43 protein-coding genes, 1 tRNA gene and 1 pseudogene (1 of these 45 running past the window's edge) are annotated in these 57671 nt (G+C 61.0%); 30 read left to right on the top strand and 15 right to left on the bottom strand.

The window, feature by feature from the left end:
• The 6 genes and pseudogenes from R3F07_17190 to R3F07_17215 all read left to right on the top strand — a co-directional run.
• Positions 1–236 (top strand): amidohydrolase family protein (locus R3F07_17190; protein MEZ5278121.1); only part of this gene is annotated, 236 nt, incomplete at its 5' end.
• Positions 233–1108 (top strand): sugar phosphate isomerase/epimerase family protein, encoded by an 876-nt coding sequence (locus tag R3F07_17195; GenBank protein MEZ5278122.1) that lies wholly within the window; start codon positions 233–235, stop codon positions 1106–1108. The genes R3F07_17190 and R3F07_17195, both read left to right, overlap by 4 nt.
• An 85-nt stretch (positions 1109–1193) precedes the next feature.
• Positions 1194–2696 carry a hypothetical protein gene (locus R3F07_17200; GenBank protein MEZ5278123.1) on the top strand — a complete coding sequence of 501 codons (1503 nt, stop codon included), beginning with the start codon at positions 1194–1196 and terminating at the stop codon, positions 2694–2696.
• Positions 2697–2756: 60 nt separating this feature from the next.
• Positions 2757–3812: a Gfo/Idh/MocA family oxidoreductase gene (locus tag R3F07_17205; protein MEZ5278124.1), complete on the top strand. Its 1056-nt coding sequence runs from the start codon at positions 2757–2759 to the stop codon at positions 3810–3812.
• A 140-nt stretch (positions 3813–3952) separates the two neighbouring features.
• On the top strand, positions 3953–4099 hold the full coding sequence (locus R3F07_17210) for a hypothetical protein (protein MEZ5278125.1): 147 nt from the start codon (positions 3953–3955) through the stop codon (positions 4097–4099).
• A gap of 98 nt (positions 4100–4197) precedes the next feature.
• A pseudogene (locus R3F07_17215) lies at positions 4198–5226 on the top strand (Nramp family divalent metal transporter).
• A gap of 28 nt (positions 5227–5254) precedes the next feature.
• Here the strand turns inward: R3F07_17215 and R3F07_17220 are convergent.
• On the bottom strand, positions 5255–5560 hold the full coding sequence (locus R3F07_17220) for a winged helix-turn-helix domain-containing protein (GenBank protein ID MEZ5278126.1): 306 nt from the start codon (positions 5558–5560) through the stop codon (positions 5255–5257).
• Positions 5561–5886: 326 nt separating this feature from the next.
• On the opposite strand from R3F07_17220, the gene R3F07_17225 reads away from it, so the two are divergent.
• From R3F07_17225 to R3F07_17240, 4 genes are all read left to right on the top strand, one after another.
• Positions 5887–6858 (top strand): sodium-dependent bicarbonate transport family permease, encoded by a 972-nt coding sequence (locus R3F07_17225; GenBank protein ID MEZ5278127.1) that lies wholly within the window; start codon positions 5887–5889, stop codon positions 6856–6858.
• 12 nt (positions 6859–6870) lie between these two features.
• Entirely contained in the window at positions 6871–9639 is a 2769-nt protein-coding gene (locus tag R3F07_17230; protein MEZ5278128.1) for a phosphoenolpyruvate carboxylase, read from the top strand.
• A 514-nt stretch (positions 9640–10153) separates the two neighbouring features.
• Positions 10154–10903 carry an alpha/beta fold hydrolase gene (locus R3F07_17235; protein ID MEZ5278129.1) on the top strand — a complete coding sequence of 250 codons (750 nt, stop codon included), beginning with the start codon at positions 10154–10156 and terminating at the stop codon, positions 10901–10903.
• Between the two features lie 70 nt (positions 10904–10973).
• Positions 10974–14414 carry an acyl-[ACP]--phospholipid O-acyltransferase gene (locus R3F07_17240; protein ID MEZ5278130.1) on the top strand — a complete coding sequence of 1147 codons (3441 nt, stop codon included), beginning with the start codon at positions 10974–10976 and terminating at the stop codon, positions 14412–14414.
• Here R3F07_17240 and R3F07_17245 read toward each other — a convergent pair.
• Genes R3F07_17245 through R3F07_17255 form a run of 3 tightly spaced genes read right to left on the bottom strand, consistent with a single transcriptional unit; the run spans position 14401 to position 17162 of the window.
• The gene (locus tag R3F07_17245; protein MEZ5278131.1) at positions 14401–15414 is read right to left on the bottom strand and encodes a glycosyltransferase family 2 protein; all 1014 of its coding nucleotides are present in this window, start codon (positions 15412–15414) and stop codon (positions 14401–14403) included. The genes R3F07_17240 and R3F07_17245 overlap by 14 nt on opposite strands.
• A 13-nt stretch (positions 15415–15427) precedes the next feature.
• On the bottom strand, positions 15428–16036 hold the full coding sequence (locus R3F07_17250; GenBank protein ID MEZ5278132.1) for a hypothetical protein: 609 nt from the start codon (positions 16034–16036) through the stop codon (positions 15428–15430).
• Positions 16002–17162 carry a mannosyltransferase family protein gene (locus tag R3F07_17255; protein ID MEZ5278133.1) on the bottom strand — a complete coding sequence of 387 codons (1161 nt, stop codon included), beginning with the start codon at positions 17160–17162 and terminating at the stop codon, positions 16002–16004. The genes R3F07_17250 and R3F07_17255 overlap by 35 nt, the downstream gene beginning before the upstream one ends.
• 195 nt (positions 17163–17357) lie before the next feature.
• Between R3F07_17255 and R3F07_17260 the strand changes: the two genes are divergently transcribed.
• Together R3F07_17260 and R3F07_17265 are read left to right on the top strand one after the other, a co-directional pair.
• Entirely contained in the window at positions 17358–20162 is a 2805-nt protein-coding gene (locus R3F07_17260) for a glycoside hydrolase family 2 TIM barrel-domain containing protein (GenBank protein MEZ5278134.1), read from the top strand.
• Positions 20163–20249: 87 nt separating this feature from the next.
• Entirely contained in the window at positions 20250–21203 is a 954-nt protein-coding gene (locus R3F07_17265) for a transposase (protein ID MEZ5278135.1), read from the top strand.
• 275 nt (positions 21204–21478) lie between these two features.
• On the opposite strand, the gene R3F07_17270 is transcribed toward R3F07_17265, so the two are convergent.
• Both R3F07_17270 and R3F07_17275 read right to left on the bottom strand, forming a co-directional pair.
• Complete coding sequence (locus R3F07_17270; GenBank protein MEZ5278136.1) at positions 21479–22411, bottom strand: aldo/keto reductase; 933 nt, start codon at positions 22409–22411, stop codon at positions 21479–21481.
• A 116-nt stretch (positions 22412–22527) separates the two neighbouring features.
• Entirely contained in the window at positions 22528–23334 is an 807-nt protein-coding gene (locus R3F07_17275; protein MEZ5278137.1) for a GNAT family N-acetyltransferase, read from the bottom strand.
• A 911-nt stretch (positions 23335–24245) separates the two neighbouring features.
• Between R3F07_17275 and R3F07_17280 the strand changes: the two genes are divergently transcribed.
• The 3 genes from R3F07_17280 (at position 24246) to R3F07_17290 (ending at position 26288) form a co-directional block, all read left to right on the top strand.
• Positions 24246–24860 (top strand): methyltransferase domain-containing protein, encoded by a 615-nt coding sequence (locus tag R3F07_17280; GenBank protein MEZ5278138.1) that lies wholly within the window; start codon positions 24246–24248, stop codon positions 24858–24860.
• 168 nt (positions 24861–25028) lie between these two features.
• The gene (locus R3F07_17285) at positions 25029–25835 is read left to right on the top strand and encodes an SDR family oxidoreductase (GenBank protein ID MEZ5278139.1); all 807 of its coding nucleotides are present in this window, start codon (positions 25029–25031) and stop codon (positions 25833–25835) included.
• Between the two features lie 18 nt (positions 25836–25853).
• Complete coding sequence (locus tag R3F07_17290; GenBank protein MEZ5278140.1) at positions 25854–26288, top strand: thioesterase family protein; 435 nt, start codon at positions 25854–25856, stop codon at positions 26286–26288.
• 66 nt (positions 26289–26354) lie between these two features.
• Here the strand turns inward: R3F07_17290 and R3F07_17295 are convergent, their stop codons facing one another.
• Positions 26355–27803: a YdiU family protein gene (locus tag R3F07_17295; protein ID MEZ5278141.1), complete on the bottom strand. Its 1449-nt coding sequence runs from the start codon at positions 27801–27803 to the stop codon at positions 26355–26357.
• Positions 27804–28036: 233 nt separating this feature from the next.
• Between R3F07_17295 and R3F07_17300 the strand changes: the two genes are divergently transcribed.
• Together R3F07_17300 and R3F07_17305 are read left to right on the top strand one after the other, a co-directional pair.
• Positions 28037–29140: a sialidase family protein gene (locus R3F07_17300; GenBank protein ID MEZ5278142.1), complete on the top strand. Its 1104-nt coding sequence runs from the start codon at positions 28037–28039 to the stop codon at positions 29138–29140.
• 96 nt (positions 29141–29236) lie between these two features.
• The gene (locus tag R3F07_17305; protein ID MEZ5278143.1) at positions 29237–30115 is read left to right on the top strand and encodes a phytanoyl-CoA dioxygenase family protein; all 879 of its coding nucleotides are present in this window, start codon (positions 29237–29239) and stop codon (positions 30113–30115) included.
• A gap of 18 nt (positions 30116–30133) precedes the next feature.
• On the opposite strand, the gene R3F07_17310 is transcribed toward R3F07_17305, so the two are convergent.
• The 4 genes from R3F07_17310 to R3F07_17325 all read right to left on the bottom strand — a co-directional run bounded on the left by R3F07_17310 (position 30134) and on the right by R3F07_17325 (position 37281).
• Positions 30134–33196 (bottom strand): efflux RND transporter permease subunit, encoded by a 3063-nt coding sequence (locus tag R3F07_17310; protein ID MEZ5278144.1) that lies wholly within the window; start codon positions 33194–33196, stop codon positions 30134–30136.
• On the bottom strand, positions 33193–34260 hold the full coding sequence (locus tag R3F07_17315; protein MEZ5278145.1) for an efflux RND transporter periplasmic adaptor subunit: 1068 nt from the start codon (positions 34258–34260) through the stop codon (positions 33193–33195). Before R3F07_17315 ends, R3F07_17310 begins: the two co-directional genes overlap by 4 nt.
• A 232-nt stretch (positions 34261–34492) precedes the next feature.
• On the bottom strand, positions 34493–35956 hold the full coding sequence (locus tag R3F07_17320) for a hypothetical protein (GenBank protein ID MEZ5278146.1): 1464 nt from the start codon (positions 35954–35956) through the stop codon (positions 34493–34495).
• Between the two features lie 518 nt (positions 35957–36474).
• The gene (locus R3F07_17325) at positions 36475–37281 is read right to left on the bottom strand and encodes a class I SAM-dependent methyltransferase (protein MEZ5278147.1); all 807 of its coding nucleotides are present in this window, start codon (positions 37279–37281) and stop codon (positions 36475–36477) included.
• A 375-nt stretch (positions 37282–37656) separates the two neighbouring features.
• Here R3F07_17325 and R3F07_17330 point away from each other — a divergent pair, with 375 nt between their 5' ends.
• Complete coding sequence (locus R3F07_17330; protein MEZ5278148.1) at positions 37657–38574, top strand: hypothetical protein; 918 nt, start codon at positions 37657–37659, stop codon at positions 38572–38574.
• A gap of 142 nt (positions 38575–38716) precedes the next feature.
• On the opposite strand, the gene R3F07_17335 is transcribed toward R3F07_17330, so the two are convergent.
• Positions 38717–39574 carry a GNAT family N-acetyltransferase gene (locus R3F07_17335; GenBank protein MEZ5278149.1) on the bottom strand — a complete coding sequence of 286 codons (858 nt, stop codon included), beginning with the start codon at positions 39572–39574 and terminating at the stop codon, positions 38717–38719.
• 130 nt (positions 39575–39704) lie between these two features.
• Here R3F07_17335 and R3F07_17340 point away from each other — a divergent pair, with 130 nt between their 5' ends.
• On the top strand, positions 39705–40700 hold the full coding sequence (locus tag R3F07_17340) for a hydroxyacid dehydrogenase (GenBank protein ID MEZ5278150.1): 996 nt from the start codon (positions 39705–39707) through the stop codon (positions 40698–40700).
• Here the strand turns inward: R3F07_17340 and R3F07_17345 are convergent.
• Complete coding sequence (locus tag R3F07_17345; protein MEZ5278151.1) at positions 40687–40824, bottom strand: M28 family peptidase; 138 nt, start codon at positions 40822–40824, stop codon at positions 40687–40689. The genes R3F07_17340 and R3F07_17345 overlap by 14 nt on opposite strands.
• A 174-nt stretch (positions 40825–40998) precedes the next feature.
• On the opposite strand from R3F07_17345, the gene R3F07_17350 reads away from it, so the two are divergent.
• From R3F07_17350 to R3F07_17360, 3 genes are all read left to right on the top strand, one after another.
• Positions 40999–41643, top strand: a complete 645-nt coding sequence (locus R3F07_17350; protein MEZ5278152.1) for a ceramidase domain-containing protein — start codon at positions 40999–41001, stop codon at positions 41641–41643.
• Between the two features lie 187 nt (positions 41644–41830).
• Positions 41831–42109 (top strand): mannonate dehydratase, encoded by a 279-nt coding sequence (locus tag R3F07_17355; protein ID MEZ5278153.1) that lies wholly within the window; start codon positions 41831–41833, stop codon positions 42107–42109.
• A 219-nt stretch (positions 42110–42328) separates the two neighbouring features.
• Positions 42329–43768 (top strand): hypothetical protein, encoded by a 1440-nt coding sequence (locus R3F07_17360; GenBank protein MEZ5278154.1) that lies wholly within the window; start codon positions 42329–42331, stop codon positions 43766–43768.
• Between the two features lie 193 nt (positions 43769–43961).
• On the opposite strand, the gene R3F07_17365 is transcribed toward R3F07_17360, so the two are convergent.
• Positions 43962–44038: transfer RNA gene (locus tag R3F07_17365), tRNA-Val, on the bottom strand.
• Between the two features lie 136 nt (positions 44039–44174).
• Here R3F07_17365 and recN point away from each other — a divergent pair.
• On the top strand, positions 44175–45848 hold the full coding sequence (gene recN, locus R3F07_17370; GenBank protein ID MEZ5278155.1) for a DNA repair protein RecN: 1674 nt from the start codon (positions 44175–44177) through the stop codon (positions 45846–45848).
• A 432-nt stretch (positions 45849–46280) separates the two neighbouring features.
• Here the strand turns inward: recN and ychF are convergent, their stop codons facing one another.
• A complete protein-coding gene (gene ychF, locus R3F07_17375) occupies positions 46281–47387 on the bottom strand; it encodes a redox-regulated ATPase YchF (protein MEZ5278156.1) in 1107 nt (368 codons plus the stop codon).
• Positions 47388–47577: 190 nt separating this feature from the next.
• On the opposite strand from ychF, the gene rpsP reads away from it, so the two are divergent.
• From rpsP to R3F07_17410, 7 genes are all read left to right on the top strand, one after another.
• The gene (rpsP, locus tag R3F07_17380; protein MEZ5278157.1) at positions 47578–47874 is read left to right on the top strand and encodes a 30S ribosomal protein S16; all 297 of its coding nucleotides are present in this window, start codon (positions 47578–47580) and stop codon (positions 47872–47874) included.
• A gap of 113 nt (positions 47875–47987) precedes the next feature.
• Positions 47988–48677 carry a tRNA (guanosine(37)-N1)-methyltransferase TrmD gene (trmD, locus tag R3F07_17385; GenBank protein ID MEZ5278158.1) on the top strand — a complete coding sequence of 230 codons (690 nt, stop codon included), beginning with the start codon at positions 47988–47990 and terminating at the stop codon, positions 48675–48677.
• On the top strand, positions 48661–49014 hold the full coding sequence (gene rplS / locus R3F07_17390) for a 50S ribosomal protein L19 (protein ID MEZ5278159.1): 354 nt from the start codon (positions 48661–48663) through the stop codon (positions 49012–49014). Before trmD ends, rplS begins: the two co-directional genes overlap by 17 nt.
• A gap of 272 nt (positions 49015–49286) precedes the next feature.
• Positions 49287–51290, top strand: a complete 2004-nt coding sequence (gene tkt, locus R3F07_17395; GenBank protein MEZ5278160.1) for a transketolase — start codon at positions 49287–49289, stop codon at positions 51288–51290.
• 333 nt (positions 51291–51623) lie between these two features.
• On the top strand, positions 51624–52859 hold the full coding sequence (locus tag R3F07_17400) for an efflux RND transporter periplasmic adaptor subunit (protein MEZ5278161.1): 1236 nt from the start codon (positions 51624–51626) through the stop codon (positions 52857–52859).
• Positions 52860–52880: 21 nt separating this feature from the next.
• Positions 52881–56027, top strand: a complete 3147-nt coding sequence (locus tag R3F07_17405; GenBank protein MEZ5278162.1) for an efflux RND transporter permease subunit — start codon at positions 52881–52883, stop codon at positions 56025–56027.
• Positions 56028–57671 carry the 5' portion of a hypothetical protein gene (locus R3F07_17410; GenBank protein MEZ5278163.1) on the top strand. The gene runs 387 nt beyond the window's last position, so 1644 of the gene's 2031 nt are visible here — the first part of the coding sequence; it begins with the start codon at positions 56028–56030; the stop codon falls past the right edge of the window.

Consider the following 57671-nt stretch of genomic DNA (forward strand, 5'->3'; position numbering starts at 1 on the left):
ACTCGAATCTATACGCGGACCTGTCGGCCGGATCGGGCCTCAATGCCCTGAAGCGCGACCCGGCCCATGCCGCCGGATTCCTCAATCGTTTTGCCGATCGATTGCTTTTTGGACGTGATTACTATGGGGGTGATCTGATGGATTTCCTCAAGACCCTCGATCTCACGCCGGAGACCCGGGTGAAGATCTTCCGGGAAAATGCGGAGAAACTGGTCGCGGCACCTCAGACATCATGAGCCCCCCAACCCTCACTGGAATTGCGGATGAAGCAGCGCACGATATCGCCGGACAGATCGCTGTTCATCGGGAACTCGGCTGGAAGGCCATTGAGTTGCGGCTGGTCGACGGGAAAAATGCGGCCGGCGCTCTGGCGGATGATGCCTTTGCCCGGACGGCCGATACCCTCGACGCCGCAGGGATGACGGTGACGTCCTTCGCTTCGGCCATCGCCAACTGGAGTCGACCGATCACCGGCGATTTTTCGCTCGATCTGGACGAGCTGAAGACGGCCATTCCGCGTATGCAGAGGTTGGGGACGCGATTCATAAGGACGATGAGCTGGATCGGCGAAGGGGTGAATAAGGCCGAATGGCGGCGCGAGACCATTCGTCGTTACCGGGAACTGGCGAAAGTCGCGGAGGATGGCGGCGTCTTCCTTGCCCACGAAAACTGCACCGGTTGGGCCGGTCTCGGTCCCGCCCAGACGCGGGAACTGATCGAGACCATCGACAGTCCGAACCTGGTGGTTCTCTTTGATATCGGCAATACGGTCAGCCACGGCCTGCCCACGTGGGAATACTACGTGGGGGTGAAGGACCTCATCCGCTACGTGCACGTCAAGGATGCCCGCCGCAATCCGAAAGGTGGGCACAGTTCGGCCTTCACCTATCCGGGGGAAGGTGACGCCATGGTGCGGGAGGTCCTGACCGACCTGCTGAAGGGCGGTTATTCCGGGGTCATCGCGATTGAACCCCACCTGGCCAGCCTCGTGCACGTCAAGGACCAGGATCCCGATCCCGAAGCCATGCGCTCGTCCTACCTGAAATATGGGCGAATGCTCGAAGCGATGGTCGCCGGGATCGCCGAACGCCGGGTCGATACGGCTTGATGGATCCTCATGTCCTCAAGCTGCCGTCTTGTTCGGGGTTGTATCCGATTGAAGAAGCCCTTTCAGCTCTGAGTCCCGGACTGTCATGAAGACCTACTGGGGAGACATCCACAATCACTGTGCGGTCAGCTATGGGCACGGTGATCCGGAACGGGTTCTGAACAATGCGAGGCAGCATCTCGATTTTGTCTCCATCACGGGCCATGCCTTCTGGCCGGACATGCCGACGGATCTTCAGCGTCACAACGCCATCATCCTCTACCACCTCGGAGGGTTCGCCAAGTTGCAGCGCTACTGGGGCGATCTGCTGCACAAGATGGAGGCCTCGAACCGACCTGGGGAATTCGTTACCTTGCCCAGCTACGAATGGCACTCTCGGGAATATGGCGATTACAACGCCTATTTCGGATCGCACCAGGTGCCCCTCGTCGATGGTCCGGACCTCGCCGGCCTGGCGGCTCGCCTGGCGAATGAGGAGGCGCCCTTCATCCTCATGCCCCATCATTGTGGGTACCCCAAGGGTCATCGGGGTCTCAATTGGGAGGCCTTTATCCCGGAAGTGACCCCATTGGTCGAAATCTATTCCAATCATGGCTGTGGCGAAGCGGACGATGCCGGTTACGAATACCACCACAGCATGGGGCCGCGGGTGGGCGGATCGATGGTGCGGCGTGGCCTGCTTCTGGGCCACCGCTTCGGGTTCTCAGCCGGGACCGACAGCCATGACGGTTACCCGGGGCACTATGGTCACGGCCGGATCGGGGTTCTTGCGGAGAAGCTCGATCTTTCTTCGATCTGGGACGGCATGATGAACCGGCGGACTGTCGCTTCAACGGGGGGGCGTTTTGGCGTCGAATTCGCAATGGGAGCGGGTGGCATCGGACAGGTGGTCGGTCGAGAGGCCAGAATGCCGATTCGGCTGTGCATCGAAGGCAACGGCCCGATTGAACGGGTGGATTTGATCGAGGGATCCAACGGCCGTTGCCGGGTTCGGCGACTAGCGGGTCCGGATCTTGACTTCGGCTTTGTTCCTGGAAGGTACAAGGTGAAGATCGAATGTGGTTGGGGCCGGGAGAAACAAAGATCGGATTGGGATGTGAGTTGCCGGGTTGATGACGGCAGGTTGCTCGGCGTGGAACGGTGTTTCCGTCACAGCGATTACCCGATGGATGAGATGGCCTCCTCCGAGGAAATCGTGGAGCAGGATGATTCCGGAGTCCGGTGGCTGGCCCGGGCGCTGGCCAACCCGTCCGGCATGACCGGGGGAACACACTTCAATGCGGGCGGCACGCAGGCCGTGGTGCTGGACCTTGACCTTGGCGACAGGTCCCGGCTCAGGGTGACCGCGGGCGACGTGGACTTCGATTTGCCGGTGCAGGAACTGGCCTGCGGTTCGATCGGCCGACCGATCAGCGGCTTCGGGTCCCCGGCCCTCAAGCTGCATCGTGCCGTTCCGGAACGGGAATTCACGTTCCTGCACGAATCAGTCTTTGAACCACCGGTGGACGCGGCGGCCGGCTTTGTCTATGCCCGCGTCCTCCAATCGGACGGCCAGATGGCCTGGATCAGCCCGATCTGGTATGAGTAGGATTCACGCGGTCGCGCCTTGCCACCTTCGGGCGGACGCGCACGATTGCCGACGAGATCCATGACTGATAAAGGGAATATCGGATTTGCCATAGTCGGGACCGGCGCGATCGCTGAGACCCATGCGACGGCCATTGGGATGGTTGAGGGCGCTGAACTCCGGGCCGTGTTCAACCGGAACGGGGACAAGGCGCGGGCTTTTGCGCGGGAATTCGGGTCGCGGGTGGAGGCCGATCTTCCATCATTGCTGGCTGCTCCGGACATCGACGTGGTCTGTGTGACCACGCCGAGCGGCGCCCACGAGGAGATTGCGGTGCCGGCTCTCGAGTCGGGGAAACACGTGCTCTGCGAAAAACCGCTGGAAATCAACCTGGAGCGGGTCGACCGGATGATCGCGGCGGCCCGGCGGAATGGCCGCCTTCTCGCGGCGGTCTTTCCTTCGCGGCTGGGCATCGGGGCCCGCACCGTCAAGGCAGCCATGGAGGCCGGTCGTTTTGGCCGACTCACCCTCTGCAGTGCCTACATCAAGTGGTGGCGCTCGCAGGCCTATTACGATGAGGGCGGATGGCACGGAACCTGGGCCCTTGATGGTGGCGGGGCCATGATGAACCAGGCCATTCATTACGTGGATCTGCTGCAGTGGCTGGTCGGCATGCCGGGTCGGGTCCACGCCTTCGCCGGAAGCCTCGCACATGAACGTATTGAAGTTGAGGATACATTGGTGGCCTCCGTGCAGTATGCAAACGGCGCACTCGGGGTCATTGAGTGCGCAACGTCCTGTTCGCCGGGATATGCGCGCCGCATCGAGATCTGCGGCGACCAGGGTTCCATCATTCTGGAGGACGACACGATCAAGCAGTGGGATTTCGCCGACGAATTGCCGGGTGACGAAGAGATCCGTAAAGGCCGGGTGTCCTCGGGACTGAAAGGGGGCACGGCGGATCCGCGGGCCGTATCCTGCGAAGGTCACCGATTGCAGATCGTGGACCTGATCCATGCCCTGCGGGAGGGTCGTCCACCCGCCATACCGGGTGAGGATGGCCGCCACGCGGTGGCGATTGTGCGTGCCGCTTACGAATCGGCCCAGACCGGCCAGGTGGTGGAGTTGGCCGACTGATGGGTTTTGGTCTCGCGCAGAGACGCAGAGGCTCAGAGATTCGGTATGGGCCGGGGTATGGCCCGTGGCGGACCCGCCACCCAGAGCTCATTACCCCCTGACTCAGTACTCCGCGCCTCCGCTGCACTCTTCGATCCCCAATGCCTTCGAACCAAACAAGCGGCCAAACCGAACCATCCTGGTGGCGGATTCTCGGTCCCGGCTTTGTCGCGGCGACCGGGGTAGAGGGCGGGGATCTCATCGCGGCCGGTGCGGCGGTCATCGGTTCCGGACTGGCCGTTCGATAGTCGCTTCTGGGGCCTTGTTCAAGTGGGTGCTCAATGCCAGAGGGTCTCACGCTGGCAACTGGCGACCGGTTCGACCTTGATCGAAAGGCTGGAGTTCGCGGCTTCCGCGATGGATTTCCTGGTATTTTCTGGGTTACCTTGTGCTCTGGAGCTTTCTGGTGGCCGCGGCGCTGTCATCGGCCTGCGGGGTGGCCGCCGGTGCGTTGTTTCCGGATACCGGCCTGCCGGTCGCGGCCTGGAGCACACTTCACGCAGTGGTCGCCTTCGGTCTGGTCTGGTGGGGTCGCTATGAAGGCTTCGAGCGATTGATGAAGATCCTCATCGGGGCGATGTTTGTCCTGGTCATCATCTGCGCGGCACTGCTCTCTCCGCCACCGGCCGAGATTCTCACCGGTTTGGTGATTCCCACCATCCCTGACGGCTCGCCCCGGTTTCTGCTTGGCGTGATGGGTGGAGTCGGCGGCAGTGCGACGCTGCTCTGTTACGGCTATTGGATCCGGGAAAAAGGATGGACCGGTCTCCAGGCTCACCGCCGATCGATCCTCGATCTGACCGGTGCCTACCTGCTGACCGGGCTTTTCGGGGTAGCCCTCATCATCATCGCTGCCGAAGCCAACCCGGCCGATGCGTCGGGCACGGGACTCATCCTCGCCCTGTCCGACCGCCTGGACCAATTGGTGGGCCCCTATGGCCGGACGGCCTTCCTGGTTGGCTTCTGGTGTGCGGTTTTTACTTCGATGCTGGGTGTCTGGCAGGGTGTTCCCTACCTGTTCGCGGATACCGTGCGAACCATGTTCGGCCATCGGGGAACCGAGCATGATGGCGCGGAGAATCGGCCGCTCCCGCGGAGCCGGTCCTATCGTTGGTTCCTTGTCTTTCTGGCTTTTCCGCCCCTCCTCATGCTGGCCTTCAGGAGCCCGCTGGCCATTGTCATCCTCTACGCGGTGGCCGGAGCTTTCTTCATGCCCTTTCTGGCCGGAGTCCTGCTCGTCATGAACAACCGTCGAACCTGGGTGGGAGACCTTCGAAATCCGCCCTGGATCAATGTGCTGCTCATTCTCTCGCTCATCCTCTTTGGCACAATCTTCGTCTTTGAGCTGATCGAGCGGATTGGTGCAATTCGCTGAAAAGACGGCCGATCAATCCACTCTTGGATCAGTTTACCAGGTTGAGCAGGTCACCGACTGTCCGGTGGGACTCGAGGGGATGCCGCAGGGGGACGTAGCGGTTGATCAGGTAATGGTTGCGCCGGCCTTCCCGTTTGCGGGTGATGGCGCCGGCGGCTTCCAATTCAGCCACGATCTTCTGGACGGCCCGTTCAGTGATCCCCACCTGCCGGGCAATCTCCCGCATGACCAGATCGGGATTCCGGTGGAGACAGATGATGACGTGGGCGTGATTGGAGAGGAAATTCCAGCTCTGGGAGAGACTGCCGGCTCTGTGGGACGGTTCTGGATTCATTGGGAGGGCGGGGTTTGGGGAATGATGATCAGCGAAAATGATTTCGCAAACCCTTTTTCACCTTGAGGGCGGAGACGCGGGTTCCGGGATTCTCTGAAATGATTTGGGATTCACGGAAAAAAAGTGTGACAAGACGATTGACTCATTTTGCCCCAGGGTGTTTTAACGAAAACGTTTTCATGTTTTTAATTTCGCAAGAAGTGGTGAATTCCGGCCCGTCGACTCAGCGTTGCAGCTCGCATGGTTTCCCTGCCGGCGAGAGTGATTCCGGCCGATCCGCGGTGCCGGATGGCCGAACACGGTCCCCACATCGATTCTCCTGATTTATGAATCCACTTGAACTGCTGCTGACCAATCTGCTCTCGCCGCCGATCTTCGCCTTTGCGGCCGGAGTGATCGCGGTTCTTATCCGCTGTCCGTTCCGCTTTCCGGAACCGATCTATCAGGCGATCACCATATACCTGCTCTTTGCCATCGGCTTCAAGGGCGGTGTCTCGATCAGCGAAACCGGTTTGGCCGCGGTGGCCTGGCCGCTGGCCGCGACGATTTTCGCCGGGTCGATCATTCCGGTGGTCGTCTTTTTTGTCGCCTGGAAACTGGTGGTGCCGAAGGTGGCCGACGCCGCTTCCCTGGCCGCCCACTACGGATCGGTCTCGGCCGTGACGTTTCTGGCCTGCTACGGATTCCTGACGTCAAACGGAGTCCAGTCGGAGTCGTTTCTGCCCGCTTTGATGGCCGTGATGGAAATCCCTGCCCTTGCGGTGGCCATATTCCTCGGCAAACATTTCCAGCGGGACCGGGAGGCGCCCATCTGGAAGGCATTGCATGAAGTGGTCACCGGCAACAGCATCTTCCTGCTCATCTGCGGATTGGTCATCGGAGCAGTGGCGGGAGCGGAAGGGATGAAGCGGGCCGCCCCGTTCTTCGTTGATCCGTTCTACGGAGTCCTCATTCTCTTCCTCCTTGAGATGGGGATTGTGGCGGGCGCCCGCCTCCAGGACTTGAGCGGGGTGGGTTGGGGTTTGATCGCGATGGGGATGATCCTCCCTCTCGTTCAGGGATGCTTTGGACTCTTGCTGGCCGGCTGGCTTGGCCTCTCGGTCGGCGGGGCCACCCTTTTCGCGGTTCTGACGGCGAGCGCCTCATACATAGCGGCCCCGGCCGCGGTCCGGATCGCTCTTCCGGACGCCAACCTCGGGTATTCCATCACCGCGTCTCTCGGCATTACCTTCCCGTTCAATCTTGCGGTCGGCATTCCTCTCTATTTCGGTCTGGCCAGAGCGTTCATCGGGAGTTGAACCGCCACCTCTATGAAGAACCCGTCATTCCGCCGTCTTTCGCGCAAGGGATTCCGCAAGATCGATCAGGATCTGGAATTCCTCTTTTCCTGCACCCGCGAGATGCTGTTCGAGATCGGCCAGCCGGCGGCGGCCCGGTTGGTCGAGTTGCCGCCTCCCAATCCCAGGCGCGGTCTTTCCCGGATTGAAGTGCAGGCGATTTCCCTCTCCTTTCAATTGCTCAACCTGGTGGAGGAGAACGCGGCCAACCAGATCATTCGGAACCGGGAGGCGACTTCGGGTCCGGCCGCCGAACCGGGGATGTGGGGCGATTGGTTCCGGCGGATGAAGGCCGCCGGGGTGGGGTTGGATGCGTTTGCCCGGTCGCTTGACGAGATTCCGGTCGAAGCGGTCCTGACCGGTCACCCGACGGAAGCCCGACGCTGGTCCGTCCTTGATCTGCAGCGGCGGCTCTACGTGCTGCTTGTCCAGTTGGAAAACCAGATGTTCACTCCGCGGGAGCGCGAGGGCATCCGGGATTCGATCAAGGCCACTCTCGAACTGCTCTGGCGAACAGGGGAGATCCTCCTGAACAAACCGCTGGTCGAAACCGAGCGCGACAATGTCATCCACTACCTCACGGAGAAATTCCCGCCCGCTCTTGAGCTGGTCGACCGGCGCTTCCTCGATGCGGCCCGTGAGTCGGGCTTTCTCGCCCTCAGGAACGGACGTCCCGTCATGCCCCGGTTCCGGATGGGCAATTGGGTCGGCGGTGACCGTGACGGGCATCCATTTGTGACCGCCGCTTTTACGGCTGAAACCTTCGCGACGTTCCGGGCGCGGGCTCTTGAAACGCTGGCCGGGCGGTTGCGGGAACTGCGTCGCTCGGTTGTTCTCTCGGTCTTTGCGCAGCCTCCGCCCGAGGAACTCTCTGCGCTTCTCGAGCGGGACTTTCCTGCCTACGGTGAATCGGCGACGGGAACGGAAGAACCATGGGGGGCGTTTGTCGACCTGATGATCCGGAGACTGCCGGGACCGGTTTCTCGGGATTCGAGCTACCGGACAGCTTCGGAACTGCGGGCCGACCTCGTTCGGCTTGAACATCTGCTCGAGCAGGTGGGGGCAGGGCGGCTGGCCGCCCATTTTGTTGTTCCGCAGATCCGATTTGTGGATACTTTCGGTTTTCACCTTGCCTCCCTCGATATCCGGCAAAACAGCAGCTTTCACGACAAGGCCATGACCCAGCTGCTGGTGGCCGCGGGCATTCCCGACGGGGGGAGCTTCGGCAAGTGGAGCGAGCAGGAGAGGGTGGATTTCCTGAGCCGGGAATTGGCGGTGTCCCGACCGTTCACCCAGCCGGGGAGCCCGCTCGGTCCGGAGGCCATGGAGGCGGTCGCGAGTCTTCAAACGGTTGCGGATGCGCTCCGCTCTCATGGCCGCAGGGGTATCGGCTCGTTCATCATCAGCATGACCCGCTCGCTTTCCGATCTGCTCGTCGCCTATGCCCTCTGCCGAGAGGCCGGACTGACCCGGATGACGGAAGAGGGCCCGGTCTGCCTGGTCAGGGTGACTCCGCTCTTTGAAACACTGGACGACCTCGACCGCTGCGGAGGGATTCTCGAGGACTTCGCCCGGTTTCCCATGACTCAGCGAAGCCTTCCCTGGCTGGACCGTTCTCTCGACGATTCTCTCGTCGGACAGGAGTTGCCGGATGGAAAGTCGACATCGGGTGGGTCGGATTCCCGATTGCCGCTGGTGATCGAAGCGATGCTCGGCTACAGCGACAGCAGCAAGGATGCGGGCATCCTGGCGAGTCAGTGGGCGGTTCACGAGACTCAGCGTAGACTGGTGGAACTCGGCGGACGGCTGGGTCTGGGATTTCGCTTTTTTCATGGTCGCGGTGGGACGGTCAGCCGCGGAGCCGGCCCGACTCACCGCTTTCTCGAAGCCCTGCCGCCGGGCTCTCTTCGAAACGGGGCCCGGACGACCGAACAGGGAGAGGTGATCGCTCAGAAATACAACAATCACCTGACCGCTGCCCACAATCTGGAGCTGCTCGTGGCGGGCTGCCTCGGGGCCGCACTGCTGGGAGAAACCGGCGGGCAACCGGACCCGGAAGGACTGCGCTGCGCCATGGATGTCCTCAAAGGGACAAGCCACTCAGCCTATACCGCTTTGGTCGAGAGTGCCGGGTTCATTGAGTTTTTCCGACAGGCGACTCCCATTGACGCCCTTGAAAACAGCTCGATCGGTTCCCGCCCAAGCCGGCGATCGGGCCGGTCCAGTCTTCAGGACCTTAGGGCCATCCCATGGGTGTTCAGTTGGAATCAGTCGCGGTTTTTCCTTCCGGGGTGGTACGGCGTGGGGACGGCGCTGGCCGCACTTGAGAAGGATGAGGCATTCCTTTACCGGGAACTCTGCCGGGACTGGAAGAGGTGGTCGTTCAGTCGGTATCTTCTCTACAATATCGAATCCAGCATCGAGAGCGCCTCGGTCGATTGGATGAAAGCCTACGCCTCCCTTGTCGCGAAGTCGGGCTTGAGGAGCGAGTTCCTTGGTCGGATCCTCGAAGAGTACGAACTTACCCGGCATCACCTGGAGGCGATCATGGGGGATCCTCTTGAAGTCCGGCGTCCCCGGTTTTACAAGACGTTGCACCATCGGGACGAGTGGCTGTCGCTTCTGCACAATGCACAGATCCACCGACTTCGACGCTGGCGGCGCTCGGGCCGGGATGAGGATCTGCTTGATGTTCTTCAGTCGGTCAATGCGATTGCAGCCGGTCTGCGGACAACCGGGTGAACCGGATCGCAATATGACCTTCGATTGAGGCTGAATACCCTCCGGAAAAACCGGGTGATCGGCAACGCTTCGCGCCCTTGGCTTCCGGATTGTACGTGCGATGCGGTTTCAATATGCACTATCCGCCTGCCGGACGGTCAGCCCAATGAGCCGCCGCGAGAGCCGCGTCCCCAAGGGAGCGCGGCTCTGAATCGGATGAGACGAGGTGGCTATCGGCGTGAGACGAGAACCCGGGAGGCGTTTTCCTCCCGGCGAAGATCGTCGAGGATGGTCGTGACTAATGCGGCAAAAACAACGGTGAGAATAATGGTGGTGATCATGGTTTTGTTTTATGAAATTGTTTTCGTGTTTGGATTCAGTCAGTTATTAGTCCGAACCGGTCGGGCGGATGCACGAAATTAGCTCGATCAGCGAAAGACCTTGCATTCGATGAGGACGGTTTGAGGACATGCCTGCCGTCGGGATTTCCTTTTTCATTGAATGGTTCTGCCGCAAACGACCTCATATGGGGCGGATGCCGAAGTCTTTCATCATTCTGATCCTGCTGACCGGGGTGGTCTATCTTGTCGTCCTGGCTGGAACCGCGCTGAATCAGCGCCGGATGATTTATCTGCCAAGCCATCACGAACCGGAATCGGATCTTGAGCCTTGGGTCCTGGGCGACGTCACCATCGGCTACGGGCGGCTGGCAGCCGATCCAGCGGTGGTCTGGCTGTTTCTTCACGGCAACGCAGGGCAGGCATCGGGTCGGGCCTATGCCATGTCCCGGTTCATGCCGGATGATTCGGTCTACGTGGTGGAGTACCCGGGATACGGGCGGCGACCCGGTAAGCCGACGAAAGAGAGCCTCGACCGGGCGGCCGAAGAAGCGTATCGGGAATTGCGTCGCCGGTATCCCGGTGTCCCGGTCTGCGTGGTGGGCGAGTCGCTCGGCAGTGGTCCGGCTGCGGTTCTCGGGGCGCTGACCGACCCGCCGGACAAGATCATTCTGCTGGTTCCTTTCGATGAACTGGCAAATGTCGCCGGGGAACGGATGCCGTTTCTGCCGGTTCGTTGGCTCCTGATCGACAACTGGGACAATGCCGAGGCCCTGCGAGGTTTCGCGGGTCCCATTGAGATCTATGGTGCCGCCCAGGACGAGATAATCCCGGTCGGCCAGGCCCGGGCACTGGCGGCAAGCCTCCCTCGGGCCGTCTACCACGAACTTGAGGGCACCCACAACGACTGGTCGACTGACGAACGCGTCGGTTTCCGTTTTCCCTGAGGCGGCCTCATCGAGTACCCGATCGCTTTCATTTGCCACCCGCGCCAGAGCCGCTCACAACAGGCAGAGGATGTCGACCAATCAGATCCATCTGCTGGGAACGAAGCGGTTCCTGCCGCTCTTCCTGGTTCAGTTTCTTGGGGCATTCAACGACAATGTCTTCAAGAATGCGGTTCTGATCCTGGCGACATTCCAACTGGCTGACCTTTACGATTGGAAGCCGGAAATCGTCACACAGATCATCGCCGGGCTTTTCATCATCCCGTTCTTTCTCTTCTCAAGCTTCGCCGGGCAACTTGCGGACAAGTTTGAGAAGGCGGGAATGGTGCGCTACGTCAAGGCCTGGGAACTCTTCGCCATGTTGGTCGGGTCGGTCGGCCTGATTTCGGGTCTGCCGTGGATCCTCTTTGTCACCCTGTTCCTGATGGGTGCGCAGTCCGCTTTTTTCGGGCCGCTGAAATACAGCCTTCTCCCGTTTCACCTGCGGGAAGACGAATTGGTAGCGGGCAACGCCATCTTTGAGGCGGCCACCTTTCTCTCCATCCTGGTGGGGACGATTTTCGGCGGTTTGCTGATCGTATTGGAGGACGGCACGCTGATGGTGAGCGTCGCCGTTGTCCTGATCGCGGTCGTCGGGTGGGTCGCGAGTCTCTGGGTGCCGAGAGCGTCTCCGTTGGAAGGAGCGCTGAAGATCAACTGGAACATATTCAGTGCGACCACCCACCTGATTGGTTACGCGGCAACCCAGCGAGGCGTCTTCCGCTCGATTCTTGGCTTGTCGTGGTTCTGGTTGATCGGTGCCTTCTGGCTCACCCTCGTCCCGGCTTATGTTCGCAATCACCTCCATGGTTCCCAGTTCGAGGTTACCTCGCTGCTGGTGATTTTCGCCGTCGGGATCGGTCTGGGTTCCTTGCTCTGCAACCGGATTCTGCGGGGAGAGATCACGGCCAAGTATGTGCCCCTGGCCGGTCTGGGCATGGCCGCCTTCATGATTGATGTGGCCGTGATGACAGCCGGGTTGGGTGATCGATTTGTGGCCGAGGCATTTTCCTTTGCCTCAGCGACCGGGGTTCGGGTCATCATCGATCTCGGGGGAATCGCCATCTGCGGAGGCCTCTTCAGCGTGCCGCTCTATGCCATGATCCAGGCCTGGGCTGAACCGGCTCACCGGTCCCGGGTGATCGCGGCAAACAATGTGATGAACGCCCTCTTCATGACGCTGATCGCCGTTGTGGCAGCGGGGATGTTCGCCGCGGGGTGGTCGACCACCCGGGTGATCCTGATCCTGGCCGTCGCCAATATCGGGGTATCCATTTATGTGGTGACACTGGTTCCCGAATCCATGGTCCATACCGTTTTTCGCTGGTTGATGCGGGTTCTCTACAAGGTCGAGCTGCGGGGACTGGAGAACTATGGAAAGGCGCGGAAGCGCCGCGTCATCATTGCCAATCACACGTCGTTTCTTGACGCCGCCCTCCTGACCATCTTCCTGCCGGACCGCCCGACCTTCGCGATCAACACCCAGATTGCACGCAAGTGGTGGATGAGGCCTTTTCTGTGGGCGGTCAACGTTCACCCCCTCGACCCGACCAAGCCGATGGCGATCAAGGCGCTGACCGCCCTGGCCCGCGAAGGCGTCCCGATTGTGATCTTTCCGGAAGGCCGCATCACGGTGACCGGAGCGCTCATGAAAGTCTACGAGGGTCCGGGGCTTGTCGCGGAAAAGGCGGATGCCGATCTCCTGCCGGTCCAGATCGACGGTGCCGTCCATACTCCGCTTTCGCGGATGCGCGGCAAAGCCCGTCTGCGGTGGTTTCCCAAGATCACGCTGACCATCCTCCCGCCGCGGGTTTTTCACCCTCCGGCGGAGTTGCGGGGGCGTGAAAAGCGTCGCTACATGGCGGAGCAACTCTATGAAATCCTCGCCGACATGTATCTCCAAACGGCGGATACCGACAGGACCCTCTTTGAGAGTCTGCTCGACGCCGCCGCGATTCATGGTCGCGGCTTCTCCATCCTGACCGACCTCGACTTCAAGCCCGCCAGTTATCGCCGTCTTCTGGCGGCGAGTCTTTTTCTCGGTCCGAAACTGACGCGGGGAACCGAAGTGGGTGAGCCGGTCGGCCTGCTCATTGCCAACAGCATTGCGGCGGTGGCGGCGTTTTTCGGCGTTCAGTCCTCCGGGAGGGTCTGTGCCATGCTCAACTATTCGGCCGGGCCGGCGAATCTGCGATCGGCCTGTCAGACCGCGAAATTGCGGGTGGTCTGGACTTCCCGTCGGTTTGTCGAAATGGCCAAACTCGGCCCGGCGGTTCAGGCAATGGAGGGGACGGGCGCACAGATCCGCTACCTGGAGGACATAGCGCGGCGGTCGCTTCCTGGACGTCTGGGGATCCTGGTCAACCTGGTGGCCCCGGGATGGGTCTACCGGACCCGCGGCCGTCCCCACGTTGATGCCGGCGGGCCTGCCATCATCCTTTTCACCTCCGGGTCCTCCGGCGCGCCGAAAGCCGTCGTTCTCTCGCACCGCAATCTGCAGACCAACCGGCATCAACTCACGGCGCGCATCGACTTCAACCGGCAGGACAGGATGTTCAACTGCCTGCCCATTTTCCACGCCTTCGGCCTGACCGGGGGAACCCTGGCACCGTTGCTGGCCGGAGTCCCGGTCTTCATGTATCCGACCCCGCTGCATTTCGGGATCATTCCGGAGCTGGTCTATCAGACCAATTCAACGCTGCTCTTCGGCACCAATACGTTCCTGGCGGGTTATCTGCGGAAGGCCCATCCTTATGATTTCTTTTCGGTCCGCTATGTCTTTGCCGGAGCGGAGAAATTGAAGGCCGGCACCCGCGACGCCTGGATGGAGCGTTTCGGCGTGCGCATCTTCGAGGGCTATGGAGCGACGGAAACCGCGCCGGCCCTGACCTTGAACACGCCGATGCACAACAAGAGCGGGACCGTGGGCTGTTTCCTTCCGGGAATCGAGTGGAGGACGGAGCCCGTCCCCGGTGTGGACGCGGAACACCCTTCCCAGGGGAAGGTCGGGCGACTCTTTGTCCGCGGGGGCAATATCATGTTGGGCTACTACAAGGCGGACCGACCCGGTGAACTGCAACCACCGGAGGAGGGTTGGTATGATACCGGGGACATTGTGGCGGTCGACGCGGAGGGTTTCGTCCGCATCCTCGGGCGGGCCAAGCGCTTTGCCAAGATCGCGGGCGAGATGGTTTCCCTTACCGCGGTCGAGGAACTGGCCGCGGCGGTCTGGCCTGAGCACCTGCATGCCGCCCTGGCGCGGAGCCATCCGTCCAAGGGCGAGGAAATCGTCCTGGTCACGGAAAAGCCGGACCCGGATCGGGGCGCGCTGGCCCGGGCCGCCCGTGAGAGTGGAATCCCTGAGATTGCGGTTCCCCGGGTTCTGATCCACCGGGCGCATCTCCCGGTCCTCGGCTCGGGAAAGCCGGACTATGTGACCTTGGAACGCGAGAACGAAGTCAAACCGGATTGATCCCGGAATTCGCTTTTTCTTCCAGGTACCGCCCGAGAAGAATGGAGCGGTGAATCTCGCGGCGATTGACGGCGGATGAGGCGATATAGTGCGGGCGCCCCTTGCTCTGCATGTAGACACGCCCGACATATTCGCCGATGATGGAGAGGGAAATGAGTTGGGCACTTCCGAAGAAGGTCACGATGGCGGCCAGGCTCGTCCATCCCCGGGCGGTGTTGAAGGCTATATAGGATACGGCGATATAGGCGAAGAGACCGAGAGAGAAGCAGATGCTGACGATTCCGAGGTAGCCGCAGAATCGGAGTGGGACAGTGGAGAATCCGGTGAGGGCATCAAGGGCGAGACGGCTCATCCTTGCCAGGCTGTAGTGGGTTTCCCCGGCCGCGCGGGGGTCACGGGAGTAGGGGATGGCGGTCTGAACGCCGCCGAGCCACGAAAACAGACCCCGGGCAAAGCGGTGATTTTCCGGAAGGGAGAGGTAAAGCTCAAGGACAGGCCGGGTGATCAGGCGGAAATCGCCGACGCTTCGGTGGATGGGCGCATCGGAGAGGAAATTCAACACCCGATAGAAGAGACGGGCCGTTCCCCTCTTGAAGGCGGTTTCTCCGCGCCGTTCCACCCGCTGGCCAAAGGCGACATCGGCCCCCTCGATGATGGCCTGGTGGAATCGCGGAAAGAGTTCGGGCGGATCCTGCAGGTCGGCGTCCAGGATGAAGATCAGATTACCGGCGGCATGCTCGAGTCCGGCCGTCAACGCGGCCTGATGGCCGAAATTGCGGGACAGGCGGATCCCTACTATCCGCGGATCGAGACTCCCGGCCTGCGAGATCTTCAACCAGGTGGCGTCGGTCGATCCGTCGTCGACGAGGACGATTTCCCAGGCTGGGCCAATGGTGGCTTCGAAGGACGCGGAGGTTCGCCGGAGGAGCTCGTCGATGTTGGGCTCTTCGTTATAGCAGCAGATGACGGCAGAGAGGGCGGGTGCGGCTGATGTCGACATGATTGGCGTGGGATCAGGGGATTTGAAGTAATTCAATTTTGGATACGCCGAATCCAAGAATCCGGTGGTCGCTCCCCAGGTCCCTGGAAATCGGGGACGAGGCACCGGTGATCCGGAGGACCAGATCGAGGCGATCTCCGCTGCGTGTGCGGAGGTGGTCGGCTTCCAGGACGACTGCATCCGAGCTGATGAAGGTCCGATTGATCAGCCGGATCCGGTCAAGGAAGACTTCGATCGAAACGGGATTTTCCGCGGACGGGGCGAAGCATCGATCGAGGTGGATCCGCGCCCGCAGGCGGAGTCCGGGATTGAGCTCCGGGATCAGGAAGCGGACACTCGCCTGATCGCCGATCGTCCAGGTGCCCCAGGGTTCCGGATAGGACCAGCCCTCGAAGAGGGCGGTTGGTTGTGCGGAGGTTGTGGTCAGATCGAGCACCACGGGCAGATGCAGCCTGGCGCTGCGCGCCTGACGTTCGATCGGAATGAAATCTTCGCTCCGGGTCACAAAGATGGCGAATGAAGTGATGTAGCCGAGCATCATCAGAATGATCAGCGCGGCGGAAACCCAGATGCCGGCGGGGCGCGGATCAGATGGCGATATGCTGCTTGGTGACCCAGGCATAACAGAGGAAGGCGTTGATCGAGATGAAGAGCGCAAGGAGGGCGATAAAGGCGAGCGGACGCCGTCGGGTCAGCATGCTCAAACCAAGATAGATGGGGAAGAGTACCATGCAGTAACGCAGCATGCTGTGGGGGAGGTGATTGGAGAAAAAGAGCAGGAGGTTCGCCAGAACGAAAAGGAAGTCTCCATAAAGGCGGTATTTGGGCAGCAGCAGGGAGCTGATGAGGAAGAAAAGGCCGGCTGACAGCCAGAAGGTGTTTTTCGGATCGCCAAGGAAACCAACCAGCAGCGGGTGGAACGGGATTACCAGGTAGGCGGACCAGCCGTGAAATGCGGCCGATTTCTGGGCGAAGGCATCTCCTGTCGTGATGAAACAGAACCACCAGAAGGCAAATAGACCGAGCGGGGTGAAGACAATGGGAAGGACGAAGGGTGTCATCGCCCGGCCCATCTCCGACCAATTGAGATTTCGGGTGCGCAGGCCCTGGAGTTCCTTCAGGGTTTCGAACGCGAAATAGACAATGATGAAGAGACCGTTCGTGCGGGTGGCGGTCAGGAGGGCGGCGAAGAAACAGGCCCGGGCCGTGTGGCGTTGATCGAAACTCACCCAGGCCGCGAGGGTGAGCAGCAGAAAGAGGCTTTCGGTGTAGAAGGCGGAGAAAATGAAGTTCTGCGGGACAAACGCGATGAGCAGGAGGGCTCTTGCGGTGGTCGCATCATCTGTCCGGGTTCGGCAGTAGGCGACAAAGAACCAGAGTGCACCGAGGAAACAGGCGTTGCTCAGGATGATTCCTGAGATGCTGATGTCGAGACCGGTGGCACTCGACAACCCCCGGGTCAACAATGGCAGCAGTGGATAAAACGCATGACGGGTTCGCCCGGACGCGATCTCGCCATCGTTCGCCCGGTATCCTTGGGTGGCGATATGCCAGTAGTAACCGCTGTCCCATTTGTGACCGTAGAGTTGGATTCGCCGCTCGAGGTCCGGATACTCGGTGCCCACATGCGCGTCGGTCGCGACGAAGAGGGCGAGGTTGAGCAGTCGCGACGTGGTGAATACGAGAACGACCAGAAGGAACCGGCTTTGGGGGGAGTCGAGATTGAACGGAGTCCGGAGGAATGGCATCGTCTCTTGTAGGCCGATGATTCAACCGCGATCCGGCGACGACGTCGAGTCCTTCCGGTGTTGGTTATGGCCTCGGTGGCGGATCTCCGACGGCCGGCCAGGACGATGATTTTGCTGGCTCCTTTCCGGGGGACGACATTCACTCCATGGGTTTGGATGAAACCCCGCTTACAGCTTTTCCTTTTGCTTTTCGCCATGCAAACTCTGGGTCTGTCCGCCGGTTCATTTGTTGAGACAATGTCTGATGGTTGGCGCTTTCATCGAGGTGAAGCGCCAGTCGAAGTGGCGGAGGCTCTGTTTGATGATTCAGGGTGGGACGAAGTGCGGGTCCCCCACGACTGGGCCATCGCGGGACCGTTCGATCCGGCGGCCGATGGGGGAACCGGGAAACTCCCGTGGCAGGGGGAAGGCTGGTACCGTCGGACTTTTGACCTGCCCGACGGTCATGGGGATCGCCGCGTGACGCTTGATTTCGACGGCATCATGGCTTTTCCCGTCATCTATATCAATGGGCGGGAAGCGGGCTCGTGGGATTACGGCTATACTGGATTCCGCATCGATGCCACCCCCCATGTGGAATGGGGCAAACCGAATACGATAGCCGTCCATGTGGACACCCGAAGGTGGGGCTCCCGCTGGTATCCTGGTGCGGGAATCTACCGGAAGGTTATTCTCACCGTGTCCGAGCCGGTTCATATCGCACGCCATGGCGTGCAGATTCGGACAAATGGAGACGAACTCGCCGGAATTCCCCCCAATGTCGTCACCGTCGCCACCCGTGTGGCCAATCATCTCGAGGAACAGGCGATGATTCGCGTGCAGGTTCGTCTTCTGGATCCTGAAGGATCGGAGGTGGCTGCATCAGAGGAGTCCGTGACTGTCTTCCCTGAAAGGGAGCGAACGGTTTCCCAAGTGCTGGAGGTGGCGGGGGTCAGACGCTGGGACGTGGATGATCCCGTTCTCTACACGGCTCAGGTGACTCTTTCGCAGGGCGGCAAGCCGACGGATCAGACTGACGTTCAGTTTGGCTTCCGAACCTTCGCTTTCACCGCCGATGACGGTTTTCATCTCAATGGAAGTCGCGTCCAGCTCTACGGGGTGAACCTCCACCACGATCTCGGACCTCTCGGAGCGGCTTTCAACCGGCGCGCGGCGGAGCGTCAGCTCGAAATCATGCAGTCGATGGGCGTCAATGCCCTCCGGACCAGCCACAATCCGCCTGCTCCGGAAGTCCTCGATCTCTGTGATCGCATGGGAATCCTGGTCTGGGACGAAGTTTTCGACAAGTATGACGCGACAGCGGGGCGTCCCGACCTGCAACCACCGCTCCCGGAGTTTGGCCGGCGCCATATCCGGGAGATGGTACTGCGGGATTTTAATCATCCCAGCATTGTCGTCTGGTCGACCGGAAATGAGCTCACCGGTGAGGATGCGGTGGAAGGCATCAATCCGGCGCGGGTGCAGATGATGGCGGATTTTGTGCGGGAAATCGATGACAGCCGCCCGGTTGCCCAAGGGTGCCATATTCAGGGGCTGGTTGATGGGAAAAACTTTGCCGGGCTCGATCTCGGCGGATGGAATTATGACCGTCGCTACATGAATTATCGCCGGCAGTGGCCGCATCGACCGATCATCTACAGCGAATCGGCATCCACCGTCAGTACACGCGGATACTATGAACCCGATCTCCCATTGCGGCGGATCGACCGCTCGCCGACCCTGCAGGTCAGCAGTTACGATCTCAATTCCGCCGACTGGGCGGATGTGCCCGATCGCGAGTTTGCGCTGATGGAGCAGGATCGGTTTGTGGCCGGTGAGTTCGTCTGGACGGGATTTGATTACCTCGGCGAGCCAACACCTTTTGGAGACGATGCCCGGAGTTCCTATTTCGGGATCGTCGATCTGTGCGGTCATCCCAAGGACCGCTTCTACCTTTATCGCAGTCACTGGCGTCCGGAAGAGACCACCGTGCATATTCTGCCCCATTGGAATTGGCCCGGACGCGTCGGTCGCAACGTTCCGGTCTTCGTCTACACCAACGGTGATTCCGCCGAGCTTTTCCTGAACGGCAAGTCGCTCGGTCTGCGCCGCAAAGCAGAGCGCCCGAAGCACCCGCAGAACCTTGCTCTCGATGGACGGGCTTCGGCCAGCAGCGAATCCGAAGGGAGACCGGCCGCTGCGGCTGTGGATGGGAATCTGAACAGTCTCTGGTCGGCCGCGGCGAACGACAGGTCTGCCTCATTCCGGCTGGACCTGGGCGGAATCGTGGGCATCCAACGGTTGGTCATCGACACGGATGCCAAGGAAAATGCCTACGCCTACACCGTGGAGGCGTCCGCCGATGGCCTGAACTGGAAACCAATCGTGGCCAAACCCACCAGGCCATACCCCAAATGGAATGGCCCGACCCGGGCCTTCCACGATGTGGATACAGAGTCCCGCTACCTGCGTCTGACCTTCAGCGAATCAACCCAGGGCCATCATCCGGGTCTGCGCGAGTTTGCCGTCTACGACCGGAAATCGGACAACGATTACTACGATGTCACCTATGATTACCGCCTGCGTTGGAATGAAGTGGCCTATGCACCCGGGCAGCTGAAAGCCATCGCCTACCGCGATGGCCGGGCGATCGGAGAGGCGATGGTCGAGACGGCGGGTGAGCCGGTTGCCCTGAGGCTGACGACGGACCGCTCCCGCCTTTCAGCTGACGGCGAGGATCTCGCATTCGTCACGGTCGAGGCCGTCGATGCAAAAGGCCGGCGTTGTCCGCTGGCCGACAACCAGGTCACGTTCGAAGTCAGTGGCGCGGGAAGACTGAACGCGACCGGCAACGGCAATCCTTTATCGATGGAGTCGTTTGCCGAAGCCACCCAGAGGCTGTTTTTTGGCCTGGCCCGCGGGATTGTCCGGGCGGATGAAGGTGATGGGGGGATCATCACCGTCCGGGTCAATTCGGCCGGCCTCGTCGGTGGGTCGCTCGAGTTGACTTCGGCACGGTGATTTCTCTTCCAGGAGCCCGGGAGTCGCGGATGGGGATTCCGGATTTGGGTTGATCGCCCGGGTCTTGCTTTGTAAGAACCGCTGTCAATGGCTCGTCGGTTGCGAATCGAGTATCCGGGTGCGGTCTACCACGTTCTGAATCGGGGAAAATCCTGCCGCGGGCTTTTTCGTGACAGCACGGAGGCGCAGGTCTTCGTGACCACGGTCGAAGAGGCCGTCAGTATCTACCAATGGCGCCTTCATGCCTTTGCGGTGATGCCGGGTCATTACCATCTGGCCCTGGAGACGCCGGAGCCGAACCTGGTCGCCGGCATGCACTGGCTCCAAGGTACATTCGCCGGCCGCCTGAACCACCTGCGCGGTGAAAGTGGCCCGATCTTCCAGGGACGGTATCGGGCATTGTTGATCGAGGGGGAGACCGCGCTTGTCCCCCTCGTCGATTTCATCCACCTCAATCCCGTTCGGGCGGGAATATTGAGGACGGAACACGTGGGCGCATTTCGCTGGGGAAGTCTGAATCGATTCATCCATGGAAATCCGTTTCCGGGTCTTGAATCGGTTCGATGGATGAAGGCACTCGGTCTGACGGAAGACAGGACCGGATGGGCGGATTATCTCGAACGGTTGAAGTCGTTGTCGGACAATCCCGATGCGCAAGAACGTGATGGTTTCGCGAGGATGTCAACAGGGTGGGCGATCGGTCCGGCGATCTGGCGAAGGAGGATCAGTCGCGAATACGCAGAAACCGTAGCGGGTTCGGCCGACTCGGCCACCGAGTCACGCCGCCAAAAGGAACGTGTGTGGGCCAGGGAAAGGGATCGCTTGCTCGAGCAGGAAGGTCGCACGGTCTCCGACGCAAAGGGTGCGCGCAAAGGAGCCGCCTGGAAAGTGGAGATAGCGTCGAGACTCCGCCTGAATACCGGGGCACCGGTCAGGTGGATCGCGGAATCCCTCTTCATGGGCAATCCGGATGCGGTCAGGAGCCTCCTCTACAAATACCGCGCCGAACAGGGTCCGGCAGACCGATTGTCTGCAGGCTGAAACCCGGCGCCCGAGGTCACGACGCCGGGTTGCTTCCGGCCTGCAGGCGCGGCGTTTCCCGCAGGGGATCCGGATTTCCGGCGGCGACACCGTTCTCGGAAAGGATCGTCATCAGGATTTCCCGTGCGCCTGTCGGCGAGCGATCGCAAATGAGGTGGATCTTGCCGTCTTGATTGTCTTGGCCGTCGGGACAAGAAACCCCGCTTCCCGCACCGAAGATGAATCAGGGAATCGGTCGATCGCTCCTGATCCGGTCCTGGTGGTTCCGACTCAGGTCACGGCAGCTTGACGCCCCGGGCGGCTCGAAGAATGTGGTACCAGGTGTCACGATCCATTTCGATTTCGGCTGCGCTGACCGCGGACCGGATCCGGTCGGGGTTGGCACTGCCGACGATCGGCAGAATACCGCTGGGATGACGCAGCAGCCAGGCCAACGCGATGTTTGTCCGGTCGGTTGAGTAGTCCGTTGCCGCCTTGTCCAGTGCCGCGAGAAGATCGCGGTGGTGTTCGTTCTTTGCCTCCGCCCCGGTTCCGACGCGTCCTCCGGCGATCGGGCTCCAGGACATCGGCGTGACGTGCCTCTCGAGACACTGGTCCAGAGTGCCGTCGGTGAAGGCATCGAGGCGCTGCGGATGGATCTCAACCTGGTTTGCGACGAGGGGAAAGGGTAGGGCGGCCTGCACTGCACTGAAGAGCGATGGTCGGAAGTTGCTCACGCCAAACTCCCTTACCTTTCCGGCTTCGCGCAGGGTCACAAAGGCCCGGCAAATCTCTTCGGGATCGGCGAGGAAATCAGGTCGGTGGAGCAGCAGCAGATCGATCGTCTCAATGCCGAGTCTTCCGAGTGATCCGTGAACCGAGTCGATGATGTGATCGTGGGAGAAATCGTAGCGGTGGGGTTGCCCCGGTTTTGGTTCGTCTTCGAAACAGATGCCGCACTTGGTCACAATCACCATCTGTTCGCGCCAGCCCGGATGCAGCTTCAGGGCCTCTCCGAACAGACTCTCGCATGCGGTGTCGCCGTAGATATCCGCGTGATCAAATAGGGTGTAGCCGGCCTCGAAGGCCGCTTCGACAATCTTGATCGCCCGGCGGGTCACCTCGGCATCGACCTTGGTCCGATCCCAGGAACCTGAAATCCGCATGCACCCGTAGCCGAGCCTTCCGACCCGGAGTCCACTCTGTCCGATCAATTGTGTTCTCATCATATCGCTTTTTTACGCTAACGCTGATCGCATGAAAATGGCGAACAGATTCTCCCGGATCGATGGATCATTGTCGGATGGGTGGTTGTTCGCTGACTTCCACCCGAGTCCTTCGGACCTCAGGTTGGCACCCGGACGAACATGGGCACATTGCCGACATCTTCGAAGCCGAGGCGGCGATAGACAGGGTGGCCGTCTTCGGATGATTGCAGGACACCCACGCGGTAACCAAGCCGTCCCGCCGCTCGTAGTGCCTCGGCGGTTACATGAGCGCCAAGGCCCTGGCCGCGTTCTTCCTTGAGCGTCGCCACGCAGTAGATGCCTGCGACCCCATCGGCCAGGTAGAGGAGGGCGGTGGCCACGATCCGGCCATGACGATGCACGGCGAAAAACTGCAACGCAGCATCGGCATCCGAATCCACCTGGATCGTCGCGGGTGAAAACAGCCGGGCGACCTTCAGGGGTATTCCATAGCCTTCGGCGAGAGCGTCGGCCCAGGCTTCACCGCCGGCACCGATCCCTACCCGTGAACAGGTGTAACCGGTGGGGAGTCTGGTCGGCGCCAGACGATCGATATCGACCGCCATGGCGGGCATGGGCCCCGCATCCCCATAACCCGCGGCGAGCACGACACTTTTTGCGGCTTCATCAATGCCTTCAGGGAAGATTACAGCAGAAGGAAAGGCGGCGTGGCGCAGGGGGGCAATCGCCGGTTCGATCCGGGAGCGATCCGTGACCATGGGCAGGGTGACCAGGTTCCCCAGGGGATGGGGTTCGCCGGTGATCAGCCGGAAGTAGTCGGGGCCGTTGACGACCCGATCGCCCCTGACATACTGGCGAAGCAGGCGTTCAATATGAAAGGCGGCGCGTCGGCCGACCTCCGACCGGCTGGAATCGACCGAGGGTAGAATGGAAGGGGTGGACATGGGCTGGGGAAGTCGCAGTAGGCTGAGTGGAGTCGATCAGGGTGAAAAGCCTGAAATCGGGGAATGCCCATCAGGGTTTCGCTCCGGGTTGCCGGAGAAGGAATGGCTTTCCCATCAGTCAAGTGTCGGTCCGCTTGTCGACTCGTCTCTGAATAGAGGAACGGCAAAGCCGGCCATGTTCCCGGCGTCATGCGCAGAGCATCGCTGAATCCGTTGCGCACTGACCCCGAAGAATTGCGTCGCCTGCCGGGTCAGGCCTGGCCCGGCCATGTGCAGGAGCTTCAGAACGTAGTTGAGCGTGCGGTGATCACGGCGAAGGGGAGAGGTCCCGATCTTGACCTTGCATTGACGGTGGTCCGGCCGGAGCCGCGGAGATACTCCTCTCGAACCCCACCACACGCAGACCGAGCATCAAGCTCCTTGGGGGTGACGACAACGACCTGTGTCTCCCTCAGTCTTTCCTTCGATACGCAAGATTTCACGAAAGTCGGGTGCAGGATTTCGCGAAGTGCGAGACTTCACGCCCGATTCATGTTCGGGATGAAAAGGGTAACCTACTGATAGACAGAGCAATATTGTCAATTCTGACCGGTGCGCGCAGTCTGCTGGAGGGACTCGACTTCGCGTCACGACGGCAGGCGATTTTGAATAATCAAAATTAATGATCGCCATTAGGCATATTATTGACTAAGAAAATTTGAACGGCCGTCTTGATGATTGTTGGACCCTCGATTTTGAGCAGTCTCGCCCTCTCGCATTGGCATAACCCCCACCGGATTTCGCTGACGGCCTTTGTCGGCTTCAACCTGCCGCGGTCCTCGATCACCGGGATCTGCCCGTCCAGATGGGGTCGTCAGTAAGCTCCGTGGGGAAAGTCCGACTGAAGGAAGAACCTGCACCGCCTGATCAACATGACTACGACATCACAGGGTAGCGGGCACATGGACTGGGAAGAGATCTACCGCAAAGGTGAAGTGTTCTGGAACAAGGGCGAACCTTCTCCTCCCATGAAGCAGTATCTGGAACGCCGCACCTTGCGAGGGCGGGCACTGGTTCCCGGTTGTGGTCATGGGCATGAGGTCGCGCTTGCGGTGGAACACGGGCTGGACGCGATCGGGCTGGATATCGCTCCGACGGGCGTCGAGGAAGCGCGTACGCTTTATCCGCACCTGGCGGAGCGTTTCGTGGCGGGGGATTTCTTTGATCCTCCCATGGAGATGCGCGGGGCGTTTGACGTGATCCTGGAGCATACCTGCATGAGCGGGCTGCATCCGTCACTCCGCGCCGACTATCGGCGCGGAATTGATCAGGCACTGCGCCCGGGAGGGCTGCTGGTCGGGGTCTGGTTCATTGATCCGGACCTTGATCCCGGTGAAGAAGGTCCCCCCTTTGCCTTCAGCGTTCCGGACCTGACGGCGCTCTTTGCCGATGGCTATGAAGTCGTGGAGGATTATGTGCCTGATGTCGCGTTCCCAACCCGCGTGGGACAGGAGCGGATGCGTGTCCTTCGGCGAATTGCGATCTGAAGCCACCCGGGCCCCTGGCTGAAGAGGAGTCCGGCGATCCGGTCGAGGCTGCAGGTGTCGCAATGCCGGGAAGATTCCGGAGCGTTCGACCATTCTTCTTTGTTTGCCTGCATTTCTCTGGCGATCGGTTTCATTTGCACTGCCTTACGGATTCGGTGTGATGGGGTCATGACCATCAAAGCAACCAAGGGTGGCCTGCGCGGACAGGTGGCGGTGATCACCGGCGGCGGGCGCGGGATTGGTCGCGAAGTGGCCCGACAGTTGGCTGCTTCGGGTGCCACCGTGGTGGTGACCGCGCGCACGGTTTCCCAATTGGAGGAGACGTGCAGCCTTATCACCTCCGCTGGGGGGATCTGCACGGCTGTCCCGGTGGACGTTCAGGATGAGGCCGGCATAAACGCCGCCTTCAGGGAAATCGAAAAATCGCACGGGTCCATTGATCTTCTGGTCAACAATGCCGGAGTGTCCGGCGTCTCGGGCTTGCCTTGGGAGATTGAGACGGCCGATTGGTGGCGGACCATCGAGGTCAACCTGCGCGGGCCTTACCTGTGCTCCAAGGCGGTCATCCCGGGCATGATTGAGCGGAAGCGCGGGCGTATCATCATGATGGCGAGTAATCTGGCGTTCTGGCCTTTGCCGGTGGCATCCGCCTACAGTTGCAGCAAGGCCGGGTTGGTCCGCCTGGCCGACAACCTGGCGACCGGTCTGGCTGAACACGGAATCGCGGTCTTTGCCATCAGTCCGGGCATGGTGAAGACGGATATGACCCGGGACATTCCGGATGTACTCTCCCATGGGGTGGAGTGGACGCCCATTGAGAGGGTTGCGGAATTGTGCGTGTCCCTTGCCTCAGGACGGGCCGATGCACTCAGCGGGCGCTATATCCACTCCTCGGCCCATGACCTGGATGACCTCATCGCCCGGGCGGAGAATATAGTGGAGAAGAATCTTCAGACCATGCGCCTGGTCGAGTAGGGTACGCTCTCCGATCAAATGACGGATCCACTTGCTGCGACGGAGGCGGTATTTCGCCATCGGTTTGTGGCGCCACCCGAAGCGATTGACGGGAATGGTCATGTCAACAACGTGGTCTATGTCCAGTGGATGCAGGACGTGGCGATCCGCCATGCGGATGCCTGCGGAGGAACGGCAGCCCTGGATGCCATTGATTGCACCTGGGTGGTTCGTTCCCATACCGTGACTTACCTGAAGCCGGCCCATGAGGGGGATTCCCTTGAAGTCCGGACCTGGGTCGTGGAGATGGGCAGGGTTCGTTCGCTCCGGAGAACGGAGTTCGTCCGGATTCCGGATGAAACGCCGATCGCGAAAGGAGAAACGGATTGGGTCCTGATCAGCGAAAGAACGGGCCGGCCCTGCGCGATTCCCGGAAGCCTGAGAGAGGCGTTTCCGATTCGAGGATCAACCTGAATTCGGTGCGCATGACTTCCGGGATCCCACGGTCCCGAGAGGGCAATTGAGCAAGACCGATCGCGGTCAGGTGCCGCAAAACGTTTCGTGGACGATTTCCTCGGGCCGGGGCGGAGCTTCCAGGTCAGCGTATACAGTCTTCTCGGCAAAGGGCTCCGCCAGCGCATCGACGAGCCGGTGGAAAGGAGCGAAGTCGCCCGCATGGGCGGCCTGGATGGCTTCTTCGATGCGGTGGTTGCGGGGGATGAGGACGGGATTGGTCGCGCGCATGCGGGTCAGACCTGAGGTCGGGTCGACTTCGCCGCGCCAGCGCGCGAGCCATTCATCGAGTGGTTTGCTGTCGGAAAAGAGAGCCACCACCGACTCCGAAGATTCTCCTCCGGCGACCTGCGTGAGGCGGCGAAAGAAGAGCGTAAAATCGACTTGCTGGACCGTGAGCAGATCGAGGCAATCCTTGATCAGCGCTGCGGGTGCTTCGGAGGAAAGGCCCAATTTGTCCCGGAAATAGTCGGCATATTGATCGGCGAAACGCTCCGGATAGAGGGAAAGCGCGCCCTCGGCGACCTTGATCGCCTGGTCGGAATCGTCAGAGAAGAGCGGGAGCAGCGTTTCCGCGAAACGCGTGAGGTTCCAGAAACCGATGTTACCCTGATTCCCCCAGGCGTAACGCCCGTGGCTGTCGATCGAGCTGAAGACACGGCGCGGATGGAAGGCGTCCATGAAGGCGCAGGGTCCGTAGTCGATCGTCTCACCGGAGATCGCGGTATTTTCGGTGTTCATGACGCCATGAATGAACCCCAGTGACATCCACCGGGCGATCAGGTCCGCCTGGGCCGCGATGACCGACTCCAGGAAGGCAACATACGGCTCGGCTGCCGCGACTGTGTCCGGGTAGTGCCGTGCCATGGCATGATCCGCGAGCAGTCGCAGGGCCTCAACATCGCTGCGGGCATGGAAATACTGAAAGGTCCCAACCCGAATATGACTCGCGGCAACGCGGGTGAAGACGGCTCCGGCAAGGGGACCGTCGGCTCTCATGACGGTCTCGCCGGTGGTCACCGCTGCGAGGGCCCTGGCCGTTGGAACCCCGAGAGCCGCCATGGCCTCGCTCACGATGTATTCCCGAAGAACCGGCCCCAGGGCGGCCTTGCCATCGCCGCCCCGGGAGAAGGGCGTCCGCCCCGAGCCCTTCAATTGAATGTCCCTGCGCATTCCGTCCTTGCCGACGACTTCCCCGAGCAGGATGGCGCGGCCGTCGCCGAGTTGTGGAACAAATCCTCCGAACTGATGGCCCGCATAGGCCTGGGCAATCGGATCGGCGCCGTCAGGAATCGCATTGCCCGCAAAGCTTGCGACGGCGTCGGCGGATTCCAGCCATCCGGAATCGATCGAAAGCTGTGCCGCCAGTTCACGGTTTAGGCGGATGACCTTGGGATCCCGTACGCGAGCCGGCGTCTGTCTGGCGAAAAAGCGGTCAGGGAATCGGGCGTAGGTGTTTTCGAAAGGAATGAACATGCGATCCGGGTCAGCTGATGACACGGGATGCGATTGCGGCCCAAGGTCAACCCCTGCGGGTGGAAACAGACGACGCACGGATCCGGGAGCAATGCCGTCGATAGGGGAGGTGCCCCGTCCGGGTCGATTCTCTCGGATGGGTCTCGTCCTTTTCCTTTGCCAGGGTTGGATCCGGACCGTCTGATGAGAACTGGGGCCGAGGAGAATGAACCAGGAACCGGCACCGATTTGCCATGAGAAAGGAACCGCTTATCCATCATGCCATCATCCGGGCGGCCGATGCCGAGAGGGTCCGTTCGGATACCGCTTCCTTGATCGAGCGCGCCGACGGCACCTTGTTGGTCGCCTACCACAGCTATTCAAAGGGGCCGGAAGGTGGCGGGGATTTTGGGGCTGCCAGAATATATCTGGCCGAGTCGGTTGACGGCGGAATCACCTGGATCAGAGAGCGGATGGTCGCGGATATTTCGCCCGGCGATCTGAACGTGATGAGTCCCTTCCTCTCTCGGTTCGGGGATGAAATCCTGCTGGGATATGTGCGGAATCACTCCGGGGCGGACACCAGCATGTATCTGCACCGGTCAAGAGATGGTGGCAGGACCTTCGGCCCGTCGACGCCGATCTGGGAGCATGCCGGTGAATACCGGATTCAGGGGGGAGCATCCAGTCTCGTGCTGCTCGATTCCGGTCGGCTCGTTCTACCCGTTCAAAGCTGCGCCGAAGTGTGGGTTCCCGAGGAAAACCAGATCATCCGAACCTGGTCCAGTGACGATGGGGGATGGCACTGGACCGAATCGGCCAACCGGATCCAACTTCCACTGCGCGGTGCGATGGAACCCTCCGTCGCCCAGAGGTCGGATGGGTCCCTCCTGATGAGCATGCGCACCCAACTCGGAGCCGTGTTTTTCGCCGAGTCGAGTGATGGGGGCGAGACCTGGTCCCGTGCCCGGGTGAGCGGATTGGCGTCTCCGGAAAGTTGCACCTGTCTTCGGCGGATTCCGGGTACGGAAGATCTGGTTCTGTTCTGGAATGATTCGGAATATGTGCCCGATCACCATCATTTCGGCATCCGTTCGCCGCTCAGTGCCGCGCGGTCCCGCGATGGGGGGCGGACCTGGACGAAAATCGGAGATATCGACACGGGCGATTTCATGATGACCAACCTGGGCTGCACCTTCCTTGCCTCCGGCACGGCCATCGTGACCTATCTCAAGACCCCCGATCCGGAAATCGTCGGCGGAGTCTATCGAGGATCGTTCTCGACCAAAGCGGAACGGGACTCCGTTTTTCGAATGGAGCTGCAGGCTGCCTTGATCCCTCGATCATGGTTCGACTGAGATTCCTGCCCCGGTTTTTTCCGGCGTCTCCCTGTATCTTTCCAATTGTCAGAACCCGGCGAACCGATTACCTCCGATTTCATAATCTGAAACCCCATGCTTACTCCAGACCAGGTCAAGTTCTACCACAAACACGGTTACCTGCACATTCCCCGCGTCTTCAGCCGGAAGGCGATCACCGCCATGCGCGAAGATCTCAACTGGATGATCCGGGTGTGGGCCAACGTCGGCGTCGGGTGGACCGGACCGTGGCGGGAACAGTTGATGGACGAGGCCACCGCGGCGCAGAGCCAGCTGATTGCGATGCACGACCTTCATTTCTATGCCGAATCCTGGATGCGAGGCGTCACCCAGACGAATCTTGCCGGGGCCCTGTCCCAACTGCTGGCCGGTCCGAAAGAGTCGGAAGGCGCACCGGTCGAACTTCACCACACCACCATGCACGTCAAACCCTGCGAGACGGGTCACCCGTTTCCCATGCATCAGGATTATGCGTTTTACCCGCACACCGACTCACGCTTCGTCGATGTGTTGATTCATCTGGACGATACCTGTCATGAAAACGGCGAGATTCGCTTCCTCGACGGATCCCACAAGAAGGGACCGCTCAGGCACATCACGTCCTTCGTCAATGACAAGGGCGAGAAGGAAACCTGCACACCGCACTTGAACCAGAAGAAATACAAGCTTGCGGATACGGTTGCCGTTCCGGCGAAGGCCGGCGATGTGGTCTGCTTCAACATCAATACGATCCACGGCAGCCACATCAATACGACATCCGACATGCGCCGCATGGTCCGTGCCGGCTACCGGCACCCGCAGAACAAGCAGAAATCGGGACAATCCTGCGGTCGCCCCGGCCTGATGGTCAAGGGCCACAGGCCGCGGCGTCGCGGACAGTTGCTCTTCGGTATATCCGGACCGTCCGACACGGTGATCAGCCAGGATGTCGATGCCTTCGCCGTGAAGCTCTGAACCGGTGATCCGCCCGAGTCAGCGAGGCGACCGCTCCCGGCTGGCGAGAATCAGGTAGGCGGAGGGGATGACGTAGAGGGTAAGCAGGGTGCCGAGGAGCATGCCGCCAATGACCGCGAGTCCGAGAGGGACGCGGCTTTGGGAGCCCGCGCCGAGGGCCAATGCGATCGGCAGCGTGCCGAGTATGGTGGACAACGCGGTCATCAGGACCGGGCGGAATCGGGCTGTGGCGGCCTCCTCGACAGCTTCACGGATGCCCTTGCCCGCGTCGCGGCGCTGGTTGGCGAATTCGACAATCAGAATGCCATTCTTGGTCACAAGACCGATGAGCATGATCAATCCGATCTGGGAGAAGATGTTCAGGGTCTGGTCGAAATACCAAAGTGCGATCAGGCCACCGGTCAAGGCCAACGGAACGGTCAGCATGATGGTGAAGGGATCGCGGAAACTCTCGAATTGTGCAGCCAGCACGAGGTAGATCAGGACGAGGGCAAGCAGGAAGACGAACGCCAGGCTGGATCCGGCTTCGGAGAATTCCTTGGATTGACCGGACAGGTCGGTCGTGAAGGTCTCGTCGAGAAGCGCGGCGGCCACCTCATTCATCGCATTGATCCCGTCTCCGAGTGTATAGCCGTCGGCCACGTCGGCTGAAAAGGTGGCGGCGGTGAAGCGGTTGTAGCGGTAGAGGACGGGGGCGGAACTTTCCTCGTTCACTGTCACCAGATTCTGGATCGGAACGAGACTCCCGTCTGCGGCCCGGACGCTCAGCCGGGAGATCGCGCTCGGCGAGTCCCGCCCGCTTCCTTCAAACTGGCCAATGATCTGGTACTGCTCCCCATCCTTGAGAAAATAGCCGAATCGTTGTCCGCTGAACGAGGCCTGCACGGTCTCGGCGATCGCCCGGACATCGACACCGAGGGCTTCCGCCCGGTCCCGGTCGATGGTGAGGATCAGTTCAGGCTGGTTGAATTTCAGGTCGACATCGACGAAACCGAGAGCGGGTTTAGCCCGGGCGGCGTCAAGAAACTGGGGGATGATGCGGCGGATTTTTTCCAGATCGTTGTTGCGCACGACAAACTGGACCGGGAGTCCCCGGCTGCCGCCGGCGTTGATCGTGGCCGGCTGGCGGACATAGGCGTCCACTTCCGGGATCTCGGCCAGGGCGCGGCCGAGGGCACCGGCGATCGCCCCCTGGGGGCGATCGCGGTTTTCCGGTTGGGTCAGGACAACCCGGGAGAATCCGGTATTGATTGTCGTGGCCGCTCCGAATCCTGGGGAGGTTACGGTCAATTGAGCTTCCAGCTCGTCTTCGCCGAGGGTCGATGCGACGACACTGTCGACCTGTCTCATCGCTTCGAGCATGTAGGCGTAACCCGCCCCCTGGGGACCGTTGGCTGCCACCACCAGCAGGCTGCGATCCTCCAGCGGGGCCAATTCCCGGGGCAGGCTGCGGTAAATCAGAACCGTAAGGGAGAGGCAGACCAGGACAACGACCGGCATGATCACCCGGCTGTTGAGAAACCAGTGAAGTGTGTCCCGGTATCCCTTGATCAGGGTAATGAAGAACGGCTCCGTCACACGGTAGAGGAATGGAGCTTTCTCGCGGTGCTTGAGGATCCGGGTGCAGAGCATCGGGGTCAGCGAGAGCGCGACAAATGACGAGATGATCACGGCGACGGCGAGGGTGACGCCGAATTCCCTGAACAGAACCCCGGTCAATCCCCCGAGAAAGACGATCGGGGCGAAGACCGAAGCGAGGGCGAGCGTGGTGGCGATGACCGCAAAGAAGATCTCCTTTGTCCCTTCGACTCCGGCGGTGCGCGGCTTTTCGCCTCTTTCGATGCGCTTGTAAATGTTTTCGAGTACGACGATGGCATCGTCGACCACCAGTCCAATGGCCAGCACGAGCCCCAGAAGAGTCAGGGTGTTGACCGAAAATCCCGCCAGGTAGAGAACAAAAAACGTGCCGATAATCGACACCGGAATGGTGATGATCGGAATGATTGTGGTCCGAACCTCTCTCAGGAAAAAGAAGATGGTCAACGCGACGAGGACGAGGGCGACAAGAAGGGTTTGCCGTACTTCCGCGATGCTGTCGCGGATGAATTGGCTCGTGTCGAACCCGATGCCGACCTCGATGTCGACCGGAAGATCCTTCATGATCTCATCGAGGCGGCGGTGGAATTCGTCGACGATCGCGATCTGGTTGGCACCGCTCTGGGGACGCAGGACGACGCCGACCATCGGGATCCCGTCACGCTTGAGAATGGTTCGTTCGTTGAGCGGTCCGATCTCGGCGTGCCCGACATCGCGGAATCGCACGACGCGGTCACCCTCCCGCTTCAGGATGCGGTCGTTGAAGAGTTCAGGATCATCCGACAAACGGCTGAGGGTTCGGATATTGAGGTCCACCGCCTCTCCCTCGATTCTCCCGGTCGGCAGTTCGACATTGGCGGCGGCAAACGACCGGCGAACATCGACAGCAGTCAGATTGTGCGCGGCCAATGCGTCCGGATCGATCCAGAGTCGCATGGCGTATTCCTTGGAACCCCAGATATCGACTCGCCCGACTCCGTCGATCGTTTCGAATCGGGACTTGAACAGATTGTCGGCGATGGCGGTCAGGTCGAGAAGATCACGTTGCTCGCTCTTCACGTTGAGGAAAACGATCGGATCGCCGTCCGAGTCGGCCTTCTGAACCGTCGGGGCGTCGGCATCGTCGGGAAGGCGTTCGATGGCGGAAGCGACCCGATCGCGCACATCGTTGGCGGCCCGGTCAAGGTCGTCTCCCAGTTCGAATTCGACCGTAATTGAACTCCGTCCTTCCCGGCTGACCGAGGTGAGGGTGCGGATGCCCGATACCGTGTTGATTTCCTCCTCGAGCACCTCGGTGATCTGACTCTCGATCACGGTGGCATTGGCGCCCGGGTAATTGGCCTGGACGGAAATGATCGGTCGCTCCGCTTCGGGAAACTCCCGGACGCCCAGCTGCCGTAGACCGATCAGGCCGAAGATGACGATGACCGTCGACATCACGATCGCAAGGACCGGCCGGCGGATGCTGACCTCGTGCAGGCTCATGGGGAGTCGGGGCCCTTGATCTCGACCTTCCGCCCGTCGCGGACAGCCTGGATCCCTTCGGTGATAATGACGTCACCGGTCTGCAGACCGGATTTGATTTCCACCTCTGTCGGGGTGCGCTCGCCGATCTCGACCTCCCGCCTGACCGCGGCGCCGTCCTGCAGAAGGAAGACCGAGACGGAATTGAGACTGCGGACGACGGAGATGGCGGGCACGACGATCGCCTTGTCACGGGTGATGACAAGATCAACCCGGGCGTAGTTGCCGGGCAGCAGCTTGCGTTCGTCGTTGTCCACATCCGCCCGGATGATCACGCTGCGGGTATCCTGGTCGACACGGGGGTCGATCGCGCTGATGGTACCGGAAAAGGAATCCTCGAAACCGGCCACTGTGAACGAGACCGGCATCCCCGTCCTGATGGAGCCGCGGTACCTTTCCGGCACCGAGAAGTCGAGACGCAGTCGCCTGACAGTCTGGAGCGTGGTGATGATCGAGGAAGGCTCGAGGAATTGTCCCGGACTCACCTGCCGGAGTCCGAGAACGCCGTCGAACGGGGCGGTGATCCGTCCTTTGCGGATCCGCGCTTCAAGAAGCGTGACTTCGGCCCGGAAAACCTCTCGACGACTGACGGCTTCGTCGCGTTCGCGAACAGGCACACTGTTCGTTGCCTGGAGCGATTCGAGCCTCTGGGCATTGAGGATTGCGAGTTCGAGCTGTTCGCGCGCCGAAAGGAGCTGTGCTTCCAGTTCCTCGGTATCGATTTCAACTATGAGGTCACCCGCTTTGACCTCCTGGCCGTCGGCGAAATGAATCGCCCGGACGCGGCCGCTCAGCTCACTGCGCACATCAATGGAGTCGTAGGCAAGGAGGGAGCCGTTGAAGGTCAGAACCGTTTCGAAGGGGCGCATGGCCGCCTGGATCGTCCGAACGGAGGGCGTGCGCTGTCCTCCCTGGCCCGGACCTTGGCTGCCGACTTCGGATCGCCCTCCGAATTTCAGCCAGAGCAGGATGCCAATGGTGATGACAGGAAGGATGACGAAGATGATCTTGGCGCGAAGGGACACGCGGGAAGGATGTTTCGAGTCCCGCCGATCGGCAACACTGTCGGTCAACTTTTTCGAGCTCTTCCGGCCCAAGAGGGAATTCGAGGGCTTTCCCACCGGCAAGGGTCCTCAAGCGAACCCTGGGGTGATCCCGGTGGGAGCCGGAGAGATCTCCGTGGAGGAGGATTCGGGTCCGGCCGGAGTGATTCAGGGCCGACAAATGTGAACAGGGAGGCGCGAGCGTCCTCTCGCCCTATAGTTTGGGTGCCTTCTGCTGGCGGGCACTGTCGAGGAGTTCCTCCTCGTGCCGGGCGAGGGCGGCATTGGCCAGATCGGCCGTGGCCATCTTGGCCGTCCGGATGACTTGCGGATCCTCGCAGAGTGCCGTGTAGAGCGTGTTCACACGGGGACCCCTGGTATTGACCATGGCATAGACGCTGGGGCCGACCTCGGGCTGGGGTTGGGGCAGGCCCTTGATCTGGGTCGGTGCATGCCGGTAGGTCCCGCCGTGATTCTTGATCGTGACGCCTTGGTTGAGATGCATCATGTGCGTGCTGAGCGCGGTCTCCGGAATCGGGTCGGTTTCCTGCCTCCAGAGTGCCATCAGGAATCCCTTTGTATTCGTGGAAGACGGATTGGCGCGGTAAGCGGGCTGGCCGTATTTCTCGACCAGGGCATTGGCGACGACCTCGAAGGCAGGCGCCTGCTCCGGCATGTAGAGAAGGTCGCGTGCGATGTAGATGGCTCGCGAGTCGCTGGGTGGTCCTGTAAACGCCACCCGGATCGTCTCGTGATTTTCACTTCCGGCCTGGTGGCCCGGAGTGCCCGGGGCCCAGTCGGCGACGACCTCACTGATGAAATCAAACATCTCCACCCCCACCATCCGGCTGTCGCGCATGATGACCGGGTTGGTGACCTCCGTGATTCGGAGTTTGGGATTGTGGTTCTGGATCGTCGAAATGATTGCCTGCCGGGTCATCCCGAGCTGCAGGCCGACGATGTCGAATCCTTTGGAATCGGGTGAACGGCCTTCGTCGGTGGAAACAGACGCGGTCATGGTCTTGGAGTCTCCATCCGGAGCGCCACCCACGCTGGCCAGTAGCGCGACGCTGTCGGCAGTCCACCCCTCGCGGGCCCGGTCCATCGCCCGTTCGAAGTTGTCTTTGAGGTAGCCACCCTGGGCAAAGAGCCTGCCGCCTTCGAACCAGAAATAGGCCGGGAAGACCAGTCCACGGGCGTTCCACCCGTTCCGGATCAGGATGGGCGGAATGGCCTCGCTGGCCGCGGTGATCATGGTGTTGTGGATTTCGATCGCCTCATTGTCGTAGTCGATGGCCGGCGCGGCCTTGCGTCCCGTCATGTAGGCATGGTAATCCTGCGGGTCCCGCGATTTTCCGAGGGCGGCGGTCTCCCGGGCGGAGCGGTCCGTGACCGGAACAAAGAAGCGACGGAACTCCATTCCGAGATCCTGACCCCTGAAATCGCGGTATTTGGTCTGGCAATACGGGCATTCCGAGAACTCGAACATGTAGACGACGGGGCCCTCGCCTTCGGCGGCGTAGGGAAGCGACTCGAGGATGCGGAGAAGCTCTGGAGCGTTCTCCTCGATCTCGACATAACCTTCGGCATCGACCGCGCCGGACGCAGACGGCGAACTCGCGGCGACCAGGAGGGTCGCCAGCAGGATTGCGATAGCAGAAACGGGAATGTTTTTCATCGGCGTATCATCGAGGTGGGTTTCGGAGGTGAACAGGCGGTACAGTTGATGGAACCCGGTCGCTAGAGAGCCAATGACTGGCCATCAAGCCGGAGACTGCAGTTGCGACGAATGTCGGAGTGAAAGAATGGTGAGGGTGGAGCATGATCGATGGACCTGCTGGAGGCAGCTTCCCTGCTCGATTGTGGTCGGTCCTGGATCGGATGCCCGAATTGGGGAGAATGATAGGAGAAAGCCTGACCAGATCTGGTGTCTGAAAGAGATGAGCGGGCGCGTGCCATCGGAATGGTCTTTTCTCAGGTTGACTCCCGGACTCTCCTTCAGTGGCCCGAGTGTCAGAAGGGGTAGTGACACACAAGACGTTGAGAGACCAAACTCGGAGCCCCCGGAAGTCAAACCTTTGCTGCGGTTTTCAGGGCTCGGTCTGGAGCCAGGACGACCTCTGGATGACTGTTGCCCCGGATTTTTTCCGGGTGATGACCCGCCGGATCAATCCGAGGGTTTCAGGATAACCCTAGTCAAGGGGCTTTCCGGGCGACGGTGACGAGGTTCCAGGCGAGCCACCTGATGAGGGGAATTTGCGTGAACACGCGGTCGATTCTTCGAAGTGGCATCCACCACCAGAGGGTTTCCGGGGATTCCCGGTAGATCTCCTTCCAATACCGCGTCTTTCCGGGGTTCAGTCGGTCGATGAGGAAGTATTTCAGGAAGAGCACAAGGGTGAGCAACCAGAAGAAACGGGTCTCGACGGAGTGGAATGTCTCTTTGATGAGGGCGAGGTCTTCGGTGGTCAACGGGGCCTCATCCGCGGTTCGCACATCCATGGCGAGATGCCGGTAGACGTTGATCACCGGATTGTAGGCGACCAAGTCCCAGGTGACGAAGATTCCGCCCGGAGCGAGAAGTTGGTGGCAGGTCTTGAGGAATTCCTTCCGCTGATGGAGATGGTGGAGGGTATTGGCACAATAGATGATTTCCCAATTGCCGGGCAGTGAGTCGAATTGCTCGGCATCGGCCGCGATGGCTTCGATGGATGTTCCGAAATTCCGGGCCAACTCCTGCCCTTTGAGGAGCATTTCCGGCGAAAGATCGGTCGCGGTGACGTGTGCTCCCTGAAGGGCGAAGTAGACCGAGCTTTCGCAGAGTCCGGCCCCGATATCGAGGATACGGCGACCCCTGAGGTCACCCAGTCGGGAGAGAATGAACTGGTTCTCGAGAGCGGTCGGGGCTTCGAAGGCTTCGCGAATGCGGATGGATTCGGTTTCGGTCTCGGCGGCCCATCGGTCGTGGAATTCCCGTTCCTTTTCGAGGCGTGAGTTGGCCATATGGTGGTTCCGGGTCTGCAGTTGGGCCGAGTGAGTGTCGTCCTTTCGGACGCAGTGCTCTAGACGATATGCAGCGGGGAATCATCAATTTTCAAGCGGCAAAGAGATTCCCGGTTTGCCGGCTTGGAGCAAGGGTCGGCATCCTTTCAGCATCCAGAGTCGATGGCAGAGTCGTGGAACTGCCTGGTTTCCGAATCCCGAATCGATCGACAGCGTTGTATTGGTTTGTCCATGCGAATGTTTTCTTGAATTGGTGTGAGCGCTGGTTTAGCCCATGGCGGCCTGAATGAAGCTGTCTGCCCCTCGCCTTGCATTCAGAGCGCCGGGGCGCAGGTTCCAGGGTTTTTCGTAATCCTCCAGCAAAAGGAAATCATCATGTCACTCACCCGATTCCTTACCCCTGTTGCTCTTTGCCTGTGCTTGATCGGGTGTGGTCGGACCCCTGCCAGTCAGGTTTCGGATGGCGGTTCCTCTAAGCCGCAGGTCATCGATGTGATCGCGAAGGACTATGCCTTTCAATTGGCTGATTCGATACCTTCGGGCTGGACCACAATTCGGTTCCGGAACGAGGGCGCGGTGGTGCACTTCTTTCTCCTGAACCGGCTCCCGGATGGCGTTTCCTTTGCCGACTATGTGGAGAAAGTCGGCCCCGCCTTTGATCAATCCTTCGGTGCGGTGCAGCAGGGGAAGAGCAAAGAGGAAGCGATTGGAGTCCTGGTCGGTTTGTTGCCTGAGTGGTATGCCGGGGTCAGGCAGATGGGGGGCAGCGGGTTTGTCTCGGGCGGTGGCACCGAGGAAACCACCATGCTGCTCGGGCCGGGTTCGTATGTGCTGGAGTGCTATATCAAGACGGAGAAGGGTGAATTCCACAGCTCGTTGGGAATGGTCCGTCCTTTGACCGTCACGGATGAATCGTCGGGCGGTGAGGCGCCTGTTGCCGACGTCGATCTGACCCTGCGGAATTACGAGATCGTGGTGGATGGTGCGATCAAGCCGGGTCTGAATACCTTCGCGGTTCATTTCGCGGAGCACCCAGAGCTAGGACTGGGCAATGACGTCCACCTGGCGCGACTTGAAGAGGGTGTTCCGATTGAAAAACTCATCGTCTGGATGGACTGGATGGAATTGTGCGGTCTTCAAACGCCGGCTCCGGCTCGTTTCGTCGGTGGAACACAGGAAATGCCGGTCGGATCGACGGCGTTCTTCACGGCGGACCTGGAGCCGGGGCGTTATGTCCTTCTGGCGGAATCATCCGCCGCGAGGGGCATGGTGCACGAATTCCGGATTGAGTAGGTCGGAGGTGCGGAAACCGGAAAGTGCCCGGCGGGCATGAGTTCACCGAAACCCCGATAAATGGATTCGGCCGCGCAGGCCTGTCCCGGTTTTTCCTCTGTGCTCAGGGAGCACCGCTCTCCAGTTGATGTCTCCCAAGTCGTCAGGTATGGGCGAGGACGGGAATCTTCACGGGAATTCCGGGGGGGAGCCTTCCGCGCACAAAGAGGGTGTCTCCGGCCGGCGCCGACATGGGGGCAAACGAACCTTCGAATTGGTCGGGAACAAACTGAAGGATCGCTTCCTCCACCGCGGGCCAGCTGAATTGCCTGAAAAAGCCGGGCACCGGTATCGAAGACACCACGTCGTGTACGAGGATGCTTCGGTCCTCGATTGACGCCACAATCAAAACGTCGGTGTCTTCGTGATACCAGAGATTGTCGGCGAAGAAGGTCAGTGCGTACCACTTGGCCAACAGACGATAATCCTCGACGCCACAGGCTCCGGACAGGGAAACTCGGCGATCGAAGGACCTGAAGATGGTTTCCCGGTCTTGCGGCTTCTTCGGGTCGAGTCTCCTGAAGCTGTTTGCGGGGTAATCCCTGACCGGCATGGAGAAATGTGTCTCCAGGACCCGTTCAAATCCCAGCTTGGGATAGAAGTCCAGGACCTGGTCGTTGGCGTAGAGAAAAACGATATCGGTTGAATCGCGGTATCGGTCGAATACCTTGTTGATGAGAAGCCGGCTCAGCCCTGTTTTTCGAAATTCCGGATGGGTGGCAACCGTCCCGAGTTGAACGGCTCGGATCGTGTGGTCCCTGATCACAATGTTCGATGTCGTCGCGTTGAGAATGCTCAGGGCACGACCGTTTTCAAAGAGGCCGAACGGCACGACTTCGGGTGAAAGGAATCCGTTGTCCCGGGCCCAGGCGAGGTCCAGCCCGGGGAAGATCATGCGTTGAAGCTCGAAGAAGGGTTGAGCGAGATGCTCCTGTCGATAGAAGCCGTGATGGATTTGCATGGCCGGGCAGATTCAGGTGGCGGAATCGTCGAAACACATGTCTGATCGACCCGGCCCGGTAGCGCAAGGGTCGTGCTCGACAATCGACTGCCATGCCCTTTCGCTCGTTCCGCTGCATCTGCCTTCACTCATGAAGATCCTGGTAACTGTTCCCAGAGATGACTACTTTGACCGTTTCTTCACTCCCGGGCTGATGGAGCGTCTCGAAGCGGCAGGCGACGTGAGCTGGAATCCGTTGTCACGGCAACTGACGGCAGAGGAATTGGCCCGTGACCTCGCGGGTAAGGAGATCTGCCTTACGGGGTGGCATGTCCCGCGACTGGACCGCGATCTTCTGCAACACGCAGACCGGCTCCGGCTGGTGGCCCATCTCGGAGGGACGGTCGCCCCGGTTGCGAGTGAATCGCTCTACGCGCGCGGCATCCGGGTCTGCAGCGGCAATTCAGTCATGGCCAAGGTCGTGGCCGAGGGGGTCCTCTGCTATATACTCGCAGGTCTGCGGAACCTGGTGCGTTTTGACCGGGCTCTCCATGAAGAACCCGGCTGGTCAAGGGATCTCGGTTTTTGTCGGTCCCTTATTGGGAAGAACCTCGGTTTTGTCGGTCTCGGCACCGTCGGACGCCACCTGTTGGAGCTTCTTCGACCTTTCGAAGTGACGGTGGGCGTATTCGATCCCTATATCGACGACGAGGCTCTTGAGGCCTGGCGGTTTGCGAAGCGGGTTGGATTGGAGGAATGCCTTCGGTCGAGCGAGGTCGTCTCCATCCATGCCGCCCGGACTGATGAAACCCGGAACCTCCTGAACGCCGAGCGTCTGTCCCTCTTGCCCGATGGGGCGCTTCTGATCAACGCAGCGCGCGGCGCCATCATTGATGAAGTCGCGCTCGTGGCCGAACTGAATCCGGGTCGCATATCCGCGGTTCTTGACGTCTTTGAGGAAGAGCCGCTTCCGGATGACAGCCCCTTACGGCGAATGCCCAACCTGATCATGACACCCCATCTGGCCGGCTCTCCCAGCCATGCCCTGATCACCGAAGCAATGATCAGCGATATTGAACGGCATATAAGCGGAGGCGACTTGCGAAACGAAATTCCTGTCGAGCAGTTTCGGCTCATGACACGTTGACCCGGGCCAGCTCCAGGTTGACGGCGGTGCCGGCCGCATTGTCATGTGCTCCGGGCAAATCGATCCAGCACATCGAGTCCTTGTGGGAGATCAACTTGATGATCTCCTCGGGGTGGTCAGGCACCGGGCGGGAATCCCCTCGCGCATCGACTATTGGTCTCGGTTGACCTTCGACCCGCGAATTGACTATCCGGCCAGATTCCTCCAAGCTCAGGTGTCACCGACACTGTTTCGGGCAGGTCCTGACTCCCTTGTGACCGTATCCCTGCACAGAGCCCGGTGTTCGGGAGATGGTGAAATGATCGACCTCTATTGCGAGCGAACTGGTCCCGGTCTTTGGGCCGAACCGATCAACGCCTTCACCAACCTCGCATTCCTGGTCGCCGCAGGCTTTACCACTCTGTTGGCTGCCCGGCGCGGCGCTTTGGCGTTCGACATCTGGATTCTGATCGGCCTGACGGCGGCGATTGGAGTTGGCAGTGGCCTGTTCCATACCTTTGCCACCGGCTGGGCGCAGGTCCTGGATGTCGTTCCGATCCTCCTTTTGCAGATCGCTTTCCTTTGGATCTACGGCCGTCGAATCATCGGAATGCGTCCCAGCCGGCTGTTCGGGACAGTGGTTCTCCTGCTGGCAGCGGCCTTGGCCGGTCGACAGTTCCCACACCTCATGAACGGTTCTTTGACCTATGTGCCTGCCTTCCTGCTGCTCCTCATCCTTGGCCTCTACCACTTTCGGAACGCGAGGGTCGAACGGGGCATCCTGCTGTTGGCATCCGGCGTTTCCGCGTTGTCGCTCTTCTTCCGGACGATCGACCTGGCGGTATGCCCGTACATTCCCATGGGCACCCATTTCCTCTGGCACCTGCTCAACGGCCTGCTGGTCTATCTTGTGATGAGGGGGCTGATGTTGAATCTCGCGGATAGGGGAGGGGAAGCGATATGAGATGATTCCCATCGACTGATCTGGATGCTTGCTCTTATCGTGATTTCTTCCTGCAGGCGTTCAGCAAAAGGTGGCAAAGGGCGCAGAATTCAAGCCAATGGATCGACATGATTGAGTCATCGAGTATGGTCGGCTCCGCGATGAAGGATCAATACCCGCTCACGGCGGTGCCGGGATGGGTCGCGACGTGCCCGAGGCCATCCGGTTTTTCGGGGGGCAGGGGAAGATCTTCAAGGTCCACCTGCGCAACGTGACAGCGCCTCTGCCCGAGGGATTTGCCGAGACTTTTCTCGACGACGGCTATATGGATATGACCCGGGTGGTCGGCGCGTTGCATGAGGTCGGGTTCGAAGGCGCCATCATCTCGGATCATCTCCCGAAGACCGCGGGCGGCCGCGCGGTGGCCGAGGCGTATTCGATTGGCTATATCCGCGGTCTGATCAACGCTACTGCGGTCAAGCACTGAAAGCTGGAGGAGAGGCTGGCCCATGAGGTGTTGATGTCGCTGCATGCCCGGTCGGACTGGTCAGTGGGGCCGGAATGTCGCGACTTGAAAGGCGGGAAGGCAGGCCCAAGGTTCAGAGGGCGATCCCACATGACAGCGGGTCTTTGCCTGGTCTGGCCAAGGCATGATGTTGGTTGCCTGACCTCATTTTTTCCGATAGAACGAATCAAGATTGATCTCATGAACTCAGCTCCTGAACGCGTTGCCGCTGTCCTCCTTCTGGTTGTTGGCGTCCTTTCCTGCACACGGTCAAGCCAGACTGTCGATACCGCGTCGGAACGCCAATGGTTGGCCGGCGATCACCATATCCATTCACGCTACAGCGTCGGGTGGGACAAGTCGACCGATCCTCCCACACCGGAAATCGGAGGTGATGCCATCTACCCCATTCCGATGAATGCATTGATGGCCCGGTACCATGGATTGAGCTGGATGGTGGCCACCGATCATGGCGGCCCCACGCACAGCAAGCTGAACCGGGACCTGGCCTATCCCGAACTGGTCCGGTCGAGAGAGGCGGTCCCGGAAGTGATCCAGTTCTATGGTTTGGAGCTCAATGCGCCCGGAGCCGATCACGCCAGTCTGATCATTCCGCATACGCCCGACGAATCGGACCGCCTTTTCGATCTGGAATCCCGCTTTGACAGGAAGGAACCTTGGCCACCGGACGGGACTTGGGATACGGAAGCGCGCATGCTTGAAGCATTGAAAGAGATGGACACCCTCAGCCCGAAGCCGGTTGTCATCGCCAACCATCCGTCGCGTTCCGCCAGCGGCCTCGGTGTCTACGGCGCCGATTCGCCAGAAGAATTGCGCGACTGGAACGATACCGCGCCCGAGGTTGCGGTTGGCATGGCCGGCGCTCCCGGTCACCAGGCAAGCGCCCTCAATCCGGATGGTTCCTTACGAGAGAAAGCTCGTGGATCCTACAAGGGGGCACCGACCATGGGTGGTTTCGACCAGATGACGGCCCGTCTTGGGGGGTTCTGGGACTCGATGCTGGGGGAGGGCCGTCGGTGGTGGATCACTGCCAATTCCGATTCCCATGTGAATTGGAGGGAAGGCGGGGCGGATTTCTGGCCAGGCGAGTATTCAAAGACCTATGTGTGGGCGGCCAGGAATCACGATGATATCCTTGACGGTCTCCGCCACGGTCGGGTCTTTGTCACCCTCGGCGATTTGATTTCGGAGTTGCAGGTGACGGCCCGCAGTGGAGCGGACTCCGCGGAAATCGGCGGAAGTTTGAAAGTGAATTCCGGGGACGACGTCGAAGTGGTGGTGCGCTTTCTCGATCCCGTCGGTCCCAATGGGGGAGGGGGTGACCCCTCGGTGGCGCGGGTTGATCTGATCGTGGGTGAAATCGAAGGACCGGCTGCCGATCGAACCATCGACACGAATCCCACCACGAAAGTGGTCGCACGAATGACGAGCGCGGATTGGCAGGTCGAGGGCGAATGGCGTGTCATGACCTGCCGTCTGGAAAACCTCGATTCGGACCGGTACCTCCGGATCCGCGGGACGAACGGGACCGAACTGGAGCCGGCAGAGGACCCGGTGGGTGAAGATCCGTGGGCGGACCTCTGGTTTTATTCCAATCCGATTTTCCTGGAAGTCGACTGAAACCCGGACTCTGTATTCTGGACCGCCGGGACAGGCTTCGTTCTCGCCTTGCTCCGAACGGTTGAAACTTCCCGCCTGATCTGACCGACCTTGCATGCCCGGGCGTAGAGGTTCTGCCGAGATGGGTCCGGCTTCGAGTCTTCGCTTTCTACGCCGCGACAGGCTTCGTTCTCGCCTTGCTCCGAACGAAGCCTGGTGGGAGATAGAGGACTCGAACCTCCGACCCCTTGCGTGTCATGCAAGTGCTCTAACCAACTGAGCTAATCCCCCGTTGTCCGGGCTTGGTCCAGGCCGGGCGATGACCCGGAATGGTTGATCAATGGGTAAAGATGCGGGCGGATCAAGCATGAAATGGGCTGCTTTTTTTGGTGCCTTCTTCAAGCCCGGCGCAGTAGAAACCTTTTCCATGCTCCAATATCTCCGGATTCGAAATCTCGCCCTGCTGGACCAGGTGGAGTTGGAGTTTGCGGCGGGCTTCGTCGCCGTCACCGGCGAGACCGGTGCGGGCAAGAGCATCCTGCTGGGGGCGATCAGCCTCCTGGCCGGGGGGCGGGCGGACAAGACCCTGATCCGCCAGGGAGCGGACACCTGCGAGGTCGAGGCGGAGCTCCATTTTGAGGATTCTGCGAGGATCGATGCAATTCTGGAGGAGGCCGGCATCCCGCTTTGCGAGGACGGCACTTTGATCCTCAGGCGGCAGTTCTCGCGGGATAAGGCGGCCCGGATCAGCGTGAACGGTGCTCTTGCGACCGCAGCCAACCTGCAGGCTCTCGGGGAGCTCTGGGTTGATTTCCACGGTCCGAACGAACCGCGGCGCCTGCTGCGTCCCGAGGCCCAGGTGGACCTGCTCGATGCTTTCGGGCGCCTGGACAAGGAATTGGCCGCCTACCGCAAGGAGTATCAGGCGTGGCGTGGCTGCCTGGCCGGGATTGACCGGCTTTCGTCAGAGGAACGTCTGCAACCGGATCAGATCGATTTTCTTCGGGACCAGATCCGCAAGATCGATGCCCTGGAGATCTCCGAGGAGGCCATGGCCGACCTCGAGCGCGATTTTCAACGGATGACCCGCGCCCAGGATATTCTTGAAGGGGCCAATGCCCTATCGGAGGGCCTGGCCGGAGACGAGGGGTTGCTTGACCCGCTGGCGGTCCTCATCCGGCGGGCGGTGGAACTGGTCGAGGCTGATCCCACGACCGCGCCGCTCCTTGAGCGGCTGCAGTCCATTTCGATTGAAGTGGCCGAACTGGGCCGCGAATTTTCCTCACTCGCGTCCGATGTTTCCTTTGACGAAGAAACGGTGGAGGACGTCCAGCGCCGGATGAACAGCTGGCTGGAAGTCTCCCGGCGCTACGGTCGCGAGCCTGCGGCGGTGCTGGACGCCCGGGCTTCGATGGCGAAGCGGGTGGCGGATCAGGGGGACATCGACGGCAATTTGAAACGGCTGCGCACCGAAGCGGAGGCCATGGAGAAGGCGGCCCGCGCGGCGGCGGTCGAATTGGGGCGGAAACGGGCGAAGGCGGGCGCTGAACTGGTCAAACGCACCAAACCGCTCATGGCCGAGCTCGGTTTCAAGAAAGCGGCCCTCGAAGTGCACCTTGAAGCCACCAGGGCCCTGGGGCCAAGTGGCGATTCCCGGGTCGAGCTTCATTTTTCGCCTAATGTGGGCGAGCCCATGCTGCCCCTGTCCAAGATCGCCTCGAGCGGTGAGCTGGCCCGGATCCTCCTCGCCCTGAAGACGGTCCTGGCGGAAGTCGACGACATACCGGTTCTCATTTTCGACGAGGTTGACGCGAACGTGGGCGGCGAGATCGGCGGGGCGGTCGGGGAGAAGATGGCGGTGATCGCCCGGGATCACCAGGTTTTCTGCGTGACCCACCTGCCGCAGGTGGCGGCCTGTGCCGGTCAGCACTTTGTGGTGGAAAAGGATCAGTCGGGCAAACGGGCCAGCGTATCAATCCGAAAGATACACGAGGAAGCGGACGAGCGGGTGGGAGAACTGGCCCGGATGCTCGGGGACCGGAAGGCGAAGTCGGCCATCGCGCATGCCCGGGAGATGCTGGGGGGTGGACGGAAGGGTTGAGGGCAGATGCCGCGGAGCGGCGGTGGACGGTGGACGGTGGGGGAAGCCGAAGATGGAGGGTCGGGGACCGGGAGAGCCGGGAAAACAAAACGTAGCATGCTACAGTTTGTTTTTGATTTTGCTACGTAGGATGCTACGGTTGGTTTTGGGAATGAAAACAATACGGTCCAGGCTACGGTTGGTTTTGGGGCTGTCGCTTTGGAGGACGGCCCGGCGGTCCGTCCCTACCCTGGATTCCATGGGGGGCGGCCGATACGGAGATCGGCTGTTCGATTGAGTTGGTGCCTCAAAGGGCCGGACCAGGGTCCGCGCCTACACTTTGGGCTGCGGAGAACGGCGGCAGAGCGCCGTTGCTACACTTTGGGCTCTGGGGAACGGCGGCAGAGCGCCGTTGCTACATTTTCGCTGAGAGGACGATCCGCTCCTGCCTGATCAGACGTTGAAGCGGAAGTGGACGACGTCGCCGTCCTTGACCTCATAGTCGCGTCCTTCCATCCGGTATTTGCCGGCTTCGCGGGCGGCGGCGATGGAGCCGGCGGCTTTCAGGTCTTCCCATGAGACGACCTCGGCCTTGATGAACCCTTTTTCGAAATCGGTGTGGATGACGCCGGCGCATTGCGGGGCCTTCATGCCCTTGATGAAGGTCCAGGCCCGGGTCTCGATCTCGCCGGAAGTGAGGAAGGAGGCGAGGCCGAGAAGGTGGTAGGTGGCGTGGATGAGTTCGGAAACCCCGGAATCCCTGGCGCCAAGCTCGCTGAGGAATTGCTGTTCCTCTTCCGGGCTGAGTTCCCCGAGGTCCTCTTCCAGCTTGGAGCAGATGACGCAGCTTTCGGCGTCGCGGTGGGTGCGGACGTATTCGCGGACTTTGGCCACGTGCGGGTTCTTGTCGTGGTCGGCCACATCATCCTCTCCCACGTTGCAGGCGTAGATGACGGGTTTGGCCGAAAGAAGCTGAAAACCGTTGATGCGCTGCTGTTCGCGTTCGTCGGACACGGCGAAGGAGTTGACGGTCTTCCCCTCATTGAGGTGGGGGATTAGACGCTCGAGGAGGGCGACGGCGGCGATGGCGTCCTTGTCCTGGCCGCGGGCCTTTTTCAGGTTTCGCTCGAGTTGGCGTTCGGCGGAGTCGAGGTCGGCGAGGACGAGTTCCGTGCTGATGACCTCGATGTCACGGATCGGGTCGACGCTGCCCATATTGTGGATGATGTCGTCGTTTTCGAAACAGCGGACCACTTCGACGATGGCATCGACTTCGCGGATATTGGAGAGGAATTTGTTGCCGAGCCCTTCACCTTTGCTGGCCCCGGCGACGAGTCCGGCGATGTCGAGGAATTCAACGGCTGCCGGGATGATCTTGGCCGACTTGGTGATTCTGGAGAGCGGCTCCAGGCGGTTGTCGGGCACCTGGACGACGCCCACATTGGGTTCGATCGTGCAGAACGGGTAGTTGGCCGCCTCCGCCTTGCGGGAGCGGGTGAGGGCGTTGAAGAGGGTGGATTTGCCGACATTGGGCAATCCGACGATTCCGGCTCGGAGCATAATGGTAGGGAAAAGGTCTATCGGAAAACCCTTAATGGGGACGGGAGCGAGCAAAAACGGGTTCCCGACACTTCCGGCGCTGGGATTGCCGAGGCGAATTGATTCAGGAAGGGGCTTGACAAGCGTTGGGATTACCGGACGATTTTCCGCTTTTCGTCGTCAAATCCTCTTTATCAACCACGCCTCAGTCATGGCATTGAAGATCAAACTCGCCCGAACCGGCGCCACCCACAATCCTGTTTATCGCGTCGTCGTCGCTGAAGCGCGGGGCAACCGGGACGGCCGTTTCGTGGAGATCCTCGGCACCTATCAGCCGAAACAGCGGAACAACCGCCTGAAACTGAATGTCGAGCGTGCGGATTACTGGGTCAGCCAGGGAGCGATCCCGACCAACACCAGCCGGTCCCTGATCAAGAAAGCACGCAAAGCGGCGCCGGCCGAGGTGGCTGCGACCCCGGCCGAGAGCACCGCTTCGGCTGAAGGTTGACTCTTTGATTCCGGGCCTGAGCGGTCCGGATGAAGGCCAAGGGTTCGGCTTCAGGGCCGGACCTTTTCTGTTTTTGAGACCATCGCAGAAATCCCCGGGTTTCCATTCCGCCGGTGAAGATCGATATTCTGACACTTTTCCCCGCGATGCTTGAGGGATTCCTCTCCGAGAGCATGATCGGCCGTGCCCGGACGGCGGGGCTGCTCGAGATCGCGGTTCACAATATCCGCGACTGGGCCACGGACAAGCACCAGGTGACCGATGACCGGCCCTTTGGTGGAGGCGCCGGGATGGTCATGAAGCCCGAACCGCTCTTTGCGGCGATCGAAGCGGTGCGCCGGCCCGGGTCGTTGTCCGTCTATCTGGCTCCGGATGGCGAATCACTGACGCCGACTCTTGCGCGCGAATTGAATGCGGCGCCCCACCTGATCCTGGTCAGCGGGCATTACGAAGGAATTGACCAGCGGGTGCGGGATCATGCCATTGATCGTGAGGTCAGCATCGGCGATTACGTGCTGACCAACGGCACCCTCGCGGCGGCCGTCCTGGTCGACGTCTGCGCCCGATTCACGCCCGGTGTTCTCGGTGAGGAAAAGTCATTGACTCAGGAAAGTTTCACCGGCAATTTGCTCGACTTCCCTCAATACACGCGACCGGCCGAATTCCGTGGTTGGGGGATCCCAGAGGTTCTTCTTTCGGGGAATCACGCTGAGATTGACAAGTGGCGACACGAACAGCGGCTCGAGCGAACCCGGAAATTACGTCCCGATTTACTGAAAAAGTCCCATGAAACCAATCGTTAGCGAAATCACCCGCAGCCAACTCAAGACCGATTTGCCCGCCTTCAAGGTTGGTGACGGTGTTCGTGTCCACACCAAGGTGCGGGAAGGCGAAAAAGAGCGTATCCAGGTTTTTGCCGGTATCGTCATTGCCCGGAAGGGCGGGGGGATCCAGGAGACCTTCACGGTTCGCCGCATTTCCTACGGAGAAGGCGTGGAAAAAGTATTCCCGGTCCACAGCCCGAACATCGACAAGATCGAGATCGACCGCGAGAGCAAGGTCATGCGGGCCCGTCTCTACTACCTGCGTGGCCGGATCGGCAAGCGGGCCGTCCAGGTCAAGGAGAAGCGGACCTCCTGAGCGGGGTGTCTTTCTCCGGCGAATGACCGGATTTGATTTTGAAGGGCGGTTCCTGTGGGAGCCGCCCTTTTTCATGGAAGTGCAGCCACGCCGCTGTGTCGGTGTTTTCTCCGGATGCCTCGGGCACGTCGACGCAGCGAAGCGGCTGTAGTGCCTGCCGGTCGGACGGCTGGGCGGTCCGTCCCTGCCGGATCTCCGGCCTCCGTCCATCCCATTACGGTAATGGCTTCTTGTCTTGCGCCCGGCATTCCGGCGATTTCAAATGGTCCATTATGTCTCTGGATAAGGAAATCCTTTCTCAGGCCGCTGATCAGGCCCGTGGCATCGCGATTGATGGAGTGGTGGCGGCCGGCAATGCCGGACACCTCGGGCTGCCTTTGGGTGCGGCCGAGATCGGGGCCGTCCTTTTCGGACATTCCCTGAGATTCAATCCGGCGCGTCCGCGATGGATCAACCGCGACCGGTTCGTCCTCTCGGCCGGCCATGGTTCGATGTTCCTTTACGGGTGGCTTCACCTTGCCGGGTATGATCTGCCGAAGGAGGAACTGGCGAAATTCCGGCACCTGCACAGCAAGACTCCGGGCCATCCCGAGTTCCATGAGACCGTCGGCGTCGAAGCCACGACCGGGCCACTTGGCCAGGGGGTTGGCAATGCGGTCGGAATGGCGATGTCGGCCAAAATGGCCGAGGCTCGATTCAACACGGCTGAGCACACCATCCTCGACTACCGGGTGGTCTGCCTGATGGGCGACGGGTGCAATCAGGAGGGAGTGTCCCAGGAGGCCTGCGCGCTGGCCGGGCACCTCGGGCTCGACAATCTGATCCTGATCTTCGACAGCAACGACGTCACGCTCGACGCCCAGGGCGAAGCGAGTCAATCGGAGGACACGGCGGCCCGATTCAAGGCCATCGGTTTCGACGTCCAGACCATCGACGGGCATGATCTCGAGGCGATTGCCGGGGCCTATGACGCGGCGCGTTCGACCACCTCGGGTCGGCCGCAGTTGATCATCGCCCGGACCGAGATCGGTCGGGGCATTCCGGAGGTGGCGGGAACCTTCAAGGCCCATGGTGAAGGCGGCGCGAAATTCGCCGAGAAGTCGAAGGCGGGTCTTGGTCTCCCCGCCGGCGAAACATTCTATGTATCCGACGAGGTGCATGATTATTTCAAGGCCCAGGCGCATCACCACGATGAGGATCAGGCAGAGTGGGATGCTCTCTATTCTGCATGGAAGGCGGCGAACCCCGACCTGGCGGCCCTGCTCGAAGACGGCTATGCCCGGACCCTGCCCGATGTGGATACCCTGCTTTCCTGGATACCGGAGGCCTCGGACAAGCCGGCGGCCACGCGGGTGACCGGCGGCAAGGCGCTCAATGCGCTGGCGGCGAGACTGCCGTTGATTGTCAGCGGAAGCGCCGACCTCTATGGCTCGACCAAGAATTACCTGGACGACGCCGGTGGCGATTTCACCCGTGAGAACCGACTTGGCCGCAATATCCGTTTCGGTATCCGGGAGCACGCGATGGGCGCGATCGTCAACGGGATGGCTTACGAGGGACTGTTCATCCCGTCCGGTGCCACCTTCTTCACTTTTTCCGATTATATGCGGCCGTCGGTCCGCCTGTCGGCTCTTTCGGGTCTGCCGGTGATGTGGTACTGGACGCATGACAGTGTCGGGGTGGGGGTGGATGGTCCGACCCATCAGCCGGTGGAAACGATCGGCAGCCTGCGCTGTGTCCCGAATCTCGACATGATCCGTCCGGCTGATGCCGAGGAGGTGGCCGGTGCCATCGTTGCGGCGATCGAGCGGGCGGACGGTCCCACCGGTTTGAGTCTCTCGCGGCAGGATCTGCCTTTGCTGTCCGAGATCCCGGTGGCCGAGCGTCGCCGGGGAGTGCTCAGAGGAGGCTATGTCGCCCGTCGGGAGAAAGGCGAGCTCAAGGCCATCATCATCGGCACCGGCAGCGAGCTGCAGCTCGCGCTGAAGGCGGCCGATACTCTGGGAGACGGAGTGCGGGTCGTCTCCATGCCCTGCACGGAGCGCTTCGACCGCCAGGCGAGTGATTACCGGGAGAGTGTGCTTCCGGCAGGTTGTCGGCGGCGGGTCGCGGTCGAGGCGGGCGTTTCCGAAACGTGGTACAAATATGTCGGCCTCGACGGCGAGGTCGTCGGGATCGATCGTTTCGGTTTGTCGGCTCCGGGTGACCAGGTGATGGACGCTCTTGGCGTCACGGTCGAAACGGTTGCTGCGGCGGTCAAACGGGTGATGGCCTGAAGACCGGATCCATTGAGTCCTGTTCTGTTTTTCATGGAGGCGCCGTTTACCGGCGCCTCGTTTTTTTGGATCGACGCACGGAGTCGGTTCCATTGGGATCGCCCGGCTGTCCAGCGATGCCGTCGAATCCGGCTGATCCCCGACGTCGCGCTCGGCCGGTCGTCCACCCTGCCTGCTCCCCGATTACACATAGTGAAGCCGCCTCGAGTCCATCACGCGAATTGACGCGAATGCGTGGCAAGAGGCTGCCGCGGCTACTGCTACAGCTCTTGAATTCTCCTGAGTCCCATTTGATCCGGCGCCACTGACTCCCGAACCCACTCTCCTCCGACCATGATTGATCCAACGAATTCCGATCCCCTTGAGATGAATGCCTCGGGGTTGTTGCGCAAATTGACCGGCCGCAGGCCTGCCCCGAGGGGCCGTGCCCGCCCGGGGAGCACGACCCTACATACTGATTTCTGGTGGAGTCGCTTCGTCGTTCCGGTTCTGGGCGGCCTTCTGGCCGTCGGACTGGGCGGTTGTGGCAAGGGTGGCGACGGGGGAGGCGGCGGAGATGGCGGCGCGATGGCCGTCCCGGTGGTCGTTTCGCAAGTGCGACTTGAGGCGATCTCGGAGCGGATCTTTGTCGTGGGGAGTCTGGCTGCGAATGAGCGGGTGGAGATCAAGAGCGAGATTGACGGGCGGCTCGAGACGGTCGGCTTTATCGAGGGGGAGTCGGTCAAGGCCGGGCAGGTTCTCTTCAAACTCGACCAGGTCAAACTCGAGGCCGCGGTCAACCTGGCGGAAGCCAATTTCAAACTGGCGAAGACGGTTCTCGAACGCAATGAATCCCTGCTGGAAAGCCGGTCGATTTCCCAGCAGGAACTGGATCGGGCGATCGCCACATTTTCCTCGACGCAGGCCAGTCTGGAACTGGCGAAGGAGGACCTGATTGATGCGACCATCGTGGCTCCTTTCGACGGGGTCATGAGTGATCGGAAGGTCAGTCCGGGCCAGGTGGTGAATTCGGGGACCCCTCTGGCCGCGATCATCGACACGGATCCATTGAAGGCGGAGTTCAATGTGCCCGAGAGGTTCATCAGTCAGCTGACACTCGGGCAGAATATCGAGATCAAGGTCACCGCCTACCCGAACGAAACCTTTGTCGGCCGGGTCTATTTCATCAGCCCCGAAGTGACTTCCTCGAGCCGGACGGTCCTGATGAAGGCGGAGGTGGACAACCGGGACGGACGTTTGAAAGCGGGCATGTTCGGCAATCTGGACCTGATCCTCGACGTGAAGGAAGGGGCCCTGGTCATCCCGGAAACCGCAATCAGCTACCGGGGCGATCTCGCCTCGGTTTACGTGATCAACGAGGCGAACGAGGCTGAGCTCCGATCCGTCCGCCCGGGCATTCGCCTGGCGGGCCGGGTTGAGATCGTCGAGGGATTGCAGGCGGGTGAGCGGGTCGTGACCGAGGGTATCCAGAAGATCGGCCCGGGATCACCGGTTTCGATTTCCCCGAAGTCGGATCTGATCCTCCCGGCGGACGATCCGAACGCTGAGGACACGGTGCCAAACGGCTGACGCTGAACCGGATTTCCCGACATGTTACTGTCCCAAGTCAGCATCCGCCGCCCGATCCTCACCACGATGATGAGCCTCGGCCTGCTCATCTTCGGCATTCTCGGTTTGTCCCGACTCCCGGTGCGCGAATTGCCGGACGTGGATCCTCCGATCGTCGATGTGCTCACCGTCTATCCGGGTGCGAGCGCCACGGTGGTGGAAACCGAAGTGACGGAGCGCCTGGAGGAGGCGATCAACAGCATCGAGGGCATCAAGCGGATGACCAGTCAGAGCCGCGAGCAGGTCAGCAATGTCACGGTCGAGTTCAATCTGGGCAGAGACATCGATGTGGCCGCCCAGGACGTCCGGGACCGGGTATCGCGCATCCGCGGCCGGTTGCCGGAGGACATCCTGGAACCCGTGGTGGCCAAGCAGGACTCCAACGCCTATGCCATTCTCTGGATCGCGCTGTACAGCGATCAGCTCAACACCCTTGAGTTGTCGGACCTGGCGATCAACCTGATCAAGGACCGCCTGCAGACGGTGGAGGGGGTCAGTTCGGTCATCATCGGGGGAGAGAAACGTTTTGCCATCCGGCTTTGGCTCGATCCGGAGAAGATGGCGGCGCGGCGTGTCACGGTGGACGATGTGCAGACGGCGCTGCGCGAGCAGAACATCGAATTGCCGAGCGGGCGGGTAGAGAACCTCGAGCGCGAGATGACGATTCAGACCCGGGGCGAGATGAAGGATCCCGAAGAGTTCGGGGACCTGGTCATCCGCCGGGATGGCGACACGCTGATCCGCCTGCGCGAAATCGCCCGGGTGGAGGCGGGAGTCGAGGACCTGCGTTCGGTGGCCCGCTACAATTCCAAGCCGGCGGTCGGGATCGGCATCGTCCGGCAGTCGCGTTCGAACCTGATCGACGTGGCCCGGGGGATCAAGGCGGAGATGGAGCGTCTGAAGCCCTTCCTGCCGTCGTCGGTCGAGACCTTCTATGCCTATGATGAAGCGGCTTATGTCGAGCAGGCGGTGGTCGAGGTCTGGGAGACGCTCGGCATCGCCTTTGTCCTGGTCGTCCTGACCATCTTCATCTTCCTGCGGAGCGTCCGGTCGACCATCGTACCCGTTCTGGCGATACCAGTTTCCATCGTGGCCAGTTTCGGGCTGCTTTACGTTCTCGGTTATTCGATCAACATCATCACCCTTCTGGCCTTGATCCTCGCGATCGGCATCGTGGTCGACGACTCAATCGTGGTTCTGGAGAACATCTTCCGCCATATCGAGGAGGGACTCTCGCCGATGGAGGCGGCCAAGAAGTCGATGGAGGAGATCGCCTATGCGATCGTGACGATCACCCTGTCGCTGGTCGCGGTATTCCTGCCCCTTGCTTTTCTGCCGAGTCTGACAGGTCGGCTCTTCATCGAGTTTGCCACGGCCCTGTCAGGATCTGTGCTCATCTCGGCCTTCGTGGCGTTGACCCTGGCGCCGATGGTGGCCTCGCGTGCGCTCCGGCCGCTCAATCGTGAGAAGCACGGCCGGCTCTTCAATTTCTTCGAGCGCCGGTTCGACTGGATCAACGGCCACTACATGCGGGTGTTGCGCTTCTCCATGCGGCACCGTTTCCTGGTCATCTTCGGAGCGATCGCCTCGCTGGGGCTTTCGGCCCTGGTTCTCTCACGGCTGGACCGTGAATTCCTTCCTGATGAAGACAAGGGGCGGCTCTTCTGTATTCTCTTCGCGCCGGAGGGATCGACCAGTGAATACACGGACCGGATGATGCGCCAGATGGAGGCGATTGTTTCCGAAACGCCCGAGGTGGCGGGCTATTTCACGGCGGTGGCCCTCCCGTTCAGTGGTCCGGGTTCGGCGACGGTTGGCTTCATGTTCATCACCCTGAAGGAGGATCGGGAGCGGCATGTCCGGGAAATCGTGGGCGCGCCGGACGGATTCGGGAACCGCTTCTTCACTGAGATCGAGGGTGCGTTCGCTGTGCCGAACATCCCGAAGGCGATCGAGACGACCGGTGGCCGCCCCTTTCAGCTGGTCCTGCAGAGCACCGAGATGGATGCGGTCGAGGCCTACACCCTCGAGTTGACCAACAAGCTGCGGCAGATCGGCTACCTGACCAATGTCCGGCAGAATTTCGAAGTGAGCAAACCCGAGCTGCGGATCATGGTGGAGCGCAACCGGGCGGCGGCGCTCGGAGTCTCGATCGAACAGGTTTCGCGGACTCTGCAGATTCTCTTTGGGGGCCAGGATCTGAGCCGGGTCAAGCGGGGAGGGAAGGAATATGACGTCATCGCCCAGCTCGACCGTGAATCCCGGCTGACGCCTTCGGATCTTGACCGTCTTTATGTGCGCAGCGCGACAGGGCAACTGGTCCAGCTGAGCAACGTGGCCCGCTACGAAACCGGGGCCGGTCCCAATGCGATCTATCACTTCAATCGCTACCGCTCGGCCACGATCGAGGCACAGCCGGTCGGAATCACCCTGGGAACGGCGATGGAGCGGGTGGAGAAATTGCTGGAGCAGGACCTGCCGGCGGGTTTCCGTTATGAGTGGACGGGCGAATCGGGGGATCTGCAGGAAACCGGTCAGGACATCACCTTCGTCTTTGTTCTGGCACTGGTCATTGTCTTCATGGTTCTGGCCGCCCAGTTTGAAAGTGTCGTCCATCCCTTCACCGTCATGCTCTCCCTGCCGCTGGCCTTTCTCGGCGCTTTCGGCCTGCTCTGGCTGGTCGGGTGGATCCTGCCTGACGTGGGTGGGATGAACATCAACCTGTTCAGCCAGATCGGACTCGTTCTCCTGGTTGGTCTTGTGACCAAGAATTCCATACTTCTGGTCGAGTTTGCCAATCAACGCGTGGCGCGCGGGGTGCCGGCGATGGAGGCCATGATCGAGGCGGGCCGGATCCGTCTTCGGCCGATTCTCATGACCAGCCTGGCGACGATCGCGGGTATTCTGCCCATCGCCATCGGCATCGGCGGATCAGCGGAAGGACGTCGTCCGCTGGGTGTGGCGGCGGTCGGCGGCATGGTCACGAGCACGATGCTCACCCTGATCGTCATCCCGGTGGTCTACACCCTCTTCGCCGATCTGACGAATCGGCGGAAGCGCAAGAGGACAAAGGCGGCGGGCGAAGCGGGAGAACCGGTGTCGCAGGCTGATTCCGGATCCGGGGATTGAATGACCGCGCCGGCGACCAGGGCCACCCGCTTCCGCCGGGGGATAATCTTCGCCCTGTCCGGGATGGCGGTCGCCGCACTGGCCGGCGTGATCACTGTCCTGATTCCGTCGATACAGCGTTCGATCTTCCTCTCGCTGCTTGTCTCCCCGGGCCTGGATCGGGTCGAGGTTGGTCAGGTCCGCTTTCGGCCGGGTTCATTTCTGGTTGAAAACCTGGTGATCGAGGAAGCCGGGATGCGGACGGAGGTTGGGCGTGCCTGGGGTGAGGGGGGGATCTGGAAGGCCCTGTTGGGACGCGCGGTCGAGCTGCGCGTCTATGAGGTGGAGGGGTGGTCGGTCCGTCTGGATCGCGAGAGCCTGGTGACGGCGGGGAAGGGAGGGCTTCCGGTCGAGTCGGCCCTGGCCTTGCTGCCGTTGTTTCTGACGGTGGACGAATTCCGGGTGAATGGCCAGCTGGCGATCGAAACCGGACCGGAAGGGCTCATCCACCTGGAGATGGAAGGGGAGGGCACCGGTTTGGGACCGGACCGGGTCGGCCGGATCGGTGTGGCCGGGACGGTTCAGGGGCTGGGCCTGCCCGATCAACCTCTCCAATTGGATTTCACCATCGCGCGGGGGGCTGAATCGGATCCGGTTGAGATCGGGGTGGAAGGAACCCTGGGAGAAGGGGCGGACGGCGTTTTTCTCACCCTGGTGGCACGCCAGGAGGATACCCTGCTGACGGTGGAAGGGGCGATCGAGGCAGATCTGCCGCCTCTGGATGCACTCCTCGGGTGGGGCGATCCTCCGCGCCTCGCTTCGGGCCGGGGCCGGTTGAGCTTTGCCACGAGAGCCAACCACTCGGGTGAGATGATGGTCGATGGGGAACTGGCGGTCTCGGGACTCGAGCTGACCGGCGGATACCACCTCGATCAACTGAGAGCTCCGTATCGATTGATCCTGATTCCGGATACAAGTTTCTCGCTGCGGGCGCCGATCGTGATTGATCGCGGCGGACTCCTGTCGGATCTGCAGGTGGCGGTTTCGGCGGTGGCGGATGATCCGGACTGGCAGGTGGACGGGACCCTGTCGGGTGATCAGATCAAGCTGGAGGATCTTGCGATTCTTGCGCCACTTTTCCGGATTCCCACCGACCCGGAGGCAATCGACGCTTCGGTGGCCTGGCGGTCCTTTCGCGGGCATCTGGGTTTGGATCTTGCCCGGGTCTGGGTTGGTTCGGGGGCGGTCCTGGAAGACCTGGCTGCCGGGATGGACTTTTCGGACGATGAGGTGCGGATCGAAGAGGCGACCGCGGTGTTGGCCGGAGGTGCGCTGATGGGTCGCCTGAGCCTGGGGTTTGATGCGTCCGCTCCGCTGCCCTACCGGTTGGAAAGCCGCTGGACGGCATCGGGGGTCGAAATCGATAAGCTGTTGGACGACCGGGCTGGAGGCGCGGTCATGGACGGTCCGTTTGCGCTGGATCTGACAACGGAGGCTGCCGGGGGAAATCTGCGGGCGCTGGGCGGGGGACTGACCGGCCGGTTGGCGCTCCTGGGCGGTCCCGGCAGTTTCCGGGGCTTCCAGGAGCAGACCCGATCCGCCTCGAATCTCGCCGGGATGCTGGGCGCGCTCCTGGGATCGGATCGCCTGCAGGCCCTGGCCGGT

The organism is Opitutaceae bacterium, assembly GCA_041395105.1.
Lineage (GTDB): Bacteria > Verrucomicrobiota > Verrucomicrobiia > Opitutales > Opitutaceae > B12-G4.

Excerpts from the sequence above, each read along its gene's own strand:
- ychF (MEZ5278156.1), bottom strand. The coding sequence starts at position 47,387 with ATGCTCCGAGCCGGAATCGTCGGATTGCCCAATGTCGGCAAATCCACC.
- R3F07_17285 (MEZ5278139.1), top strand. The coding sequence starts at position 25,029 with ATGACCATCAAAGCAACCAAGGGTGGCCTGCGCGGACAGGTGGCGGTG.
- tkt (MEZ5278160.1), top strand. The coding sequence starts at position 49,287 with ATGTCTCTGGATAAGGAAATCCTTTCTCAGGCCGCTGATCAGGCCCGT.
- R3F07_17225 (MEZ5278127.1), top strand. The coding sequence starts at position 5,887 with ATGAATCCACTTGAACTGCTGCTGACCAATCTGCTCTCGCCGCCGATC.
- R3F07_17330 (MEZ5278148.1), top strand. The coding sequence starts at position 37,657 with ATGTCACTCACCCGATTCCTTACCCCTGTTGCTCTTTGCCTGTGCTTG.
- R3F07_17235 (MEZ5278129.1), top strand. The coding sequence starts at position 10,154 with ATGCCGAAGTCTTTCATCATTCTGATCCTGCTGACCGGGGTGGTCTAT.
- R3F07_17210 (MEZ5278125.1), top strand. The coding sequence starts at position 3,953 with ATGCCTTCGAACCAAACAAGCGGCCAAACCGAACCATCCTGGTGGCGG.
- R3F07_17195 (MEZ5278122.1), top strand. The coding sequence starts at position 233 with ATGAGCCCCCCAACCCTCACTGGAATTGCGGATGAAGCAGCGCACGAT.
- R3F07_17340 (MEZ5278150.1), top strand. The coding sequence starts at position 39,705 with ATGAAGATCCTGGTAACTGTTCCCAGAGATGACTACTTTGACCGTTTC.
- R3F07_17290 (MEZ5278140.1), top strand. The coding sequence starts at position 25,854 with ATGACGGATCCACTTGCTGCGACGGAGGCGGTATTTCGCCATCGGTTT.
- R3F07_17270 (MEZ5278136.1), bottom strand. The coding sequence starts at position 22,411 with ATGATGAGAACACAATTGATCGGACAGAGTGGACTCCGGGTCGGAAGG.
- R3F07_17320 (MEZ5278146.1), bottom strand. The coding sequence starts at position 35,956 with ATGAAAAACATTCCCGTTTCTGCTATCGCAATCCTGCTGGCGACCCTC.
- R3F07_17300 (MEZ5278142.1), top strand. The coding sequence starts at position 28,037 with ATGAGAAAGGAACCGCTTATCCATCATGCCATCATCCGGGCGGCCGAT.
- R3F07_17230 (MEZ5278128.1), top strand. The coding sequence starts at position 6,871 with ATGAAGAACCCGTCATTCCGCCGTCTTTCGCGCAAGGGATTCCGCAAG.
- R3F07_17260 (MEZ5278134.1), top strand. The coding sequence starts at position 17,358 with ATGCAAACTCTGGGTCTGTCCGCCGGTTCATTTGTTGAGACAATGTCT.
- R3F07_17205 (MEZ5278124.1), top strand. The coding sequence starts at position 2,757 with ATGACTGATAAAGGGAATATCGGATTTGCCATAGTCGGGACCGGCGCG.
- rplS (MEZ5278159.1), top strand. The coding sequence starts at position 48,661 with ATGAAACCAATCGTTAGCGAAATCACCCGCAGCCAACTCAAGACCGAT.
- recN (MEZ5278155.1), top strand. The coding sequence starts at position 44,175 with ATGCTCCAATATCTCCGGATTCGAAATCTCGCCCTGCTGGACCAGGTG.
- R3F07_17295 (MEZ5278141.1), bottom strand. The coding sequence starts at position 27,803 with ATGTTCATTCCTTTCGAAAACACCTACGCCCGATTCCCTGACCGCTTT.
- R3F07_17265 (MEZ5278135.1), top strand. The coding sequence starts at position 20,250 with ATGGCTCGTCGGTTGCGAATCGAGTATCCGGGTGCGGTCTACCACGTT.
- R3F07_17250 (MEZ5278132.1), bottom strand. The coding sequence starts at position 16,036 with ATGCCTGGGTCACCAAGCAGCATATCGCCATCTGATCCGCGCCCCGCC.
- R3F07_17325 (MEZ5278147.1), bottom strand. The coding sequence starts at position 37,281 with ATGGCCAACTCACGCCTCGAAAAGGAACGGGAATTCCACGACCGATGG.
- R3F07_17350 (MEZ5278152.1), top strand. The coding sequence starts at position 40,999 with ATGATCGACCTCTATTGCGAGCGAACTGGTCCCGGTCTTTGGGCCGAA.
- R3F07_17310 (MEZ5278144.1), bottom strand. The coding sequence starts at position 33,196 with ATGAGCCTGCACGAGGTCAGCATCCGCCGGCCGGTCCTTGCGATCGTG.
- R3F07_17305 (MEZ5278143.1), top strand. The coding sequence starts at position 29,237 with ATGCTTACTCCAGACCAGGTCAAGTTCTACCACAAACACGGTTACCTG.
- R3F07_17335 (MEZ5278149.1), bottom strand. The coding sequence starts at position 39,574 with ATGCAAATCCATCACGGCTTCTATCGACAGGAGCATCTCGCTCAACCC.
- R3F07_17360 (MEZ5278154.1), top strand. The coding sequence starts at position 42,329 with ATGAACTCAGCTCCTGAACGCGTTGCCGCTGTCCTCCTTCTGGTTGTT.
- R3F07_17275 (MEZ5278137.1), bottom strand. The coding sequence starts at position 23,334 with ATGTCCACCCCTTCCATTCTACCCTCGGTCGATTCCAGCCGGTCGGAG.
- R3F07_17200 (MEZ5278123.1), top strand. The coding sequence starts at position 1,194 with ATGAAGACCTACTGGGGAGACATCCACAATCACTGTGCGGTCAGCTAT.
- R3F07_17220 (MEZ5278126.1), bottom strand. The coding sequence starts at position 5,560 with ATGAATCCAGAACCGTCCCACAGAGCCGGCAGTCTCTCCCAGAGCTGG.
- R3F07_17405 (MEZ5278162.1), top strand. The coding sequence starts at position 52,881 with ATGTTACTGTCCCAAGTCAGCATCCGCCGCCCGATCCTCACCACGATG.
- R3F07_17240 (MEZ5278130.1), top strand. The coding sequence starts at position 10,974 with ATGTCGACCAATCAGATCCATCTGCTGGGAACGAAGCGGTTCCTGCCG.
- R3F07_17280 (MEZ5278138.1), top strand. The coding sequence starts at position 24,246 with ATGACTACGACATCACAGGGTAGCGGGCACATGGACTGGGAAGAGATC.
- R3F07_17400 (MEZ5278161.1), top strand. The coding sequence starts at position 51,624 with ATGATTGATCCAACGAATTCCGATCCCCTTGAGATGAATGCCTCGGGG.
- R3F07_17255 (MEZ5278133.1), bottom strand. The coding sequence starts at position 17,162 with ATGCCATTCCTCCGGACTCCGTTCAATCTCGACTCCCCCCAAAGCCGG.
- rpsP (MEZ5278157.1), top strand. The coding sequence starts at position 47,578 with ATGGCATTGAAGATCAAACTCGCCCGAACCGGCGCCACCCACAATCCT.
- R3F07_17245 (MEZ5278131.1), bottom strand. The coding sequence starts at position 15,414 with ATGTCGACATCAGCCGCACCCGCCCTCTCTGCCGTCATCTGCTGCTAT.